Source organism: Streptomyces sp. DH41, assembly GCF_029813785.1.
Taxonomy (GTDB): Bacteria; Actinomycetota; Actinomycetes; order Streptomycetales; family Streptomycetaceae; genus Streptomyces.
The window spans coordinates 168,191-214,508 of sequence record NZ_JARVKY010000015.1 but is presented as its reverse complement, the minus strand read 5'-3'; the positions used below and the strand labels follow the sequence as shown (position 1 = coordinate 214,508).

Genomic DNA, 46,318 nt, shown 5'->3' with positions numbered 1-46,318 from the left:
GCGTGCAGGCTCATCGGGCCGTAGATCTCGGTGGCGTCCTCGAAGAGCCGCACCTGGTCGGTGCCGCCCTCCTTGAGGTCCTTCCAGTACTCACCGATCCAGGACTCGGCGTCCCCTTGCGTCGTGAACTCCTCGGGCTGCACCGCGGGCTGGACCTCCGTCCCGCCGGCCGTCTCGAACCGCCACGTCCATGCCGCCATGTACGCCTCCAAGAAATGTGAGCACATGCAGAGCGGAAGCCGGATCTTGGTCCGGCCTCCGACCGCAGCCTATGCGCTGAGCCGGGCGCGCCGTAGAAGGCCGGGAGACAAGAGCCGGCCGGGACCGGGCCCAGCGGGGACGGGAGGGGGCCGCCCGCGCTCCGTGGAGTGCCTCCCGGGCCCCGTGCGGTGCCGCCCGCGCTCCATAGGGGGCCTCGGGCGCGCATGTCGCGGGGCGACCGGGGAAAATCGGTGCGTGGACGTGACTCTGCTCGGCACCGGTGCCCCCGCGGGACTCCCCCGCCCCGACTGTCCCTGCGCGGCCTGTGCCGCGGCCCAGGGCGAGAACGCGCGCGCGGCGACCGCGCTGCTGGTGGACGGGGCGCTGCTGCTCGACCTGACGCCCGGCGCCGCGTTCGCCGCCGCGCGCGCCGGGCACTCCCTGACCGGCGTACGGCAGGTGCTGTTGTCGCACCCGCACGACGGCCCCGCCGTGGAGGTGCCGGCCGGGCTGCCGCAGCCGGGGCGGGTGCCGGACGGGCGGGAGCTGGCGCTGCTGACCGGGCACCGGGTGCGGGCGGTGGCGATGGACTCGCCGGGCACCGGGTACGCCGTGAGCGGTCCGGACGGGCAGCGGCTGCTGTACCTGCCGCCGGGCGGGGCGCCGGCCGGTCTGGAGGAGCCCGCCGAGACGTACGACCTGGTCCTCGCGGACGTCGTGGGGCGGCCGGACGCGCTGGCGAGGCTGCGGGCGGTGGGCGCGGTGGGCCCGACGACGGACGTCGTCGCCGTCCACCTCGGCCACGACGTGCCGCCGGGGCCGGAGCTGGCGCGGCGGCTCTCGGCCGCCGGGGCACGGGCGGTGCCGGACGGGACGACGCTGGTGGTGGGCTCCTACGAGGACGTCCCCGACGTGCCGCGGCGCACCCTGGTGCTGGGCGGGGCCCGGTCGGGGAAGTCGGTGGAGGCCGAGCGGCGGCTGGAGGCCTTCCCCGAGGTGCTGTACGTCGCGACGGGTGGTTCACGCAACGGTGACACCGAGTGGGCGGCGCGGGTCTGCGCGCACCGGGAGCGGCGGCCTGGGTCCTGGCGCACCGTCGAGACGTGCGATCTGATCCCGCTGCTCAAGGACGACGGGCCGGCGCTGCTCGTCGACTGCCTGTCGCTGTGGCTGACGGACGCGATGGACGCCGTCGGGGCGTGGGACGACGCGGAGTGGGCCGACGGCGGGGAACGGGCCCTGCGGGACCGGGTGCGGGAACTGACGGAGGCCGTCCGCGGCACGCGGCGCACCGTCGTCGCCGTGTCGAACGAGGTGGGCTCGGGAATCGTGCCGGCCACCGCGTCGGGCCGCCGCTACCGGGACGAACTCGGGCGGCTGAACGCGGCGTTCGCGGGTGAGTGCGAGCAGGTGCTGCTGGTGGTGGCGGGACAGGCGCTGGTGCTGCGCGGCTGACGGGTGCCGCGGATCTCACGGGCGGTGCCACGGGGCCCACGGCGCTGACGGATACCACGGGGCTGACGCGTCCTTGCGCGCGATGACGCGGTGGGTCCGCGTACCGGTGAGCATCGTGCAGCCCTGCGCCGCCAGTTCGACGCGCAGACCCGCCGGGTGCGAGGCGCCGGGCGTCAGGACGAGCAGGCGGCGCGGGTCCGCCACGTCCACGAGCAGATGACCGCCGGGGCGGAGCACGTGGAGGGCGGCACGCAGTTCGGCGCGCGGGTCCGGGACGCGTTCCAGGTGGTGGAAGAGGCTGACGACGTCGTAGCGGGCGCGCAGGCGGGCCGCGATGTGCGGGTCCGTCAGACGGCCGACGAACGCCTCCTCGACGCGCTCGACCGCGCGGGCGCGCAGGACGCGGTGGCTGGGGTCCAGGCCGTCGAAGGAGGTGTACGGGAAGTGGGCGCGCGCGGTGTGGGGGAAGTCGGCGTCGCCGGTGCCGACGTCCAGCCAGCTCTCGGGATCGGGGCAGCGGCGGAGCATCGCCCGGGCGGCCAGACCGTGTCTCAGCCGGACTCCGGCCCGGACCAGCGGGTGTTCCGGGCCGGGCGTGGGCGGGGGGTTGCGGAAGGCGTGCCGGCAGTCCAGGCAGCGTTCGAGGACGGACCTGCCGGGGGCGGCCCGGCTCGGGTCCTCGCGGCGCGGGCGGGTGCGCAGCCGCCGGGAGCCGCACCAGGGGCAGTCCTCGCGGCGCGGCCCGTACCGGGGCACGGGAGGCACGTGGGGTACGGGACGCGGCGCCGAGGGGCCGGAGGGTGCGGAGGGTGCGGACATGGGCGGCTCCCGGCACGAGAGGAGGAGAGCAGACAGGAAGGCGAGGTACGACAATCCACGCGAAACGTTACGTAGGTGATCGCGATCCGAGGCGCAACGACGCCGCCCGGGCGCGGTGCGCACGGGCCCGCCGCCGTGTTCGACCGGGGCCGGTACTGTTCGGCGAATGAGCTCGCTGAATCTCGACGACTTCACCGATCTGATCGAGCGCCCCGACGGCGGGGTGCGCCGCGACGCCGAGGCGCGCCGGGAGCGTCAGGCCGTCCCGCCCGGATCGCTGGGCCGCCTGGACGACCTGGGCGAGTGGCTGGCCGCGGCGCGGTCCGCCGTACCGGTGCGGCCGGTCGAACGGCCCCGGGTGGTGCTCTTCGCCGGCGACCACAAGGTCGCCGAGCTGGGCGTCTCGGCGCGGCCGGCGGGCGGTGCCGGTGAGCTGGTGCGCGAGGTACTCGAGGGCGGCCGGCCGGTGTCCGTGCTCGCCCGGCGGCTCGGCGTGCCGGTGCGGGTCGTCGACATGGCCCTGGACTGCGACCCGGAGACGTTGCCGGCCGAGGTGGCGGGGCACCGGGTGCGGCGCGGCGGCGGGCGCATCGACGTCGAGGACGCGCTGACCCTCGAGGAGGCGGAGGCCGCCTTCCGGGCCGGGATGGCGGTGGCCGACGAGGAGGCCGACTCCGGCACCGATCTGGTGGTGCTCGGTGATGTGAGCGTGGGCGGGACCACGGCGGCGGGCGTGCTGGTCGCCGCGCTGTGCGGGACGGACGCGTCGGTCGTCACCGGGCGGGGCGGGCTGGCCATCGACGACCTGGCCTGGATGCGCAAGTGCGCGGCGATCCGCGACGCGCTGCGCCGGGCCCGGCCGGTGCTCGGGGACCAGTTGCGGCTGCTCGCGACGGTGGGCGGCGCCGACCTCACCGCCATGACGGGCTTCCTGCTGCAGAGCGCGGTGCGCAAGACGCCGGTGATCCTGGACGGCGTCGTGTCGGCCGCGTGCGCGCTGGTCGGGCAGCGGGTCGCCTTCCGGGCGCCGGACTGGTGGCTGGCCGCGCACGACAGCGGGGAGCCGGGCCAGGCCAAGGCGCTGGACCGGATGGCCCTGGAGCCGCTGCTGTCCCAGGGCGTGACCGTGGGCGAGGGAGCCGGGGGCCTGCTGGCGTTGCCGCTGGTGCAGGCCGCCGCCGCGCTGGCGGCGGAACTGCCGGAGGTCTCCGACGGTTCCGCAAGTGAGGCCCCGGTCGACGATCGGTGAGCCGGAGCCGCCCCGGTCACCCGACGTGAGTACGGGTGGTGGGGCGTGCGGCCCCGCGCTGCCGGTCTGCTGGGACGCCCCCGCCGGCCACCGCCCACCCGTCGCTGCCCGCGGCCGGCGGGTCAGCGGCGGGCCGGGGGCGGGTCCGGGTGGCCGCCGATCCAGTCCTGGACGGCGCGGCGGGGGCCGGACCAGCGGCGGTCGTGGCGGTAGGCGCGCAGCCGGGACTTGGCGCGGGCGCGCGGGCGGCGGCCGTAGAAGCGGCGGGCCCAGGGCGAGCCCGGGCGGGCCAGGCGGACGGCGCCGACCAGCGCGACGACGGGGACGATCACACCGAAGACCGCGAGGCGGGCCTTGCCCTTCGCCAGGGCGAGGAGGGAGAAGAGGAAGTTCCCCGCGACGGTCGCGGTGACGTTGGCGCGGTCCCGCAACTCGTCCTCGGACATGCCGTCGACGCCGAACGGCGTGAACCCGGCGAGCATCAGGCCGACCAGGGCCGCGGTGACCACCACGACCTCCACGCTCTTGCGGCCCGCCTCGGTCCAGTAGACGTCGTCGAGGTGCAGGATCAGCGCGAACTCGTCCAGGACGAGGCCCGCCCCGATACCGAAGACCACCGCCGCGAGGGCGGAGCCGAACCCGTGCCGGCCCCCCGCGACCGCGCCGAAGCCGCCGACGACGGTGAGGACGACCCCCGGGACGACGTGGTGGATGTGCACCCCGCCGGCCCGCACGTTGCCGAAGGGGCCTTTGCCGGCCCGGATGAGGCGGGTGACGACCCGGGTGACCACGAACGTCAGCACGAAGGCCGCCAGGGCGAGGAGCAGCGGCAGCTTGCCCGGTTCCATGATGTTGCGCTGCCACCAATCTCCCATATGCGCACTTTAGCCCCGGGCGGGGCTCGTGCCCCGGTGACCGCCGGGTAGTCTGCGCCGGTGCTCAGGACCCCCTTCCCCGACGGCCTCCGTTTCGCGTTCGGCACCCTCACCGTGTTCCCGGTCAGGGTGACCCGTTGGGACCGGGAGGCGGCGCGCGGCGGCATGCTGTGCGCTCCGCTGGCCGGGCTGGCCGTCGGCGCCGCCGCGGCGGCCGTCGGGCTCCTGCTGCTGTTCCTGGGCGCGGGGAGCCTGCTCGCCGCGGTCGCCACGGCCGCCGTGCCCGCCGTGCTCACCCGGGGGCTGCATCTGGACGGGCTGGCCGACACCGCGGACGGGCTCGGCAGCGGGAAGCCCGCCGAGGACGCGCTGCGGATCATGAAGCAGTCGGACATCGGGCCGTTCGGCGTACTGTCCCTCGTCTTCGTACTGTTCGCCCAGGTGGCCGCGCTGACCCAGGCCTACGACGCTTCCTGGGCGTGGGGCGCGCTCGCCGCCGTGGTGTCGGCGACCGCCGCCCGGCTGGCGCTCACGCTCGCCGCCCGGGCCGCGGTGCCCGCCGCCCGCCCGGAGGGGCTGGGCGCGGCGGTCGCCGGAGTGGTGCCGGTGGGTGGCGCGCTGGCCGTCGCCGCCGTCGTCACGGCGGGCGGGGCGGTGGCGGGGGCGCTCTTCGGGGCGTACGACGGACCGTACGGCGCGGTGCGCGCGGCGCTCGCCGTACCGGCCGCCGTCGTCGCCGCCGAACTGCTGCTGCGGCACTGCGTCCGCCGCTTCGGCGGGGTCACCGGTGACGTGTTCGGCGGGGTCGCGGAGACGGCGGCCACCACCGCCCTCGTGGTGCTGGTCCTCGGCTGAGCCCTCGCAGGCCGGCAACCCACGATCCGGGGATCCGGGGTCAGCAGGCCTCGCGCCACGCCCCCAGTTCGTACTTCTTCACCATCGAACTCAGCCGCAGCTCACGGGAGTCGTCGCAGAACCGCTCGGCCGGCAGCTCGTACTCGACGTGGAAGACCGCCTTGTCCGCGTCGATGAACGGCTGGTTGTCGGCGCACTCCCCGTACTGCGCGCACTGCTCGTTGACCGCGAAGTCGAAGTCGTCCACCAGCTCGGGGATCTGGTCCAGGTCGTTCTTCAGCCCGACGGCCATGCCGCGGTCGTGGGCGAGCTTCGCGATGAGCCGGTTGTAGCGCAGCTGGTCGTCGGCGGTGAGGGGGAAGCCGGTCTCGTTCTTGTAGCCGTCCATGTTGTCCGGCTCGACGGCGTCGAAGCCCTTCTCCCGGCACATGTCGACGCGCTCGGCCATCAGCGGCTCCAGGATCTCCGTCTCCCGGATGTCCAGCCAGCGTTCGCCCTCCCAGCCGTTGCCCTTGCCCAGTACCGACTGCGGGAACTCGCCGGCGTCGGGGCGGAAGTCCTCCCAGGCGCCGGTGGACAGGTAGCAGATGACCTTGCGGCCGTCGTCGTGCAGTCGGGCGACCGTCGCGCCGGTGTGGTCGAAGCCGTCGATGTCGTAGACCGGCACGTCGACGGAGGTGTCGAGCGTTCCGCTGAGCTGCCACTGCCAGGCGGTGCCGGGCCGGGGCTGCCAGTGGTCGCGGGCTTCCGGTTCGGCGTCGGGGGACGACGTGCAGGCCGTGAGCAGCAGAAGCAGGGCTATCGACAGGACCGGGCGTCTCAAGGGAGTGCTCCAGGGGCGGGGGGTGGCGTACGCCAGGAATGATCTCGCATCCCCGGTGCCGTACGGCGCCGTCCCGGGCGCCGAGCGGCGCACCACGGACCCGCGGGAGAGAGTGAACGCGGTCGCGAGCGTAGGCTCGTGCCGGGTGCTCGCCCGCCCCAGGCGGAGACCGCACCGCAGGAGGGATCCAGGGTCGGTTGTCGGGCCCGGTCGACCCACCCGCATTCGGCCATACAAGACTTCATACGGAAGCGAGATTTCACCACCGTGACTGCTCTCACTCTCTCCACCGCCGCGGCGCCCGGCCTGCGGGCCGACGCGATCGTGATCGGTGTCGCCAAGGGCAACAAGGGCCCGGTCGTCGCGCCGGGCGCCGAGGCCGTGGACAAGGCGTACGACGGCCGGCTCGCCGGCGTCCTGGAGACCCTCGGTGCCTCCGGCGCCGAGGGCGAGGTGACGAAGCTGCCCGCGCCGGCCGGCTTCAAGGCACCCGTCGTGGTGGCGGTGGGCCTCGGCACCGAGCCCGAGAAGGACGCCGGGTTCGACGCCGAGGCGCTGCGCAGGGCCGCCGGCGCCGCCGCCCGCGCGCTCACCGGCTCCAAGAAGGCCGCCTTCGCCCTGCCGCTGGCCGAGGCCGCCGACGCCGGCGCCGTCGGTGAGGGCGTGCTGCTCGGCGCGTACTCCTTCGAGGCCTACAAGGAGTCCGGCAAGGACCCGAAGGCGAAGAACGGCAAGGCCCCGCTGGCCGAGGCCGCGCTGCTCGGCGGCAAGCCCCGCGACAAGGCGTACAAGGCGGCGATCGAGCGCGCCGCGGCCGTCTGTGAGGAGCTGAACCGCGCCCGCGACCTGGTCAACACCCCGCCGAACGACCTCGACCCCGAGGCGTTCGCGGCCGTCGCGCAGGCCGCCGCCAAGGAGCACGGCATCAAGGTGCAGGTGCTCGACGAGAAGGCGCTCGTCAAGGGCGGCTACGGCGGCATCCTCGGCGTCGGCGCCGGTTCGGCGTCGGGTCCGCGCCTGGTGAAGCTGTCGTACACGTCGTCCAAGGCGACGAAGTCCCTCGCCTTCGTCGGCAAGGGCATCACCTACGACTCGGGCGGCATCTCGCTGAAGCCGGCCGGGCACAACGAGACGATGAAGTGCGACATGGCCGGTGCCGCCGCCGTGTTCGCCGCGGTCGTCGCCGCCGCGCGCCTCGGCCTGGAGGTCAACGTCACCGGCTGGCTGGCGCTGGCCGAGAACATGCCGTCGGGCTCCGCGACCCGCCCGGGTGACGTGCTGCGCATGTACAGCGGCAAGACGGTGGAGGTGCTCAACACCGACGCCGAGGGCCGGCTCGTGCTCGCCGACGCGCTGTGGGCGGCCTCGCAGGAGAAGCCGGACGCGATCATCGACGTGGCGACCCTGACCGGCGCGATGATGGTGGCGCTGGGCAGCCGGACGTACGGGATCATGGCGAACGACGACGCGTTCCGTTCCACGGTGCACGAGGCCGCGGAGGAGGTCGGCGAGCCGGCGTGGCCGATGCCGCTGCCCGAGCACCTGCGCAAGGGGATGGACTCGGCGACCGCCGACATCGCGAACATGGGTGAGCGGATGGGCGGCGGCCTGGTGGCCGGCCTGTTCCTGCGCGAGTTCGTCGGTGAGGGCGTCACCTGGGCGCACCTGGACGTCGCGGGCCCGGCCTACAACGAGGGCGGCCCGTTCGGCTACACCCCCAAGGGCGGGACCGGTACGGCTGTGCGGACGCTGGTGCGGGTCGCCGAGCTGACGGCTGCGGGTGAGCTCGGCTAGGGGGTGTCGTTTGGATCAGGTCGGCTCCGGGCGACGGTGCCTTGTTGCCGACCCGAGCGGGGTCTGGTGCGTGCAGCTGCAAGGCGGAGGAGGGAGTCGACGCGGAGCCTCGGCGACCGACGACAACGCCGCAGATGTGCGTGCCAGACCCCGCGGCCCCGGCAGGATCCAAACGACGCCCCCTAGGAGCGCCTACTGGCTCAGGGGTGCGGGTGATTGTGCGGCCGCGGGTCCGTCGTGGCTCGTCGCGCCCACGCGGCGGAGCCGCAGATCAAATACAGCCCCGCGCCCCTGACGGCGTCGTCCCACCGTCCTCGTCGAGTGAACGTGGGACGTCTCACACCCCGGCCCCACGTCTCGTCCGCCCCCTACAAGTGCGAAGATGGGGCTCGGCAGGACAGGGCCCACCCAAGGGCCGAGAACAATGAGCGGCCGGACACCAGCCGCCGACCGGTCACTGGAGACCGGCGTGGCGCACATGCATGGAGGACGTGACGTGGCGAACGACGCCAGCACCGTTTTCGACCTAGTGATCCTCGGCGGTGGCAGCGGTGGTTACGCCGCGGCGCTGCGCGGGGCCCAGCTGGGCCTGGACGTCGCCCTGATCGAGAAGGGCAAGGTCGGCGGTACCTGCCTGCACAACGGCTGCATCCCCACCAAGGCTCTGCTGCACGCGGGTGAGATCGCCGACCAGGCCCGCGAGAGCGAGCAGTTCGGTGTGAAGGCCACCTTCGAGGGCATCGACATGGCGGCCGTCCACAAGTACAAGGACGACGTGATCGCGGGCCTGTACAAGGGCCTGCAGGGTCTGATCGCCTCGCGCAAGGTGACCTACATCGAGGGTGAGGGCCGGCTGTCCTCCCCCACCTCCGTCGACGTGAACGGCCAGCGGGTCCAGGGCCGCCACGTCCTGCTGGCGACCGGCTCCGTGCCGAAGTCGCTGCCGGGCCTGGAGATCGACGGCGACCGGATCATCTCCTCCGACCACGCCCTGGTCCTGGACCGCGTGCCGAAGTCCGCGATCGTCCTGGGCGGCGGCGTCATCGGCGTCGAGTTCGCCTCGGCGTGGAAGTCCTTCGGCACCGACGTCACGGTCGTCGAGGGCCTCAAGCACCTCGTGCCGGTCGAGGACGAGAACAGCTCCAAGCTGCTGGAGCGCGCCTTCCGCAAGCGGGGCATCAAGTTCAACCTGGGCACCTTCTTCCAGAAGGCCGAGTACACCCAGGACGGCGTCAAGGTCACCCTCGCCGACGGCAAGGAGTTCGAGGCCGAGGTCCTGCTCGTCGCCATCGGCCGCGGCCCGGTCTCACAGGGCCTGGGCTACGAGGAGGCCGGCGTCGCCATGGACCGCGGCTACGTCCTCGTCGACGAGTACATGCGGACCAACGTCCCGACGATCTCCGCCGTCGGTGACCTCGTCCCGACCCTCCAGCTCGCGCACGTCGGCTTCGCCGAGGGCATGCTGGTGGCGGAGCGGCTGGCCGGCCTGAAGACCGTCCCGGTCGACTACGACGGCGTGCCGCGGGTGACGTACTGCCACCCGGAGGTCGCCTCCGTCGGTATCACCGAGGCCAAGGCCAAGGAGATCTACGGTGCGGACAAGGTCGTCGCCCTGAAGTACAACCTGGCGGGCAACGGCAAGAGCAAGATCCTCAAGACCACGGGCGAGATCAAGCTCGTCCAGGTCAAGGACGGTGCCGTGGTCGGCGTCCACATGGTCGGCGACCGCATGGGCGAGCAGGTCGGCGAAGCCCAGCTGATCTACAACTGGGAGGCGCTGCCGGCCGAGGTGGCCCAGCTCGTCCACGCCCACCCGACGCAGAACGAGGCGCTCGGCGAGGCCCACCTGGCGCTGGCCGGCAAGCCCCTGCACTCCCACGACTGACCTCCCTCGGTCACTGGGCGCGACGACACAGACTTCCGCAATTCTTAAGGAGCAACCGAAACCATGCCGGTTTCCGTAACCCTTCCGGCGCTCGGCGAGAGCGTCACCGAGGGCACCGTCACCCGCTGGCTGAAGGCCGAGGGTGAGCGCGTCGAGGCCGACGAGCCGCTGCTCGAGGTCTCGACCGACAAGGTCGACACCGAGATCCCCGCCCCCGCCTCGGGCGTGCTGTCCTCCATCAAGGTCGCCGAGGACGAGACCGTCGAGGTCGGCGCCGAGCTGGCGCTGATCGACGACGGCACCGGAGCGCCGGCCGCCGAGCAGGCCCCGCAGGCCGAGCAGGTCGCCGAGCCGGCCCCCGAGCCCGCGCCGGCCGCCCCGTCCACCGAGCAGGCCGCCCCGGCGCCCGCTCCCACCGCCGAGGCCGCCGCCGGCGGCTCCGCCGAGGGCACGGACGTGGTCCTGCCCGCGCTCGGCGAGTCCGTCACCGAGGGCACCGTCACCCGCTGGCTGAAGTCGGTCGGCGACAGTGTCGAGGCCGACGAGCCGCTGCTCGAGGTGTCCACCGACAAGGTCGACACCGAGATCCCCGCCCCCGCCTCCGGCACCCTGCTGGAGATCGTGGTCGGCGAGGACGAGACCGCGGAGGTCGGCGCCAAGCTGGCCGTCATCGGTGCCGCCGGTGCCGCGCCCGCCGCCGCTCCGGCCGCCCCCGCGGCCCCGGCCCAGCCCGAGCCCACCCCGGCTCCGGCTCCGGCCGCTCCGGCTCCGGCCGCCCCTGCCGCTCCGGCCCCGCAGGCGCCCTCGGCTCCCGCCCCGCAGCAGCAGACCACCCCGGCGCCCGACCCGGTCCCGTCCGCCCCGGCGCCCGCGCCGGCCCCGGCCGCCGCTCCGGCCGCCCCGGCCGCCGCCCAGCCGGTGGACGACGGCGCCTACGTCACCCCGCTGGTGCGCAAGCTCGCCGCCGAGAACGGCGTCGACCTGTCCACCGTCAAGGGCACCGGCGTCGGCGGCCGCATCCGCAAGCAGGACGTCACCGCCGCCGCCGAGGCCGCCAAGGCCGCCGCTCCGGCTCCGGCCGCCGCTGCCGCCCCGGCCGCCGCCGCGAAGAAGGCCCCCGTCCTGGAGGCCTCCCCGCTGCGTGGCCAGACCGTCAAGATGCCCCGCATCCGCAAGGTCATCGGCGACAACATGGTCAAGGCGCTGCACGAGCAGGCGCAGCTGTCGTCGGTCGTCGAGGTCGACGTCACCCGCCTGATGAAGCTGCGTGCCCGCGCCAAGGACGGCTTCGCGGCGCGTGAGGGCGTCAAGCTCTCGCCGATGCCGTTCTTCGTCAAGGCCGCGGCCCAGGCGCTGAAGGCGCACGCGCCGGTCAACGCCAAGATCAACGAGGCCGAGGGGACCATCACCTACTTCGACACCGAGAACATCGGTATCGCGGTGGACTCCGAGAAGGGCCTGATGACCCCGGTCATCAAGAACGCCGGTGACCTCAACCTGGCCGGCATCGCCAAGGCGACCGCCGACCTGGCGGGCAAGGTCCGGGCCAGCAAGATCAGCCCGGACGAGCTGGCGGGCGCGACCTTCACCATCAGCAACACCGGTTCACGCGGCGCGCTGTTCGACACGATCATCGTGCCGCCGGGCCAGGTCGCCATCCTCGGCATCGGTGCCACGGTCAAGCGTCCGGCCGTCATCGAGACGGAGGAGGGCACGGTCATCGGCGTCCGCGACATGACGTACCTGACCCTGTCCTACGACCACCGCCTGGTGGACGGCGCCGACGCCGCCCGTTACCTGACGGCGGTCAAGGCGATCCTGGAGGCGGGCGAGTTCGAGGTCGAGCTCGGCCTGTAATCCCCCTGCCAGTGGTTTCCTACGGTGCCCCCGCCCGGAGTTCTCCGGGCGGGGGCACCGTCGTGTCCGGCCGTATGCGGCGTGTAAGTCTCGTCTCACCTGCGTAAAAGCGCCCCCGTGCGCCCTCCCCGCCCGCCGCGACGGCCGTATTGTCTAAGCGTCAAACGCCCCCGGGTCCCGCCCGTCGCCCGGCCACCACCCCTCAACGAGGCCCTACGGGCCGCTGTACTGGATCCGGGACCCTCCCGAAGGAGCTCTCATGACCGCGCCCGTCGTCCACTCGCTGCGCGAACAGATCCGCGAGCACATCCTGGAAGGGATCATCAGCGGACGCTGGCAGCCGGGCGAGCGGATCGTGGAGCGGCGGATCGCCACCGAGCTGGAGGTCAGCCAGACCCCGGTGCGGGAGGCACTGCGGGAGCTGGAGTCGCTGCGGCTGATCGAGTCGGCGCCGAACAAGGGCGTGCGGGTGCGCAATCTGACCGCCGCGGACCTGGAGGAGAGCTACCCGGTCCGGGCCGGCCTGGAGGCGATCGCGGCCGAGCTGGCGGCGGACCGGCTCGCCGAGGACTGCTCGGCCCTCGAACCGCACGTCGCCGCGCTGTACGAGGCCGACCGGGTGTCCGACGGGACGGGCCAGGTGCGGCACACGGTGGGCTTCCACCGGGAGCTGGTGCGGGCGGCCGGCAACTCGGTGCTGCTGCACACCTGGGAGGGCCTGGGCATCGAGGTGTTCACGGCGCTGTCGATACGGTGGCTGGGCACGGTGCAGCAGTCGTACGCGGAGGAGCACGAGGAGCTGGTGGCGGCGTTCCGGCGCCGGGACCCCCGGATCCCGGAGATCGTCAAGGCCCATGTCCTGGGCTGCGCTCCCCGCGCGTAGGTTCTCCGCCCCCGCCGCCCCTCCCCGTCCCGACCCTGGGGGCTGGGCCCCCAGACCTCCCGGTTCGCGCAGTTCCCCGCGCCCCTGGAGAAGGGCGCAGCCTTCCAGGGGCGCGGGGAACTGCGCGACAAGCCACGACGCACCGGCAGACGCCGAATCACCGATCCACCCGAGCTCCACCGCGCTCACCTGCACAAACGCCCACCGAACGAGGTCACCCCGTGCCACCGCCGGAGGCACCCCGTGCCTACTTTCTCGCGGTCAAGAGGTTTTGCCCCTCAACCCTTTGATCGATCATCGATCAGCGAGTTACAGTCACGTCTGGACTCCCACCAGAGACCAGCCCTGTCCTGCCAAAGACCTAGGGCACCCCCGAACCCTTGCCGATGAGGGAACCCCCTTCGACTGAGGAAGGCGGCGACATGACCGACCCCAAAGCCATCCAGCCGAGCGAGCTCGACCAGCTCCCGGACCGCGACCCCGAGGAGACCGCCGAGTGGCGGGCCTCCCTGGACGCCGTTACCAAGGCGGCCGGGCCGCACCGTGCCGCGTACCTGATGCGCCGCACACTGGAGCGCGCCGAGGGCGCCGGCATCGCACTGCCGAAGCTCCTCGAGACGGACTACGTCAACTCCATCCCGACCGCCGACGAGCCCGCCGTGGACGGCGACGAGGCGCTGGAGCAGCGGATCACCGCGTGGAACCGCTGGAACGCGGCGGCCATGGTGACCCGCGGCAGCAAGTACGGCGTCGGCGGCCACATCGCCACCTTCGCCTCCGCGGCCTGGCTGTACGAGACCGGCTTCAACCACTTCTTCAAGGGCAAGGAGGGGGACGGCTCCGGCGACCAGCTCTACATCCAGGGCCACGCCTCCCCCGGCATCTACGCCCGCGCCTTCCTCGACGGCCGGTTGAACGAGGACCACCTCGACAACTTCCGCCGCGAGGCCGGCGGCAACGGCCTGCCGTCCTACCCGCACCCGCGGCGGCTGCCCTGGCTGTGGGAGTTCCCCACCGTCTCCATGGGCCTCGGCCCGATCTCCGCGATCTACCAGGCACGGTTCAACCGCTACCTGACCAGCCGCGGCATCAAGGACCTGAGCAACTCCCACGTGTGGGCGTTCCTCGGCGACGGCGAGATGGACGAGCCGGAGTCCACCACCGCGCTCACCCTCGCCTCCCGCGAGGGCCTGGACAACCTGACCTTCGTCATCAACTGCAACCTGCAGCGTCTCGACGGTCCGGTCCGCGCCAACTTCAAGATCGTGCAGGAGCTGGAGGCCCAGTTCCGCGGCGCCGGCTGGAACGTCGTGAAGTCGCTGTGGGGCACGGCGTGGGACGAGCTGTTCCAGCTCGACACCACCGGCGCGCTCGTACGCCGCCTGCGCGAGGTACCCGACGCGCAGGTGCAGACGTACCAGACGCGCGACGCGGCCTACATCCGCGAGGACTTCTTCGGCAAGGACCCGCAGCTCGCCGAGATGGCGAAGCTCCTGTCCGACGACAAGATCCTCGAGTGCTTCCACTACTCGCGCGGCGGCCACGAGTCCCGCAAGGTCTACGCCGCCTACCGCGCCGCGCTCGCCCACAAGGGCGCGCCGACCGTGATCCTGGCCCAGACGGTCAAGGGCCACACCCTCGGCACCGGCTTCGCGTCCAAGAACGCCAACCACCAGATGAAGAAGCTCACGGTGGACCAGTTCAAGGACATGCGCGACCTGCTCGGCCTGCCGATCAAGGACAGCGACTTCGTCGACGGCGTGGTCCCCTACGGCCACCCGGGCGCCGACTCCCCCGAGGTCCGCTACCTCCAGGAGCGCCGCGCCGCCCTCGGCGGTCCGGCCCCGGCCCGCCGTGTGCACCCGGTCGCGCCGCTGCCCGCGCCCGCCGAGAAGGCGTTCGCGTCCTTCGACAAGGGCTCCGGCTCGCAGAGCGTGGCCACCACCATGGCCTTCGTCCGCCTCGTCAAGGACCTGGTCCGCGACAAGGAGACCGGCAAGCGCTGGGTGCCGATCGTCCCCGACGAGGCGCGCACCTTCGGCATGGAGAGCCTCTTCCCGTCCCTGGGCATCTACTCGCCCAAGGGCCAGACGTACGAGCCGGTCGACCGCGACCAGCTGATGTACTACAAGGAGGCCAAGAACGGCCAGATCCTCAACGAGGGGATCACCGAGGCCGGTTCGATGGCCGACTTCATCGCCGCTTCGACGTCGTACGCGACGCACGGCGAGGCGATGATCCCGTTCTACATCTTCTACTCGATGTTCGGCTGGCAGCGCACGGCCGACCAGATGTGGCAGCTCGGCGACCAGCTCGGCCGCGGCTTCCTGGTCGGCGCGACGGCCGGCCGGACCACGCTGACCGGTGAGGGCCTCCAGCACGCGGACGGCCACTCCCCCGCCATCGCGGCGACCAACCCGGCCGCGCTGTCGTACGACCCGGCGTTCGCCTACGAGGTCGCGGCGGTCGTCAAGGACGGTCTGCGCCGGATGTACGGCGAGGCGGCACCGGGCGAGGACCCGAACGTCTTCTACTACCTGACCGTCTACAACGAGCCGATGCCGCAGCCGGCCAAGCCGTCCGGCCCCGGTGTCGACGAGGGCATCGTCAAGGGCCTGTACCGCTTCAACACGGCGGAGTCGGCGGGCCTGACCCCGGCGGCGAACGCCCCGCGCATCCAGCTGCTGGGCTCCGGCACGGCGATCCACTGGACGCTCAAGGCGCAGCAGCTGCTCGCCGAGGAGTGGGGCGTGGCCGCCGACGTGTGGTCCGCGACCTCCTGGACGGAGCTGCGCCGGGACGCGCTGGACGCCGACGCGGCGCTGCTGCGCGGCGAGGAGCGGGTGCCGTACGTCCGCCAGGTGCTCCAGGGCGCCGAGGGCCCGGTGCTCGCGGTCTCCGACTACATGCGCCAGGTCCCGGACCAGATCGCGCAGTGGGTCGAGCAGGACTGGTCCTCGCTGGGCGCCGACGGCTTCGGCCTGTCGGACACCCGTGAGGCCGCGCGCCGCCACTTCGGTGTCGACGCCGAGTCCATCGTCGTCGCGGCCCTGGCCCAGCTGGCCAGGCGCGGCGAGGTCAAGGCGACGGCCGTGAAGGAGGCGCGCGAGCGCTACGGCCTGTGAGGGTCGGCATGAGCTGAGAGGAGGCCCCCGCCGCGGCGGGGGCCTTCGGCGTCCTCCTGCATGATGTGGGCATGCGCGCTGCCCGCCTCATCAAGATGGTGCTGCTCCTCCAGTCCCGCCCGTCCATGACCGCCGCGGAGCTGGCCCGCGAGCTGGAGGTGTCGGAGCGGACCGTGACGCGGGACGCGCAGGCGCTGTCGGAGGCGGGCGTGCCGGTGTACGCGGAGCGCGGCCGGGCCGGGGGCTACCGGCTGATCGGCGGGTACCGCACCCGGCTGACCGGACTGGCCCGGGGCGAGGCCGAGGCGCTGTTCCTGTCGGGGGTGCCGGTGGCGCTGCGCGAGATGGGCCTCGAGGACACGGCGTCGGCGGCCCGTCTGAAGGTGTCGGCCGCGCTGCTCCCCTCCGTCCGGGACGCCTCCCGCACGGCGGCGCAGCGCTTCCACCTGGACGCGCCGAACTGGTTCCGGGAGCCGGAGACGCCCAAGGTGCTGCCGGCGGTCGCGGACGCGGTCTGGGACGACCGGACCGTCACCGCGCGCTACCGGCGCGGGGAGGAGGAGGTCGTCCGGGAGCTGGAGCCGTACGGGCTCGTGCTGAAGGCGGGGGTCTGGTACCTGTGCGCGAGAGTCGCCCGCGCCTCGGGCGACGAGTCGTTCCGCGTGTACCGCATCGATCGGTTCACGGCGGTGGAGGCGGGTGAGGAGCGCTTCGCACGGGACGACGGTTTCGACCTGCCCGCGTTCTGGGCGGAGCGGGCCGAGCAGTTCGCGCGGTCGATTTTGCGGGCCCGGGTCGTGGTGCGGCTGTCGGCACGGGGGGCCCGCGGGCTGCCGTACGCCGTCGGCGCGCCGACCGCACGGGAGGCGCTGGAGGCCGCGGACGCGCCGGACGCGGACGGGTGGGTGACGGTGACGCTGCCCGTGGAGTCGGAGGAGGTCGCGCACGCCCAGCTGAGGGGGCTCGGGCCGGAGGTGGAGGTGCTGGCCCCCGAGACGCTGCGGGAGCGGTGCGCGCGGGACGCCCGGCGGCTGGCCGGGTTGTACGGCGACGGGCCGGACAGCGACAGGCCGGACGGCGGCGCGGACCCGGCCGGCACATAACGATCCGCCGCACTCCACGTGCGTCCCACCCCTCCAGGGCCGATGCTGGACCCGTGATGGACGAGACGGAGTTCTGGGAGCTGGTCGACGCCGCCCGGCAGGGCGCCGACGGCGACCCCGAGGACCAGGCCGACCTGCTCGTGGAGCGGCTCCTCGGGCTGGATCCGGACCTGGTGCTCGACTTCGCCCGTCACTTCGAGGCCCGTTACAACCGCGCCTGCACCTGGGACCTGTGGGGCGCCGCGTGGGTGCTGCTCGGCGGGGCGAGCGACGACGCCTTCGACTACTTCCGGTGCTGGCTGATCGGCCAGGGCCGCGAGGTGTACGAGGGCGGGGTGCACGAACCCGACTCGCTCGCCGAGCTGCTGGACGACTTCGACGAGGAGCTGGACGGCGACGGCGAGGAGCTGGGCTACGCCGCCGACGAGGCCTACGAGCAGCTGACCGGCACCGTCGCCCCCGACCTGGGCATCGCTCCCGCGCCCGCGGAGCCGCTGGGCACTCCCCTCGACCTGGAGAACGACCGGGCCGTCGCCGAGCGCTTCCCCCGCCTGTGGGAGCGGTTCGGTCGGGACTGAGGCCAGTCCTGAGGCCAGTACCGGGCGGTCGGGGCTGAGGTCAGTACCGGGCGGTCAGGCCCGGTCGGGCCGGCCCTGGAGCCGGGCCGCCTCCTCCCTGATGTCGGAAAGGCGGGCGGTGAGGGCCGCGCCCGGACAGCTGGTCTGGTAGCCGTCGTCGTGGCCCGCGACGGCGGGCAGGGTGGCGGTGGCGCCGGCGGCGTACCGGCTGAGGCCGTTGCTGGAGACCAGGCTGACCTTCGCGCGCGGATCGGTGCCGGTACCGCTGAGTTTCCAGGCGGCCAGCGCCGCGATCGCGTCGGTCAGCGCGTCGGGCACGGGCACGCCCGCGGTGAAGGTGCCGAGGGCGGCGATCCCGGTGGTGCGGTGGTTGAAGCCCTGGGTGTGGGCGCCGGTGACGGCGCGGTCGATACCGCCGGCACGGCCCTCGTAGATGGTGCCGCAGCGGTCGACGACGAAGTTGTAGCCGATGTCGTCCCAGTCCCGGGCGCCGGTCTGGCCCGTGTAGACACCGCGGAGGATGGCCGGCACGTCGGCGCAGTCGTAGCCGTTCGGCGTGTCCGTGTGGTGGACGAAGACGGCGAGGACCTTGTCGTCGTAGCGCGGGGGCGGCTGTTCGCGGACGGCGCCGCCCAGCCAGTGCGACCGGGACACGATGGGCGGCCGGGGGGCGGCGTGCCGGTCGGCGGCGGCCGGCCCGGCGCGCGTCGCGGCGGCCCGTTCCACTCCGCTCGCGCACAGCGCCAGCGCGGCGACGGCGGCCAGTCCGGGCAGACAGCCGAGCAGGACCCGTACCGCGCCCGGCACGCGGGCGGCGGCGCCCGGCTGGACAACCGCCCGCCGCTCCCGGGCCTCGCGCGGTCCTCGGATGTCACGCATGGTCCCACTGTCCGGCGGATCGGGTGCGCCCGCGACGTGCGCTGTGCCACTCGGTGGAACCATCGTCCCGGTCCGCGACGTTTTCCGGTTGATCGCACTCGTTCGCACTCGCTCGTACTCAGACCTACCGACTCGCGTACTCGCTGACGCGCGCGGGTGGCCGTTCTCGGCCGGCCGCGCGTCCCGGGCTGATCACCGGGCCCGTCCGGCACGTACTGAGGGGCCCGGGGTCCGCGGGGGTCCCAGAAAGGCGGTTCGCGTGGACCTGCTCGACATCCTGCTGGTGCTGGTGGTGCTGGCCTACGCGGCGTCCGGCTACCGGCGCGGACTGGTGGCCGGCTGTGTCTCGCTGGCCGGCTTCGTGGGCGGTGCGGTGGTCGGCGTGTGGATCCTGCCGTGGGTGATGGATCTGGTGACGCCGGGTTCGACGGCGGCGACGGTGACCGCCGTGGTCACGGTGCTGCTGCCGGCGGTGGCGGCCCACGAGCTGGCGGGGCGGCTGGCGCTGCGGCTGCGCCGGGAGCTGGACGCCGGGCCGCTCAGGGTGGCCGACGGGATCGGCGGGGCGGTGGCCAACGCGGCGGCGGCGCTGATCGTGGCGTGGGTGGCGGCGAGCGTCCTGACGGCGTCCTCCTCCTCGCTGCTCACCTCCGCGATCCGGGACTCGACGGTGCTGGGCGCGGTGCAGCGGGCGATGCCGGACACCACCCCGGCGTGGTTCTCCGGAGCGACGTCCGCGCTGACCGAGGCGGGGTTCCCGCAGGTCTTCAACCCGTTCCAGAACGAGTCGACCGCCAAGGTCCCCGAGCCCTCCGGCGACAGCGTCACCGCGGCGGCCACGAACGCGGCCAAGCGCAGCACGGTCAAGGTCGAGGGCGTCGCCGGCACCCAGGGCCGGGAGGGCAGCGGCTTCGTCTACGCGCCCCAGCACGTGATGACCAACGCCCACGTGGTGGCCGGCATCGACGACCCGACCGTGCGGGTCGGCGGGGTCGGGCCGTCGTACGACGCGCGGGTGGTGCTGTTCGACCCGGGCAAGGACGTGGCGGTGCTGTACGTCCCGGACCTGTCCGCGCCCGTCCTGCGCTTCGACGACGACGCGGACCGCGGCGACCCCGCGGTGGTCGCGGGCTATCCGCAGGACGGCGACCTGGATCTGCGCGCGGCGACCGTGGCGGACCGGATACGGGCGACCGGGCAGAACATCTACAGCGACGCGAACGTCACCCGGGAGATCTACGCGGTCCGCTCCACCGTCCGCCCCGGCAACTCGGGCGGACCGCTGCTGACCACCGACGGCCGGGTGTACGGCGTGGTCTTCGCCCGTTCCACCTCGGACGCCCGGACCGGCTACGTGCTGACGGCGGACGAGGTGGCCGCCGAGGCGCGGCGCGCGGCGGACGCGACGCAGCCGGTGGACACGGGCGAGCCGGTCACGTCGTGAGGGCGGGGACGGCCGGGGACGGTCAGGAAGGGCCGGGACGGTCAGGGACCGACCAGTGACCGCCCCATCGTCACGTCGTCGACGTACTCGCCCCCGAGGTGGAACTCCTCCGGCTGCACACCCTCGACGACGAAGCCCTCGGACTCGTACAGCTTCCGGGCCGCGGTGTTGTGGCCGAGGACGCGCAGGGTGACGCGCCGGGCCTCCAGCCGGCGGGCCTCCTCGACGGCGGCCCGGACGAGGGCGCGGCCGACGCCGTTGCCGCGGGCCGCGTCGGCGACGGCGAGGCCGCGGATCTGGCGTACGTGGGCGTTGGAGGCCAGCGGCGTGGGGAAGCCGAGGCGGACGTAGCCGACGACGGTGCCGTCGAGTTCGGCGACCAGGTGGTCGGCGGGGCCCGAGGTCTCACGGAAGAAGGGGTCGTCCGGATCCGGCCGGGGCGATACGGCGTGCAGGTAGGACCAGGTCTCCTGGTCGAGCCTGCGCAGCGGCTGCTCGTCGTCGGACCTGGCGTGGCGTATGTGCGGAGCTGGCATGACGGTCACTGTACGACGCGGAGCCGGGGGTCCGGTCCGGAGTTTTCCCGCCTCCACCCGGCAGGATGGCCGCATGGACGATGGACGCTTGGGCGGGGAAGCCTCCCGCATCGCGGTGGCCGGCGCATCCGGTGTCATCGGCAGCGCGCTGGTGCGGTCGCTGACCGCCGACGGACACGAGGTGGTGCGCCTGGTACGCCACGCGCCCCGGGGTGCGGACGAGGTCCGGTGGGATCCGGAGGGCGGACGCGTGGACGCGGCCGGACTCGCCGGGTGCGACGCGGTGGTCAACCTGGCCGGGGCCGGGGTGGGCGACCGCCGCTGGACCGACGCGTACAAGACACGCATCCGCAGCAGCCGGGTGCACGGCACGACGGCGCTCGCGGAGGCCGTCGCCTCACTGGGGCGGCCTCCGCGGGTCTTCGTGAACGGCAGCGCGATCGGCTTCTACGGGGAGACCGGCGACCGGGCCGTCGACGAGAGCGCGCCCGCGGGAGAGGGTTTCCTGCCGTCCGTGTGCCTGGAGTGGGAGGCCGCCGCGGCCCCCGCCCGGGAGGCGGGCGTACGGACGGTGTTCGCGCGGACCGGGCTGGTCGTCGCCCGCCGGGGCGGGGCCTGGGGCCGGCTCTTCCCGCTCTTCCGGGCGGGGCTCGGCGGACGGCTGGGCGACGGCTCCCAGTACTGGTCCTTCGTGGCGCTGCACGACGAAGTGGCGGCGATCCGGCACCTGCTGGACCGCGAGGACCTGTCCGGCCCGTTCAACCTGACCGCGCCGCACCCCCGGACCAACCGTGAGATCACCGCGGCCATGGGACGCGTACTGCGCCGCCCGGCCCCCTTCGCGGTGCCCGCCCCGGCCCTGCGCGCCGTGCTCGGCGAGATGGCCGGCGACGTCCTGGGCAGCGCCCGGGTCCTTCCCGCCCGCCTGCTTGACTCGGGCTTCCGCTTCGCGTTCCCGGAGATCGACGGGGCGATCCGGGCGGCGCTGTGAGGTAAGCCCGACGGGCCTCATGGGCCTCATGGGAACGGACACGCCCGGCGGGCGCGCGCGGCCCGCCGGGCGTGTCCGTTCCGCGACGCCTACGGTCATGTCCCAACCGCATGCCGACCACCTGACGGTCACACACCAACCGCATGCGACCGTCGTGCGACCGTGCCCTGTCCCTGCGCGACCCCTTTTGACCATTTCCAGCCCTAACCTCGACTCGAACTCGGGTATCCCTCAAGCCGGACGGGGGCATCACGTCTCCAGCGGCCGCGCAACCTCGAGGAGGGGCACGTGCTTGAGCCCGCGTACCAGGCGGACGTCGTCGTCGTGGGGGCCGGCGTCGCCGGACTCGCCGCGGCACATCGGCTGACCAGCGCAGGAGTTACGGTCACGGTCCTGGAGGCCGCCCATGGTGTGGGCGGCCGGATGGCGACCGAGAAGGTCGACGGCTTCCGGCTCGACAGAATCGGACAGCTGCTGTCCACGGCATATCCCGAACTGCGCCACCTCCCCGGGCCGGCCGGCCTCGCCCTGCTGCCCTTCGCGCCCGGGGTCCTGCTGCACAGCGAGGGCCGGCACCACCGCGCGGGCGCCCCGGCGGGCGCCCGGGGCGCAAGGGGCGCACTCCACGCTGTGCGCGCCCTTGCGAGCGCCCCCCGGTCGGTGCCCGCGCCCCGGCGTCCGGTACTCGCGCCCCGGGCGTCCGGAAGGCCCGCGCCCGTGCCCCGCCCCCGGCCGGGCGCCCCGCTCGGCACCGCCGTCGACCAGGCCCGGCTCGGCGCCGCGCTGACCCGCCTGGCGAGCACCCCGGTCGAACGGCTGCTGGCCCGCCCGGAGCTGCCCGCCGCCCAGGCGCCGGCGGTGCGGGGGCTGCCGGCCCGCACGATCGACGGCTTCCTCCGCCCGCTGCTCGCCGCCCTGCTGTGCGACCCGGACCTCACGACCTCCAGCCGGTGCGCCGATCTCGCGTTGCGCGCCTTCGCCGCGGGGCGGCTCGGACTGCCCGAGGGCGGCGCCGAGGCGCTGCCGGAGCTGCTGGCACGGGCGTTGCCGCCGGGCACCGTGCACACCGGCGTACGGGTCACCTCGGTCGCCACCAACGCCGTGGCCACCGCGGAGCACGGCGTCATCCGCTGCCGGGCCGTCCTGGTCGCGACCGACGCCCGCGCCGCGGCCGAGCTGCTGCCGGGCCTGCGCGTGCCGGACTTCCACCCGGTGACGGTGGTGCACCACACGACGGACGAACCGCCGACGACCGGGGCCTCCCTCTTGCTGGACGCGGACCGCGGCGGCCCGGTCGCCCACACGGCGGTGGTCAGCCACGTGGACCCGTCCCGCGCACCGGTCGGGCGCACCCTCGTCTCCACGACGGTCCTCGGCCCTCCCCCGCCCGACGTCGACACCGCCGTACGCATCCATCTGTCCCGCCTCTACGGCACCTCGACCACGCGCTGGGAGACCCTCGCCGTGCACCACACCCCCGAAGCGGTTCCGGCCATGCGCCCGCCGCACGACCCGCGCAGGCCGGTGCGGCTGCTGGCCGGCCTGTACGTGTGCGGCGACCACCGCGACACCAGCACCGTCCAGGGCGCGCTGCACTCGGGCCGCCGTGCCTCGGCGGCGATCCTGACGGACCTGGGGGCGGGCCGGCCGATGCACACCGCCGACCCCCTGCCCACGGCCCAAGCCGCCTGACGACTCCCGGCCCCCGCGTCCGGCGGACCCGCGCCCCTTGCCGGGGGCCGGGCCGCCGGTCCTGCCCGGGGCCCGGGCGGCCGGCGACTCGCGACCCCGGCTATCCCAGCGCCGCCACCTTGTCCCGGTACCCCCGCACCGGCGCCGCGTCCCGGTACGGCTCCAGGCGCCGTTCGAAGTCGCGTACGTACTCCGCCGCCCGCACCGACCGCATCTCGGCCGCCTGCCCGGCCGCCTCGGCGGCCAGCTGGCAGGCCTGGTCGAGTTCCCCGAGGCCGAGGCGGGCGGTGGCCAGGACGACCCGGCAGAACAGCCGGCTGCGGGCGTAGACGGGGGCGCGCAGCTGCAGTGAGCGTTCCGCGTGCTGGGCGGCGGCGCGGAACTGCTGGAGGTCGCGGTGGCAGTGCCCGAACTCGTCGGCGAGCTGCGCCTCGTCGAAGAAGCGCGCCCAGTGCGGCACCTCGTCGCCGGGCCGGGCGGTCTCCAGGGCGCGCTCCGCCCTGACCAGCGAGGCGGTGCAGGCCCGCACCTCGCCGAGCAGGCCGTGCGCCCGCGCCTCGGCGGCGTGCAGCAGCGTCTGCACGACCGGCGGCGCGGAGGTCCCCACCCCCTGCTGCGCCACCCGCGCGAGCTGTACGGCCTCGCGCCCGTGCCCCAGGTAGACGGCCTGGCGGCTCATGGTGACCAGCACATAGGAGCCGTACGACCGGTCCCCCGCCGCCTGCGACAGCCGCAGCGCCTGCACGAAGTAGCGCTGGGCGAGTCCGTGCGCGGCGATGTCGTACGAGGTCCAGCCCGCGAGGCGGGTCAGGTCGGCGGCGGCGGCGAACAGCCGGCGGCCGGTCTGCTCGCCGTAGGTGCCGCGCAGCATCGGCTCCAGCTCGTGTTCCAGGTAGCGCACGAGGGCCTGGCGGGCGTGTCCGCCGCCGTACCGGTCGTCCAGGCTGCGGAACAGCTCGCCGACCGAGCGCAGCGCGGCGAGGTCGCCGCCGGTGACCTTCTGGCCGGGGCCGCGCTCGGCCGGGGCCCGCCGGCGGGACGGGTCGAGCGGGACGGCGACCCTGGGGGCCGCCGGGCGGCCCTGGGCGGGGATGCGGACGGGCACCTCGGTGCGCGCCACCTTCTCGTCGGCGCGGCCGATGAGCCAGTCCCGGCTGGGCACGACGAGACCCGCCGGGGTGAAGGCGATCTTGCGCAGTTCGGCGTGGCTGCCGGAGTCCTTGCGCCACAGCCCGCCGACGATGTCGATGGCCTCCTCCGGGCCCGCGGCGAACTCCAGTCCCGCGTAGACGGGCGCACAGGCGTCCAGGCCGAGGTCCTGGGCGGTGAGGCGGCGGCCCAGGCGCCGGGTGAAGACCTCGGCGATCAGGGCCGGGGTGGTGCCGCGTGGCTGCTGGCCGCGCAGCCACCGGGTGACGGACGTCTTGTCGTATCTCAGGTCCAGGCCGTGTTCGAGTCCGAGCTGGTCGACGCGACGCGCGAGACCCGCGTTGGAGAACCCCGCTTCGGCGATGAGCGCGGCGAGCTGGCGGTTGGGGGTGCGCTGCGCGGGTCGTTCCGTCATGGTGCGGTGCGGTCTCCTGCCTTCCGGGCCGTTCGATGTGCCCGGAGCGCCTATGAGCAGCCCTTATGGCCTCGTGAACGGCGCGAATGTAGCGGAGAGTAAGCGCCTGATCGCACAATTCGCCCGGCATTCATCCGATCGTGTGAGGATTGCCCGCCCGGCTGACGACGAACGGGCGGTCGTACAGTGGCGTGGGCACGGTTCGTGCCTTACGACCTTCCAGGGAGGCACTTGCCGTGAGTGAGCTGCGGTTCGTCCGAATGGGATTCGGTGCCGAACGCGTCGAGTACCAGGAGGCGTGGGACGAGCAGCGCCGGGTGCACGCCGCGCGGTTCGCCGACGAGGTCCCCGACACGGTGCTGCTCCTCGAACACCCGCCGGTCTACACCGCCGGCCGGCGCACCGAGGACAGCGAGCGCCCGCTGGACGGCACGCCGGTCGTCGACGTGGACCGCGGCGGCAAGATCACCTGGCACGGTCCGGGCCAGCTGGTGGGCTACCCGATCCAGAAGCTCCCGCGTCCGGTGGACGTGGTGGCGCACGTACGGCGGCTGGAGGAGGCCCTGATCCGCACCTGCGCGGAGTTCGGCCTGGAGACCAGCCGGGTCGAGGGCCGCAGCGGGGTGTGGGTCCTCGGCGACCCTGTCGAACGGCGCCCGGCGCTCGGCGGGCTGTCCCTGGACTTCGACCCCCGGCTGACCGACGACGAGTTCGACCCGCGGATGAACGGGCCGGAGTACGCCCCGTCCAACGCGGGGCAGCGCCGCGAGGACCGCAAGATCGCCGCGATCGGCATCCGGGTCGCCAAGGGCGTCACCATGCACGGCTTCGCCCTGAACGTGAACCCCGACAACAAGTGGTTCGACAGGATCATCCCGTGCGGCATCCGCGACGCGGGCGTCGCCTCCCTGGCGAACGAACTCGGCCGGGACGTGACCATCGAGGACGTACTCCCGGTGGCCGAACGCCACCTGCGCGACGTACTGGAGAACGCGGACCTGAAGCCGCGGGTGATCGAGAAGACGCCGGCCTGAAGCAGCGCCGGCGGCATAAATCCAGCCGGTCCGGCGTTTGAGGACAAGGCCGTTCAGGCCGAAGCGGGGGCCTGGGGGCGGCAGCCCCCAGCGAGGCCAGCACCCTCGCCGGGCATTCAAATCAACGGGCGTACGCTTAAAGGCGCCGAAGAATCAAACGCTAGGGAGCCGGTCGTGTCCGCAGTCGCACCCGACGGACGCAAGATGCTGCGCCTGGAGGTCCGCAACAGCCAGACCCCCATCGAGCGCAAGCCCGAGTGGATCAAGACCCGGGCGAAAATGGGTCCCGAGTACACCAAGATGCAGAACCTCGTGAAGAGCGAGGGCCTGCACACCGTCTGTCAGGAAGCCGGCTGCCCCAACATCTACGAGTGCTGGGAGGACCGCGAGGCGACCTTCCTCATCGGCGGCGACCAGTGCACCCGGCGCTGTGACTTCTGCCAGATCGACACCGGCAAGCCCGAGGCGCTCGACCGTGACGAGCCGCGCCGGGTCGGCGAGTCCGTGGTCACCATGGACCTGAACTACGCGACCATCACCGGTGTCGCCCGTGACGACCTGCCGGACGGCGGCGCCTGGCTGTACGCCGAGACGGTCCGCCAGATCCACCAGCAGACGGCGGCGCGCGAGGAGGGCCGGACCAAGGTCGAGCTGCTCGCCCCCGACTTCAACGCGGTGCCGGAGCTCCTCCAGGAGGTCTTCGCCTCCCGACCCGAGGTCTTCGCGCACAACGTCGAGACGGTCCCCCGGATCTTCAAGCGCATCCGCCCCGGCTTCCGCTACGAGCGCTCCCTGAAGGTCATCACCGACGCTCGCGACTACGGTCTGGTCACGAAGTCGAACCTGATCCTCGGCATGGGCGAGACCCGTGAGGAGATCAGCGAGGCGCTGCGGCAGCTGCACGAGGCCGGTTGCGAGCTGATCACCATCACGCAGTACCTCCGCCCGTCGGTGCGCCACCACCCCGTGGAGCGCTGGGTCAAGCCGCACGAGTTCGTGGAGCTGCAGCAGGAGGCCGAGCAGATCGGCTTCTCCGGCGTGATGTCGGGCCCGCTGGTGCGTTCGTCGTACCGGGCCGGACGGCTCTACGGAATGGCCATGGAGCAGCGGCGGTCCGCCACCGTGTGAATTCACGCACAAGTCACTACTCGCCAGTAATGGCCGAGATGCCGCGGTCCCGACCGTCCTCGCAGATGAGGGCACCGGTCGGGGCCGCGGCGCCGTTTCGGCCTCCGGCATCGCGGCTTCATGTCCGTTTGACCGGCGGGTCACGCCCTGGTAACACCAATCAGTGACCCTGAAATCACACCACGTACACCCGTCTCCGTGCCCGGAGCCGTACCGAGGGGGACCTCCACGATGCAGGCCGCGCCCGTTCGCGCCACCGCCGTTCGCGCCACCGCCATCCCGTCGTTCACCACCGCCCTGCGCGCCGTCGAGTCGCTGCTGATGAGCGGTGGCCAGCGCACCGCCCGGCGCAACGCCTGGACCTCCGTGCTGGAGGACCGGCGCCGCGCCAAGGACCGGATCGAGACGGAGCGCGTCCTCGGGCAGTCCGTCGCCGGCCGCCCCTGACGACGCCTCCGCCCCCGCCCAGGCACCCGTCCCGTCTCCCCCGCCGCCCGTCCCGTCTCCTCGCGCCGGGCACTGCCGTCGTCGGCGCTTTCGGGGGCACGTAGACTTCCTGTCATGGCGAGGAAGGAACCTGCAGCGGACGCTGCGAATCCCGGGCGACTGAAGCAGATCGCTCTGACCTACAAGATGACCCGCAAGGCCGACAAAAAGATCGGTCTTGTACTCGCGGGTGTCGGCATCGTCGTCTTCGGTGTCTTCCTCGCGATCGGTTTCTTGATCGGTCACCCCATCTATCTCGGCATCCTGGGCCTGCTGCTCGCCTTCCTCGCGACGGCGATCGTCTTCGGGCGCCGGGCCGAGCGGGCGGCCTTCGGTCAGATGGAGGGCCAGCCGGGCGCGGCGGCGGCCGTGCTGGACAACATCGGCCGGAACTGGACGACCACGCCCGCGGTGGCGATGAACCGCAACCAGGACGTGGTGCACCGCGCGGTCGGCAAGGCCGGCATCGTGCTGGTGGCGGAGGGCAACCCGAACCGGGTGAAGTCCCTGCTCGCCGCCGAGAAGAAGAAGATGAACCGCATCGTGGCCGACGTGCCCGTGCACGATCTGGTCGTGGGCACCGGCGAGGGCCAGGTCGAGCTGAAGAAGCTCCGCACGACCATGCTCAAGCTCCCCCGCGTCCTGTCCGGCCCGCAGGTCACCGTGACCAACGACCGACTGCGCGCGCTGGGCGACCTGATGAGCAACATGCCGCTGCCCAAGGGCCCGATGCCGAAGGGCATGCGCATGCCCAAGGGCGGCAACCCCAGGCAGCGCTGACCCCGCAGGACTCCGACACGCCGGTACGGCGATGGGGGCGCCCGACTCAGCCGATGTGCGGCTTCCGCCGCGTGGCTCCGGGCGCCCCCATCGTCGTACCGCCCGATCGTCGTACCGCCCGCGATCGCCGTGGGGCTCGGGGCGTCAGATCCGTACTTCCACGGTGCGCGCCACCCGGTCGTGCAGGCCGCGGCCGTCGCGGTCCCAGATCAGCGCCGGGAGGGCGAGGCACAGCAGGACCGAGCGCAGCAGGGCACGCGCCGGGCTGGGGCGGCCCGTGCCCAGCTCCACCACCCGCAGGCCGAAGAGGCGCTTGCCCGGGGTGAAGCCGACCGTGCCGACGGTCAGCACGCTCAGTACGAAGTAGATCAGCAGGGCCCAGTTGCCGGTCGCCTGCCCGTAGCCGTCCGTGATCAGGCCGTATGCGATCAGGAGGCACAGGCCCCAGTCGACGGCCAGCGCGCCGAGCCGCCTGCCCGGCCGGGCGATCGAGCCCGGCCCGTCCTCCGGCAGACCGAGCTGCTCACCCCGGTATCCGAGATCGGCGCCGGCCCCTTCGATGGCCGCGCGCGGCCCGGAAAGCCACGATCCGATTGCTTGCCTGTTGTCCACCCGTCCACGGTACTGCGCCCGTATATGACCGGCGTACGGCGGGGTGTGGCGGGTCCGGATGAGGCCTACGCTGGAAGTGAGCCGGTTAACTTCTGCGAAACAAATGGGTCACGCCCGAGAAATCACCCGTCCCTAGGGTCGAGGAAGCGTGTGCCACCCGCACTGGCCGCACGAACGATCTACCACCCCGGCGGGACGGTCGGGAGTAGGAGGAGCTGGATGTTCCAGAACGCCGACGACGTCAAGAAGTACATCGCCGATGAGGACGTCAAGTTCGTCGACGTCCGGTTCTGCGACCTCCCGGGCGTCATGCAGCACTTCACGTTGCCCGCCCAGGCGTTCGACCCCGACGACGAGCAGGCCTTCGACGGATCCTCGATCCGCGGCTTCCAGGCCATCCACGAGTCGGACATGTCCCTGCGCCCCGACCTGTCCACCGCGCGCCTCGACCCGTTCCGCCGGGACAAGACCCTCAACATCAACTTCTTCATCCACGACCCGATCACGGGCGAGCAGTACTCCCGCGACCCGCGGAACGTGGCGAAGAAGGCCGAGGCCTACCTCGCCTCCACCGGCATCGCCGACACGGCGTTCTTCGGTCCGGAGGCGGAGTTCTACGTCTTCGACTCCGTCCGCTTCGCCACCAGCGCGAACGAGTCCTTCTACCACATCGACTCCGAGGCCGGCGCCTGGAACACCGGCGCGGTGGAGGACAACCGCGGTTACAAGGTCCGCTACAAGGGCGGCTACTTCCCGGTCCCGCCGGTCGACCACTTCGCCGACCTGCGCGCCGAGATCTCCCTGGAGCTGGAGCGCTCCGGACTCCAGGTCGAGCGCCAGCACCACGAGGTGGGCACCGCCGGCCAGGCCGAGATCAACTACAAGTTCAACACGCTGCTCGCCGCCGCCGACGACCTCCAGCTCTTCAAGTACATCGTGAAGAACGTGGCCTGGAAGAACGGCAAGACGGCGACCTTCATGCCGAAGCCGATCTTCGGCGACAACGGCTCGGGCATGCACGTCCACCAGTCGCTGTGGTCGGGCGGCGACCCGCTCTTCTACGACGAGCAGGGCTACGCCGGCCTGTCGGACATGGCCCGCTACTACATCGGCGGCATCCTCAAGCACGCCCCGTCGCTGCTGGCCTTCACCAACCCGACGGTGAACTCCTACCACCGCCTGGTGCCGGGCTTCGAGGCGCCGGTGAACCTGGTGTACTCGCAGCGCAACCGCTCCGCCGCGATGCGTATCCCGATCACGGGCTCGAACCCGAAGGCCAAGCGCGTCGAGTTCCGCGCGCCGGACGCCTCCGGCAACCCGTACCTGGCCTTCTCGGCCCTGCTCCTCGCGGGCCTGGACGGCATCAAGAACAAGATCGAGCCGGCCGAGCCGATCGACAAGGACCTCTACGAGCTGGCTCCCGAGGAGCACGCGAACGTGGCCCAGGTCCCGACCTCGCTGGGCGCGGTCCTGGACCGCCTGGAGGCCGACCACGAGTTCCTCCTCCAGGGCGACGTCTTCACGCCGGACCTGATCGAGACGTGGATCGACTTCAAGCGCGCCAACGAGATCGCGCCGCTGCAGCTGCGTCCGCACCCGCACGAGTTCGAGATGTACTTCGACGTGTGACCGACGCCCGGGTCGGGCTGCCTGGACTGGAACCCAGGCAGCCCGCCTGTGCACCGGGTGTGCACCACCCGGCCGGTTCCCTGGCCTGGTGTCGGGACGCCGCAGGACGCCGCGAGGGCCGCTCCCCACAGTCGGGGGAGCGGCCCTCGCCGGTTCGCTTCGGCTCTTCGATGACGTCGGACACGGTGCCCGCGGCGGCGGATCCCGGACGTCGGACAGGGTCCCGGGAAGAGGTGCGGGGGATGAGTTTTCGGTTGGCGGCGTATGCCGTGTGCATCGAGGACGGGCGAGTGCTGCTCGCCCGCCACGTGCCACCAGCGGGCGAGACCACCTGGACTCTTCCGGGCGGCCGGGTCGAGCACGGGGAGGATCCGTTCGATGCGGTGATCCGTGAGGTCGCCGAGGAGACAGGTTGCACCGCGGTGGTGGATCGCCTGATCGGAGTGGACTCACGAGTGATCCCCGCGGCCGAGGCCCGAGCGGGAGTCGAACACCAGAACGTCGGCGTCTTCTACCGGGTCCGCATCACCGGCGGCCGGCTCCGGCCCGAGCCGGACGGGGACATCGCCGAGTCGGTCTGGACCGAGATCTCCGATGTCGCCGGCCTGCGCCGGTCATCGCTGGTCGACGTCGGCCTCTCGCTTGCCCGGACCCTTCCGGCAACCGGCCATGTCGCTCCTGTCCCGGTCGACGGCCTGATCCGGCACTAGGCATCACTCACATCCGCCCGGCCTGACAGCGTCCGGACCCCGAAAGCCTCGGTGACTCGATGGTTCGGTGGCCGAAAAGCTTCACAGGGGGAACCCGACCCGGGATCATGTTTACTGACACGGTTGTTCGAGTCAGGGGACGGGGAGAGGGACCGGCGATGTCCGAACGGGACGATCAGGAACGCGAGTTCGACATCAAGTGGGCCGACGGTGCCGAGCACAAGGAACCCTCCGCACGCGCCCGGATGCTCGCCGCGCGCTGGAAGGAGAACCCGCCCGGACCGGTCCCCTTCCGCGCCGATCCGGAGCACGTGGGGCGCGGACGCCGGTCGTCCTGGGTGTCGACCGTCGTGGTGCTGGGCTGCGTGGCCGCGGTGATCGTCCTGCTCGGGTACATCAACTACCGGACGCCCTACTAGGGGGTGTCGTTTGGATCTTGCCGGGGTCGCGGGGTCTGGCACGCACTCCCCCACTGCCTGAAGGGCGTGGGAGGTGCCCCCAGCGGCGTTGTCGTCGGTTGCCAGGGCTCCGCCCTGTCGCCCTCCTCCGCCTTGCAGCTGCACGCACCAGACCCCGCTCGGCTCCGCTGCAAGGCGCCGTTTCCTGGAGCCGACCTGATCCAAACGACACCCCCTAGACCGACCACCGAGCCGGAGCGCCCGCCCCGCTCCGTCCGGCCCGGCGTTGTCAGTGGCGTCGGGCACGATGGCCGTACCAGGACGCGACGCGGCGGGCGGAGGCCGGTATGAGTGACGGACGGCGGCACATCGGGACGGCGGAGCGACGGGACCGGCTCGCGCTGCGGCAGCGGCTGGCGGGTGAGGCGCGGGCGGGAAGCCCGGAGGAGGTCGCCGGTTCGCTGACCGCCCTGCACGGCACCGACCCCGCGACGGTGTACCTGGCCGTCGGCGCCCGGCTGGCGGACGCGGCGAAGACCGTGGGCGAGACGGAGCGCGCGCTGTACGAGGACGGGGCGCTGGTCCGGATGCACGGCATGCGGCACACCGTGTTCGTGTTCCCGACGGAGCTGACCGCGGTCGTACACGCCTCGACCGGCCTCTCGGTCGCCGCCCGGGAGCGGGCCTCGCTGCTCAAGCAGATGGCGGCGGCCGGGGCGCCGGACGCGGCCTGGCTGACGGAGGTCGAGGAGTCGGCACTGGCCGCGCTGACCCGGCGCGGCCAGGCGACGGCCGCCGAGCTGGCCCGGGACGAGCCACGCCTGAAGGAGCGGTTCGTGTACGCGGCCGGGAAGAGCTACGAGGGCGTGCACACCGTCTCCACCCGGCTGCTGAAGGTGCTGGGGGTGGAGGGCAAGGTCGTCCGGGGGCGCCCGCTGGGCTCGTGGACGTCCAGCCAGTTCCGCTGGGCACCGGCGCCCGAGCATCCCGAGCTGGAGACGGCCGGGGCGCAGGCCGAGCTGTTGCGGGGGTGGCTGGCGGCGTGCGGGCCGGCGACCGAGGACGACCTGAAGTGGTGGACGGGGTGGCGGGTGACGGAGGTGCGCCGGGCGCTGGCCGCGATCGGCGCGGAGGCGGTGTCGCTGGACGACGGCACGGGGTACGTGGTCGCCGGCGACGCCGGTCCGGCCGCCGGGCCCGCGGAGCCGTGGGCGGCGCTGCTGCCGGCCCTGGATCCGACGGCGATGGCCTGGCAGCACCGGGACTGGTACCTCGCGCCCGAGCTGCGGCCGATGCTCTTCGACCGCAGCGGCAACGTCGGCCCGACGGTGTGGTGGAACGGCCGCGTGATCGGCGGCTGGGCCCAGCGGGCCGACGGCGAGATCGTCTGGCGGATCCTGGAGGGCGGCGGGACCGGCGGCGAGGGGACCGGTCGTGAGGCGGAGGCCGCGATCGCGGCGGAGGCGGAACGGCTGGGGTCCTGGGTCGGGGCGACACGGGTCACTCCGCGGTTCCGGACGCCCTTGGAGCGTGAGCTGTCGGCGTAGGCGCCTCGGGGCGGGGCGCCGCGACGACGGCGACAGTGACGCCCGACACCCGAGGGAACTACTCGCTCCGGGCGACGGCGACCGTCGGTGGGGTCCGGGAGGCGCGGAGGGCGGGCACCATTCCCGCGGCGGCCGTCACCAGGACGAGGGCGGTGAAGACCGCCGCGAGTTCCCCGGCCGGCACGCTGAACGGGGCGCTCGCCTCGGCGACACGGACCACCAGCCAGGAGTACGGCATGCCCAGGGCCAGACCGAGGATCCCGCCCAGTACTCCGTAGAGCGCGCACTCCACCGTGACCATGCGGTGCACGGCCGCTCCGCTGAGCCCCAGGGCCCGCAACAGCCCGAACTCGCGCCTGCGTTCGACGACGGTGAGGCTCGCCGTCGTCGCGACACCGGCGACCGCCACCAGGACGGTCAGACCCAGGACCATGATCACTGTGGTGGCCATCGTCCGCAGGTCGTCCGACCCCTCGGCCGGTCCGGCCGGCTCCTCGGCCATGACCCGGCCGTCGCCGCGCTCCGGTCCGGTCAACGTGTCGGTGATGGCCCGCTGTGCGCGTATCCGCCCCTGAGCGCCGTCCTGCGAGGCGTTGGCGGTGACCATGGTCGGCGCCGCATCCGCTCCCATACGGGTGAGATCCGCGGCGGTGACGAAGAAGTTCCCTCCGTAGGGGCCGGCTCCGGGCAGCGTCGCCGCCACGGTGAGGTGGACGGGGCGGCCCTCGAACTCCAGCGTCACACGGTCGCCCGCCCGGACGCCGAGCCGGTGGGCGTGGTCGGCGTCCACGACGACGTGGGCGGGTTCGAGGACGCCGAGGGAGCCGGTACGGGCGGTCAGGCTCACACCGGAGCGGACGGTGTCGAGGTCGAGGTCGGAGACCGTCGCGCCGCGGGTGCTCTCGACGACCTCCGCCGTGCGGAACGCGGTCACGTCGGTGAGTTCGGGGTGGGAGGCCAGATCGGCGGCGAGCGACCGGTCCAGCGACGTGGTGTCCCTGGCGTACAGGGAGAAGTCGGCGGGCGCCGCCACCGCCTGCCGGTACCGCTCGTAGGCGCTCAGGGAGGCGAGGCAGGTCAGGGTCGAGCCGACCAGGCAGACGCCGAGCGCCACGACGACCGAGACCGAGGCCGCCCTGCCCGGCGCGCCGCCCACTCCCGCGACCGCGAGCCGGCCGGCCGCGCCGGTGCGGCGCAGTGGGACGGCGACGGCCGACAGCACCGGCCGGACCAGTCGGGGGCCGAGCGCGATCAGGGCCAGGAAGGCCAGCCCGCCCGAGAGCACCACGAGGGTCAGCGCCGCGAACCGGTCGTACTCCGTGTCGCCCGGCCGGGGCAGCCCGACGTACTGCTGCCGGGCGAGGAACGCGGCGCCCGCCGCGCACAGCAGGCCCAGCAGGGTCCGGCCGACGCCGCTCGCCGTGCCCTCCCCGGCCGCCGCGCCGCGCAGGGCCTCCAGCGGGGAGACCCGTGAGGCGCTCAGGGACGGGGCCAGGACCGCCAGGACCGCCAGCAGGCCGGTGCCGGCGACGGTGAGAACGGCCTCCGTCAGCGGGAGGCCGGAGGGGGCGAACAGCTCGTGCCCCAGCCGCCGGGCGAGCGGCGGGACGAGCTGCCCGCAGCCCCAGGCCGCCAGGACCCCGGTCGCGCCGGCCAGCAGGCCGACCACCGCCCCTTCGGCGACGAGCGCGGCGGCGAGCCGTCGCGGACTCGCCCCGATGGCGCGCAGCAGCGCCAGCTGGCGCACGCGCCGTGCGAAGACGATGCGGAAGGTGGAGGTAGCCACGAGGGCTGCCGCGCCGACGGCGACGGTGAGGAAGACGGTGACCAGTTCCAGGACGTCCTTGGCCTCCGTCACCGCCTCCCGGGCCTCCTGGTCCCGCACCTCGTTCCCGGACCGCACCAGCGCTCCGGGCACCGCCTGCCGGATCCGCTCCGCCGGCTCCGCCGACGCGGAACCGGACACGGCGGACCCGGCGGACGCGGAGGACCCGGCGGACCCAAAGGACCCGGCGGACGCTGTGTCGGTTCGGATGTCGATGCGGGAATACCCCGACACGCCGAGCAGCTCCGCGAGTTGGGGTCCGGGGGCGTATCCGGTGGGCCGCGCGTCGTTCGTGTCGGTGCCGCGGACGATGCCGCTGACCTCGACCGTCACCCGGCGGGTGCCGTCGCCGTCGCTTTCGGGCCGCAGCAGGGTGAGCGACGATCCCGGAGCGAGACCGTACTCCCGCGCGGCCCGCGTGTTCACGGCGAGCCGGCCGGGGCCGGCGGGGTACGTGCCCTCCAGCAGCCGTACTTTCGCCAGGGCACCGCTGCCCGGGTCCGCGGAGAGTTCGAGGTAGCGTTCGACGGCGCTGCCGTCCAGCGGGCTGCCGCCGTCGATCCGGCCGACGGCCTCGGTGACCGAGGGTGTCCTCCGGATCTCCCGGAGGCGGTCCTCGCCGATGTCCTCCCCGTCGTCGCCGGGTGTGACCACGACCGACACCGCTTCGGGTGTTCCGTGGAACTTCTCGACGACGGTCGCGGTGATGATCTGCTGGGCCATGACGGTCCCGAACACGACGAACGCCGCGATCAGCAGCGACAGTCCGGTCGCCGCGAACCGTCCGGGCCGTCTGAGGAGTTCCGCCACCTGGGAGCCCAGGACGGTCGCGCGCCACGGGGTGCTCATCGCCGCCTCCCCATGACGTCGGTGGCGAGTGCGGCGGCCCGTCCGCAGGGGTCGGTGTGCTCGTCCTTCACCACGCGTCCGTCCGCGAGAGTCAGTACCCGGTCGGCGTACCACGCGGCCGCGGGGTCGTGGGTGACCATCACGACCGTCTGGCCGAGGTCGTCGACGGACTGGCGCAGCATGGCGAGGACTTCGGCTCCGGACCGGGAGTCGAGGTTGCCGGTGGGTTCGTCGGCGAAGACCACGGCCGGCCGGGCCACCAGCGCCCGTGCCACGGCGACCCGCTGCTGCTGGCCCCCGGACAGCTCGGCGGGGCGGTGCGACAACCGGTGCGCGATGCCCAGGACTTCGCAGATGTGGTCCACCGTGCCGCGGTTCGGGCGCCGGCGGCCGGACAGGGTGAGGGGCAGCACGATGTTCTCGTAGGCCGTCAGCTGCGGCAGCAGGTTGAACGACTGGAAGACGAACCCGATCCGCTCCCGGCGCACCCGGGTCAGCTGCCGGTCGGGCAGCCCGGTGATCTCCGTTCCGTCCAGGACGACGCTGCCGGAGGTGACGGTGTCGAGTCCGGCGACGCAGTGCATCAGTGTCGACTTCCCGGACCCGGAGGGGCCGACGACGGCGGTGAACCGGGCGCGCCGGACACCGACGGACACCTCGTCGAGGGCCCGTACCTCCGAGGTGCCCTGACGGTAGGTCTTCACCAGGGCGGTGGCGGTGATGACGTCGTCCGGTGAGTGGCCGCCGGTGGCGGTGTGGAGAGCCATGGGGGCGGTTCCCGCGCGGTCCGGGTCAGGAGCCGAGCGGCGGCATGGACAGGGTGACGCCGGAGTCCGAGCAGTGTCCCCGCGCCTCGTCCTGGAGGTTCTGCACGTCCTTCGCGGACGGCGCTTCGGGGGACTTCCTGGCGGTCTCGAGCGCCCACCCCTCGTACCGGGAGATCTTGGCTCCGAGGTAGCCGTCCTTCATCTGCGCGCGGCGCTCGTCGCCGGTCTCCCGCCACCACTTCTCCGCGTCCGGCACGGGGCCGGTGGAGATCTCCTCGGCCTCGGTGACGATGCGCTGCGCCAGCCGGCAGTCGTCGGCGGACGCCTGGCTGAGCTCGTCGCGGTCCTGCCACCAGTACGCCGCCCCGGCGAGCAGGGCCGCGGCGGTCACCGCCGTGACCGCGGCGACGACGAGACGGTTCCGCTTGCGGTTGCGCGTGGCGGGCGTGGTGGGCGTGGCGTTCATCGGGTCCTCCGGTGTCTTCTCGGCCGCGTTCGGCGACAGTGAGAAGTCTGGAGTTCGGCGGCCCGCCGGGCATCGGCCACGAATCCGAGATACGGGGCGCCGATCTGGCACGCCGGACGGGGTGGTTCCCGCACCCTCGGTGGCAGGACCCGGCCGCGCCTCCGCCCCCTCAGGGGCAGAACCCGGGGACGCGTCTGCCCCCTCAGGGGGAGGGACGGACCAGTCCGGACTCATAGGCGAACACGACGGCCTGGGCGCGGTCCCGCAGGTGCAGTTTGGCCATGAGGTTGCCCAGGTGCGTCTTCACCGTGGCCTCCGCGACATACAGGTCCGCCGCGATCTCGGCGTTGGACAGTCCCCGGGCGACCAGGGCGAGCACGTCCCGCTCGCGCGCGGTGAGGGCGTCCAGCCGTTCGGCCTGTCCGTTGGCCGGTCCCAGCCGGTCGGAGACCCGGTCGAGGAGCAGCCGGGTGATGCGCGGCGCCACCACCGACTCCCCCGCGGCCAGGACCCGGATGGCGTTCACGACCTCCGCTGCGGGAGCGTTCTTCAGCAGGAAGCCGCCGGCTCCGGCGCGCAGCGCCGCGAAGGCGTCCTCGTCGTTGTCGAAGGTGGTCAGCACCAGCACGCCGGGCGGGTCGTCACGCCGCATCAGCTGCTCCGTGGCCTGGATGCCGTCCATGACGGGCATGCGGACGTCCATGATGACGACGTCCGCCTCGACCTTTCGCAGCAGATCGAGAGCGTCCGCCCCGTTCTCCGCCTCACCGACGACCTCGATGTCGTCCTGACCGGCCAGCACCATGGAGAAACCGGCCCGGATCAGCGGCTGGTCGTCCACCACGGCCACCCGGATCGGCCTGTCCGTCCGCGTCATCACTTCGTCCTTGTCGGAATCGAGGCACGTACGTGCCATCCGCTGCCGAGCCGGGGGCCGGCCTCGAAGCCGCCGCCGGCCAGTTCCACGCGCTCCCGCATCCCCACGAGTCCGTTCCCTCCCAGACGCCCGCCGACGCCGCGGCCGGCGAGGGTGCCCGCTCCGTCGTCGACCACACTGATCAGCAGTGTGCCCCGCTCCTCATGGAGCCGGATGTCGACCCCGGCCCCGGCCCCGGCGTGGCGGAGCACGTTCGTGAGGCACTCCTGGACGATACGGAAGGCCGTCATCTCCTCCGCCGGTGACAGCCGTCCTTCGCCGACCTCGACCGACACGTCCACGGTCAGCCCGGCGGCCCGCGCGCGTTCGGCGACGACCTTGATCTCGTCGAGGGTGACCAGACGCCGTGGCGGGCCGCCACCGGCGGAGTCCGGGTCGCCGGAGTCCGGGTTTCCCTCGCGCAGCACCCGGACGATGCGGTGCATGTCGTCGATGGCGTCCCGGCCCGTGGCGGCGATCGTCCTCAGCGCGGACTCCGCCATGTCCGGCGACTTCCGCAGCACCGACTCGGCGCCGTCGGCCTGGAGGATCATCACGGCCAGGCTGTGCGCCACCACGTCGTGCAGTTCACGGGCGATCTCGGCCCGCTCCCGGGCCGCGGCCAGCCGGACGCGCTGCTCCTGCTCCCGCTCTGCGTGCCGGGCACGGGCCGCCTGGCTCTCGGCGTACAGGCGCCTCGTGTGCAGGGCGAAGGCCGTCAGCCAGACCGTCAGCGTCAGTCCCCAGAAGATCGGGAGTGTTTCGAGGTCGGCGAACGGCTCGATACCGAGGGGTGGCATCCCCACCGTCCCGGCCGCCGTCGCCAGCAGCACCACGGCGCCCGCGAGATACGGCATCCAGGTGGTGCGGGAATGGTGGACGACCGACATCATGGCGAACAGCACGGCCGCGTTGTACGAGGCGGGTGCCGACGCCAGCGGCTCTTCGGGGAGGTCGTGCAGGGCGAGCTGGACGGCGCTCAGCGCGAGGACGACCGACATGACCGTGCCGGGGTACCGTCTGCGGGCCAGCAGGCACAGTGCCATCAGCCAGCCCAGCGGCAGGTCGTACTCGGCGCCGTAGTACCAGGCCGCCACCAGGACCACCAGCGCCATACCCGTGTCGCACGCCCGGGCGACGGCGCGTCCGTAGCGGCCGGACGGCGTCATCCAGGCCGACGGGACCGGGACCGTCCTCTCCTCAGCCAACCGTCGTACCTTCTCCTTGGGCAGGGACGCAACCGCGTGACCCGCGGCACAAGTACCGCCGGAACATGAGGACTTCGCGATGAGGGCGATGCCCTCACGCGCCCATACTGCCTCAGCGCCGGGCCGGCGCGCGGCACGGCGTCGCCGGGCGCCTCATGGAACGAGGGCGCCCGGCGACGGTGACGGCTTCAGCGGTTGTAGCGCATGAACGCCCGCACCATGTGGCACGTGGTGGCCGACGGCGGGTGGACGCCGATCAGCTGCGCCGTGGTGCGGATCTTCTCGTTGCGGGCCTGGTCGGGCAGGTGGACACCGGAGTCGAGCAGGGCGATGGCGAGCCGCATCGCCTTGAGCCGGCGGTTGTGCGTGACGTACCACTCGCGGGGGCGGCCCGCCGGCAGCGGACGCTTCTCCACGGGTTCGTACGGCGAGTCGAGCAGGACGGGCCGCTTGGCGGTGGACTGGGTGGGCAACGGCTTCGGCTTCAGTGCGGCAGCGGGCACGGGCATCCTCCTGTCGCGGTCAGGGCGCCGTCCGGACCCCCCGGCGACACCCTCGAACATGCTTCTATTTTACCGCCCACCACTGACAAACGTCCCTGGCCACAAGGCCTTTCGGGGTCGCTGTGACACACGGGGCGAACGAGTTCCCGCACCCTCGGGCTACCGTGTGCGGCATGGAGATCTGGATCAACCCGGCCTGCTCGAAGTGCCGCAGCGCGATCAGCCTGCTCGACGCCGAGGGCGCCGACTACACCGTCCGCCGCTACCTGGAGGACGTACCGAGCGAGGACGAGATCCGCGAGGTGCTCACCCGTCTCGGCCTCGAACCGTGGGACATCACCCGCACCCAGGAGGCCGCCGCCAAGGAATTGGGCCTGAAGGACTGGCCCCGTGACGAGGCGTCACGTGACCGCTGGGTCACGGCGCTCGCCGAGCACCCGAAACTGATCCAGCGCCCGATCATCACGGCGGACGACGGAACGGCCGTCGTGGGCCGCACCGACGAGGCTGTTCGGGACGCCCTGTCCCGTTAGGTGATGACTTGCCGCACGCCGCGGCTCGGAGCGTTCCACGCTGTCACCCTCCGCCGCCCTGATCGACCAGGGCGAGGGCTGTACACGGCTCACCGCGACCCTGTTCACGGACACCGAGCGGCGTTCCCAGGTGAGTGTGACCGTGGAGGACACCGCTGAGGCGGCGGACCGGTCCGGGCCGAGGCCGGGCGGGAGCCTTGAGAGACGCGCCACACCGACCCCAGGTAACACGGGGTTCACATACGGGCAACGGACGGGAAATCGCCTGTTGGCACGCTGCACGGCAGTAGAGCGGCGCCCCGATGCCGCAGCGCCGCAGCACCCGCAGTGCGCCCAGACCCACCCGAAGGATGTGTCCCCGTGACCTTCAAGGCCGAGTACATCTGGATCGACGGCACCGAGCCGACGGCCAAGCTCCGTTCCAAGACGAAGATCATCACGGACGCCCCCGCCGGTCTGGACGCCCTGCCGCTCTGGGGCTTCGACGGCTCCTCCACCAACCAGGCCGAGGGCAGCTCCTCGGACTGCGTGCTCAAGCCGGTCTTCTCCTGCCCCGACCCGATCCGCGGCGGCGACGACATCCTGGTGCTGTGCGAGGTCCTGGACACGGACATGACCCCGCACCCGACCAACACCCGTGCCGCGCTGGCCGAGCTCGCCGAGCGGTTCGCCGCGCAGGAGCCGGTCTTCGGCATCGAGCAGGAGTACACCTTCTTCAAGGGCGCCCGCCCGCTCGGCTTCCCCGAGGGCGGCTTCCCGGCCGCGCAGGGCGGCTACTACTGCGGTGTCGGCTCGGACGAGATCTTCGGCCGTGACATCGTCGAGGCGCACCTGGAGAACTGCCTGAAGGCCGGTCTCGGCATCTCCGGCATCAACGCCGAGGTCATGCCGGGCCAGTGGGAGTTCCAGGTCGGCCCGCTGTCGCCGCTGGAGGTCTCCGACCAGCTGTGGGTGGCCCGCTGGCTGCTCTACCGCACCGCCGAGGACTTCGAGGTCTCCGCCACCCTGGACCCCAAGCCGGTCAAGGGCGACTGGAACGGCGCGGGCGCGCACACCAACTTCTCCACCAAGGCGATGCGCGAGGGCTACGACGCGATCATCACCGCCTGCGAGTCGCTCGGTGAGGGCTCCAAGCCGATGGACCACGTCAAGAACTACGGCGCCGGCATCGACGACCGCCTGACCGGCCTGCACGAGACCGCGCCGTGGAACGAGTACTCCTACGGCGTCTCCGACCGCGGTGCCTCGGTCCGCATCCCGTGGCAGGTCGAGAAGGACGGCAAGGGCTACATCGAGGACCGCCGTCCGAACGCCAACGTCGACCCGTACGTGGTGACCCGCCTGATGGTGGACACCTGCTGCTCCGCGCTGGAGAAGGCCGGCCAGGTCTGATCCGCGCCCGAATCGCGTACCGGGGCGTCCACCACGACGGTGGACGCCCCTTCGCGTCGCCACCGTGCGGGACGACCGGGCCGGGCCCGCCGCACGCCGGTCGGCGTCCACCCAGTGAGAGACCTCTCCTCTCCCGCGCCACCGTCTGCTTCAATGGGCCCATGGTCGGCTTCCGGAAGAACGCGGTGACGGGTCGCCACGACCTCGAACCCTTCTGGCCCTCCCGTCAGCACGACGACTTCGACCGGGTCTGTTGCCGCGCGACGAACGCGCCGGCCCGCTAGAAAGCCGTACCCCCAGGCCTTCGCCCGGCGCGCACGACGTACGTCCCGCGACGCGCCCGACCACGACATCGCGCCCGTCGCCCCTCCCGACGAACCTCTCGCGCGAAAGAGCTGACGTCTCATGGCGACCACCCGTTCCCTGTCCACCGTCACCCTCGACTCCCCCGCCTCCGCCACCGCCCTCCCCGCCACCGCCCTCCCCGGCGCCGGCGACCACCGGCACCGGCTGCGTGCCGTCGACCGCGACGAGGTGGTGGACGTCGCGGCCCTGCTGCCGCCGGGCGCCACCTGGCTGCCCGCTCCGCCGCACGCCCTGCCCCCGCTGCCCGGCCGGCCTCCGATGGTCGGCTACCTGGTGCTGGTCCCGGCCGACCAGCAGCAGCCTCCGTTCCCGCCGGTGGGCGTGCCCGGCGCCGCACCGGAGAACACCGGGGAGGGCACCGACGGACGGCCGGGCGACCCGCTCGTCCGGATCGACACCGCGCGCCGCGTCGCCGCGGTGGACGGCCGCGAACTCGACCTGACCTACCTGGAGTTCGAACTGCTCGCCCATCTCGTCGCCCATCCGCACCGCGTGCACACCCGCGACCAGCTGGTCACCACGGTGTGGGGGTACGGCCACGTGGGCGACGGCCGCACCGTCGACGTGCACGTGGCCCGGCTGCGCCGCAAGCTCGGCTCCGAGCACCGCCGGACGATCCAGACCGTCCGGCGCGTCGGCTACAAGTACACGCCGCCCAAGGGCCGCTGAGCCTCTGCTGTCGGCAGACGGATATTCCCCGCGGCCCCCGCGCCGGGCAGAGTGGCCCGCATGAGGCTACTGGTGCTGGGCGGTACGGAGTTCGTGGGGCGGGCCGTGGTGGAGGCGGCGCTCGGACGCGGCTGGGAGGTGACCGTCTTCCACCGCGGCCGGCACGCGCCGCCGCCCGGGGTGCGGACACTGCGCGGCGACCGCACCGCACCCGACGGGCTCGCCGCCCTGGCCGACGGCGCGTGGGACGCCGTCGTCGACACCTGGTCGGCGGCGCCCCACGCGGTGCGGGACACGGCGCGGCTGCTGCGGGGCCGCGCCGGCCGGTACGTGTACGTGTCGAGCTGCTCGGTGTACGCCTGGGCCCCGCCCGCCGGGTACACCGAGGACGCCCCGCTCGTCGAGGGCGCCTCGGCGGACGCCGGGCAGACCGACTACGCCCGCGACAAGCGGGGCGCCGAACTGGCCGTCCTGGACGCCTTCGGCGCGGACCGCTCGGTGCTGGTCCGCTCCGGGCTGATCCTGGGCCCGTACGAGAACATCGGGCGGCTGCCGTGGTGGCTGAACCGCGTCGCACGCGGCGGCCCGGTACTCGCGCCGGGCCCCCGGGACCTCCCCCTCCAGTACATCGACGTCCGTGACCTCGCCGACTGGGTGCTCGGCGCGGTGGAACGGGAGCTGAGCGGCCCGTACAACCTGGTCTCCCCACCGGGGCACACCACCATGGGCGCCCTGCTCGAAGCCTGCGTCGCGGCCACGGGCGGCCCGGCCGAGCTGCGCTGGACCGCCCCCGACGACGTCCTCGCCGCCGGCGTCGAGCCCTGGACGCAGCTACCGGTGTGGACACCGCCGGGCAGCGACCTGCACGACGCCCTGCACGGCGCGGACGTCTCCCGGGCACTGACGACCGGCCTGAACTGCCGCCCGGCCGGTGACACCGTCGCCGACACCTGGACCTGGCTGCGGGACATCGGCGGCACGGCGCCCAGGCGCCCGGACCGGCCGCCGGTCGGACTGGACCCCGAGACGGAGACGAAGGTCCTCGGGGCCGACGACACCCCCTAGGTGTACCTGTCACCACCCCCTGCCCCGGGGGTTCGGCCCAGTGACCCGTGCCGTCGCCTCGGTAAGACTGACGGCATGAACATCCAGACGAAGCGCGACGACCGGCAGACCGACCGGCGGACACCCTCACGGACACGCGACATGGCACTGTCGGCCGTGCGAGGACTGGCGCTGACGTTCATCTCGCTGCCCGGCGCGGTGCTGTGCTTCTGCCTGACCCTCGTGTCCATCGCGCTCGTCCCGATCGGGATCGGCCTCGTCACCACGCCCTGGGTGCTGACGGGCGTGCGGATGTTCGCGGACTGGCGCCGGCTGCTCGCCGCCGAGTGGGGCGGGGTACGGATCCAGCGGGCGTACCGGCCGCTGCCCGAGAACGCCAACCCGTGGGCGCGCACCTTCGGAATGCTCGGCGACCCGGCGACCTGGCGGGACTTCATCTGGCTCCCGGTCGACATGACGGCGGGCTTCGTCACCGCGCTGCTGGCCTTCGCGCTGCCCTTCTACCCGCTGGAGGGGTTCGCCATCGCGGCCGGACTGTGGCGGGTCTGGTCCGACACCTACTGGTACGGCTTCGTACCCGTCTCCGACCAGACCACCGCGCTCTACGCCGCCGCCCTGGGCGCCGTCCTCCTCGTCTGCGCGTACTGGCTCAGCCCGCTCCTGCTGCGCGCCCACTTCCGGCTCACCGGCGCGGTCCTCGGCTCGGACCAGGAAGAACTCGCCCAGCGGGTGCGCGTACTGACCGAGACCCGCCGCGACGCCGTCGACACCTCCGCCGCCGAACTGCGCCGCATCGAGCGGGACCTGCACGACGGGGCGCAGGCCCGGCTGGTCGCCATGGGCATGGACCTCGGCACCATCGAAACGCTGCTGGAGAAGGACCCGGAGCAGGCCCGGGCACTCCTCGCGCAGGCCCGCCAGTCCTCCGCCGACGCCCTGACCGAGCTGCGCGAGCTGGTGCGCGGCATCCACCCGCCGGTGCTCGCCGAACGCGGCCTGGGCGACGCCGTACGGGCCCTGGCGCTGCGGCTGCCCGTCGCCGTCGAGGTCGACGTGGACCTGCCCCGCCGCGCCGACGCTCCCGTGGAGTCCGCCGCCTACTTCGCGGTCAGCGAGATCCTCACCAACGCCGTGAAGCACTCCGGCGCCGACCGGATCTGGGTCGACGTGCACCACGCCGAGGGTCAGCTGCGCATCGCCGTCACCGACAACGGCAAGGGCGGTGCGGCGCCCGGGGCGGGGTCGGGCCTGGCCGGGGTGGAGCGCCGACTCGGTACATTCGACGGCGTCCTGGCCGTCAGCTCGCCCGCGGGCGGCCCCACCATGGTCACCATGGAGATCCCTTGCGCGTTGTCCTAGCCGAAGACCTGTTCCTGCTGCGCGACGGACTGGTCCGGCTCCTTGAGGCCCACGGCTTCGAGATCGCCGCGGCCGTCGAGACCGGCCCCGAGCTGTCCCGGGCGCTGGCCGAACTGGAACCGGACGTGGCCGTCGTCGACGTACGCCTGCCGCCCACGCTCACCGACGAGGGCCTGCAGTGCGCGCTCGAGGCCCGCCGCGAGCGGCCGGGGCTGCCGGTCCTGGTCCTCTCCCAGCACGTGGAGCAGCTGTACGCGCGCGAGTTGCTCGCCGACGGCAGCGGCGGGGTGGGGTACCTGCTCAAGGACCGGGTGTTCGACGCGGAGCAGTTCGTGGACGCGGTACGGCGGGTGGCGGCGGGGGGTACGGCGATGGACCCGCAGGTCATCCAGCAACTGCTCAGCCGGCGTGCGGCGGAGGACCGGCCGCTGGAGCGGCTCACCCCCCGGGAGCGGGAGGTGCTGGAGCTGATGGCGCAGGGGCGGACCAACGCGGCGATCGCCGGCAAGCTCGTCGTCACGGAACGGGCGATCGCGAAACACACGGCGAACATCTTCGCCAAGCTGAGCCTCGAGGTCTCGGACGACGACAACCGCCGTGTACTGGCGGTTCTCGCGTACCTGGACCGCGGCCGCTGACCCCGCCACCGATCCCACCCGTCCCCAAGGGCCCGGCAATTCCCGGGACGGGTGAACACCCCTGGGACGGCCTCCGTATGGAGGGGAGCCGCTTCACTCCTGTCGGGCGCCCTCGATGCCCCGCAAGGAAGTCAGAGGAGTTCCATGGGACGCAACACAAGAAAACGCCGTACGCCGCTGGCCACCAAGGTCGTCGCCGGGGCCGCGGCCCTGGCGGTCGGCGGGGGCGGCCTGCTCTGGGCCAACTTCAACGCCTCGGCGCACGAGGAGAACCGGGCACACGACCGGACACGCTCCGCCGCCGCGCAGGTCGCGACGATCGACTGTCCCGACGTCGGCCAGCAGATCTCCGACGTGCCGGACCGGGCGCGCGGGGAGGTCGACGGCGGACTGGCCACGATGGACAGCCAGATCACCAACGCCTACCAGCGCCTCGCCACCACGCGCCGCGCGCAGGCCGGTGACTCGCGGTACGTCCAGAACACCATTCTCGGCCCGCTGGGGGACCGCCGGAAGGCGATCATCGACCGGATCCAGCTGGAGATCGACCGGGCCGGCGGCCGGGCCGACGAGAACCTGGACGAACTGGCCGAGTGCCAGGGCCGGCCGGCGGAGCAGCCGCGGAACGGAGACGGCCAGGACAACGGCGACGGACAGAACGGCGACGGCCAGAACGGCGACGGCCAGGGTCAGGACGACGGCCAGAACCAGGACGACAACGGCAACGGCGTCGCGGGTCCGGTGGCCGACGACTTCATCGACATCAACGACGTCGAGCCGAACTCCCGCAACAGCCAGAACGGCCTGGCCGCCGACGGCGACGGCGGCTC

The 46,318-nt window shown here is 73.0% G+C and carries 43 protein-coding genes (1 of these 43 only partly in view); 29 read left to right on the top strand and 14 right to left on the bottom strand.

Annotated elements, in window-relative coordinates; genetic code table 11:
* On the bottom strand, positions 1-200 hold a 200-nt coding region (locus QC283_RS24235), incomplete at its 3' end, for a hypothetical protein (protein ID WP_279563758.1).
* A 256-nt stretch (positions 201-456) separates the two neighbouring features.
* Between QC283_RS24235 and QC283_RS24230 the strand changes: the two genes are divergently transcribed.
* A complete protein-coding gene (locus QC283_RS24230; RefSeq protein WP_279563757.1) occupies positions 457-1,656 on the top strand; it encodes a bifunctional adenosylcobinamide kinase/adenosylcobinamide-phosphate guanylyltransferase in 1,200 nt (399 codons plus the stop codon).
* A gap of 15 nt (positions 1,657-1,671) precedes the next feature.
* On the opposite strand, the gene QC283_RS24225 is transcribed toward QC283_RS24230, so the two are convergent.
* The gene (locus QC283_RS24225) at positions 1,672-2,475 is read right to left on the bottom strand and encodes a class I SAM-dependent methyltransferase (RefSeq protein ID WP_279563756.1); all 804 of its coding nucleotides are present in this window, start codon (positions 2,473-2,475) and stop codon (positions 1,672-1,674) included.
* A gap of 166 nt (positions 2,476-2,641) precedes the next feature.
* On the opposite strand from QC283_RS24225, the gene cobT reads away from it, so the two are divergent.
* Positions 2,642-3,724 carry a nicotinate-nucleotide--dimethylbenzimidazole phosphoribosyltransferase gene (gene cobT, locus QC283_RS24220; protein ID WP_279563755.1) on the top strand — a complete coding sequence of 361 codons (1,083 nt, stop codon included), beginning with the start codon at positions 2,642-2,644 and terminating at the stop codon, positions 3,722-3,724.
* Positions 3,725-3,846: 122 nt separating this feature from the next.
* On the opposite strand, the gene QC283_RS24215 is transcribed toward cobT, so the two are convergent.
* On the bottom strand, positions 3,847-4,599 hold the full coding sequence (locus QC283_RS24215; protein ID WP_279563754.1) for a hypothetical protein: 753 nt from the start codon (positions 4,597-4,599) through the stop codon (positions 3,847-3,849).
* A 60-nt stretch (positions 4,600-4,659) separates the two neighbouring features.
* On the opposite strand from QC283_RS24215, the gene QC283_RS24210 reads away from it, so the two are divergent.
* A complete protein-coding gene (locus tag QC283_RS24210; RefSeq protein ID WP_279563753.1) occupies positions 4,660-5,454 on the top strand; it encodes an adenosylcobinamide-GDP ribazoletransferase in 795 nt (264 codons plus the stop codon).
* 40 nt (positions 5,455-5,494) lie between these two features.
* Here the strand turns inward: QC283_RS24210 and QC283_RS24205 are convergent, their stop codons facing one another.
* Positions 5,495-6,277: an endo alpha-1,4 polygalactosaminidase gene (locus tag QC283_RS24205; protein WP_279563752.1), complete on the bottom strand. Its 783-nt coding sequence runs from the start codon at positions 6,275-6,277 to the stop codon at positions 5,495-5,497.
* A 267-nt stretch (positions 6,278-6,544) separates the two neighbouring features.
* Here QC283_RS24205 and QC283_RS24200 point away from each other — a divergent pair, with 267 nt between their 5' ends.
* From QC283_RS24200 to QC283_RS24170, 7 genes are all read left to right on the top strand, one after another.
* Positions 6,545-8,071, top strand: a complete 1,527-nt coding sequence (locus QC283_RS24200; protein ID WP_279563751.1) for a leucyl aminopeptidase — start codon at positions 6,545-6,547, stop codon at positions 8,069-8,071.
* 496 nt (positions 8,072-8,567) lie between these two features.
* On the top strand, positions 8,568-9,956 hold the full coding sequence (gene lpdA, locus QC283_RS24195; RefSeq protein WP_279563750.1) for a dihydrolipoyl dehydrogenase: 1,389 nt from the start codon (positions 8,568-8,570) through the stop codon (positions 9,954-9,956).
* 63 nt (positions 9,957-10,019) lie between these two features.
* Positions 10,020-11,813, top strand: coding sequence for a 2-oxoglutarate dehydrogenase, E2 component, dihydrolipoamide succinyltransferase (sucB, locus tag QC283_RS24190; RefSeq protein ID WP_279563749.1), 1,794 nt, complete (start codon positions 10,020-10,022; stop codon positions 11,811-11,813).
* Between the two features lie 259 nt (positions 11,814-12,072).
* Positions 12,073-12,696 carry a GntR family transcriptional regulator gene (locus QC283_RS24185; protein WP_279563748.1) on the top strand — a complete coding sequence of 208 codons (624 nt, stop codon included), beginning with the start codon at positions 12,073-12,075 and terminating at the stop codon, positions 12,694-12,696.
* A 422-nt stretch (positions 12,697-13,118) separates the two neighbouring features.
* Positions 13,119-15,821, top strand: coding sequence for a pyruvate dehydrogenase (acetyl-transferring), homodimeric type (aceE, locus tag QC283_RS24180; protein WP_279563747.1), 2,703 nt, complete (start codon positions 13,119-13,121; stop codon positions 15,819-15,821).
* 71 nt (positions 15,822-15,892) lie between these two features.
* Positions 15,893-16,924 (top strand): helix-turn-helix transcriptional regulator, encoded by a 1,032-nt coding sequence (locus tag QC283_RS24175; protein WP_279563746.1) that lies wholly within the window; start codon positions 15,893-15,895, stop codon positions 16,922-16,924.
* Between the two features lie 56 nt (positions 16,925-16,980).
* Complete coding sequence (locus tag QC283_RS24170) at positions 16,981-17,502, top strand: DUF4240 domain-containing protein (RefSeq protein ID WP_279563770.1); 522 nt, start codon at positions 16,981-16,983, stop codon at positions 17,500-17,502.
* A 54-nt stretch (positions 17,503-17,556) separates the two neighbouring features.
* On the opposite strand, the gene QC283_RS24165 is transcribed toward QC283_RS24170, so the two are convergent.
* Complete coding sequence (locus QC283_RS24165; RefSeq protein ID WP_336620662.1) at positions 17,557-18,444, bottom strand: peptidoglycan recognition protein family protein; 888 nt, start codon at positions 18,442-18,444, stop codon at positions 17,557-17,559.
* 196 nt (positions 18,445-18,640) lie between these two features.
* Here QC283_RS24165 and QC283_RS24160 point away from each other — a divergent pair, with 196 nt between their 5' ends.
* Positions 18,641-19,825, top strand: a complete 1,185-nt coding sequence (locus QC283_RS24160; protein ID WP_279563744.1) for a MarP family serine protease — start codon at positions 18,641-18,643, stop codon at positions 19,823-19,825.
* 41 nt (positions 19,826-19,866) lie between these two features.
* On the opposite strand, the gene QC283_RS24155 is transcribed toward QC283_RS24160, so the two are convergent.
* The gene (locus QC283_RS24155) at positions 19,867-20,361 is read right to left on the bottom strand and encodes a GNAT family N-acetyltransferase (RefSeq protein ID WP_279563743.1); all 495 of its coding nucleotides are present in this window, start codon (positions 20,359-20,361) and stop codon (positions 19,867-19,869) included.
* A gap of 73 nt (positions 20,362-20,434) precedes the next feature.
* On the opposite strand from QC283_RS24155, the gene QC283_RS24150 reads away from it, so the two are divergent.
* The gene (locus QC283_RS24150) at positions 20,435-21,352 is read left to right on the top strand and encodes a TIGR01777 family oxidoreductase (RefSeq protein WP_279563742.1); all 918 of its coding nucleotides are present in this window, start codon (positions 20,435-20,437) and stop codon (positions 21,350-21,352) included.
* Positions 21,353-21,640: 288 nt separating this feature from the next.
* On the top strand, positions 21,641-23,044 hold the full coding sequence (locus tag QC283_RS24145; protein ID WP_279563741.1) for an NAD(P)/FAD-dependent oxidoreductase: 1,404 nt from the start codon (positions 21,641-21,643) through the stop codon (positions 23,042-23,044).
* A gap of 100 nt (positions 23,045-23,144) precedes the next feature.
* On the opposite strand, the gene QC283_RS24140 is transcribed toward QC283_RS24145, so the two are convergent.
* On the bottom strand, positions 23,145-24,608 hold the full coding sequence (locus QC283_RS24140; protein WP_279563740.1) for a regulator: 1,464 nt from the start codon (positions 24,606-24,608) through the stop codon (positions 23,145-23,147).
* Between the two features lie 236 nt (positions 24,609-24,844).
* Here QC283_RS24140 and lipB point away from each other — a divergent pair, with 236 nt between their 5' ends.
* The 4 genes from lipB (at position 24,845) to QC283_RS24120 (ending at position 28,036) form a co-directional block, all read left to right on the top strand.
* Positions 24,845-25,642, top strand: coding sequence for a lipoyl(octanoyl) transferase LipB (lipB, locus tag QC283_RS24135; RefSeq protein ID WP_279563739.1), 798 nt, complete (start codon positions 24,845-24,847; stop codon positions 25,640-25,642).
* Positions 25,643-25,816: 174 nt separating this feature from the next.
* The gene (lipA, locus tag QC283_RS24130; protein WP_279563738.1) at positions 25,817-26,770 is read left to right on the top strand and encodes a lipoyl synthase; all 954 of its coding nucleotides are present in this window, start codon (positions 25,817-25,819) and stop codon (positions 26,768-26,770) included.
* Between the two features lie 231 nt (positions 26,771-27,001).
* Complete coding sequence (locus tag QC283_RS24125; RefSeq protein ID WP_279563769.1) at positions 27,002-27,217, top strand: SCO2195 family GlnR-regulated protein; 216 nt, start codon at positions 27,002-27,004, stop codon at positions 27,215-27,217.
* A gap of 114 nt (positions 27,218-27,331) precedes the next feature.
* A complete protein-coding gene (locus QC283_RS24120; protein WP_279563737.1) occupies positions 27,332-28,036 on the top strand; it encodes a DUF4191 domain-containing protein in 705 nt (234 codons plus the stop codon).
* A gap of 144 nt (positions 28,037-28,180) precedes the next feature.
* Here the strand turns inward: QC283_RS24120 and QC283_RS24115 are convergent, their stop codons facing one another.
* Positions 28,181-28,648, bottom strand: a complete 468-nt coding sequence (locus QC283_RS24115) for an RDD family protein (RefSeq protein ID WP_279563736.1) — start codon at positions 28,646-28,648, stop codon at positions 28,181-28,183.
* Positions 28,649-28,867: 219 nt separating this feature from the next.
* On the opposite strand from QC283_RS24115, the gene glnA reads away from it, so the two are divergent.
* From glnA to QC283_RS24095, 4 genes are all read left to right on the top strand, one after another.
* Positions 28,868-30,277, top strand: coding sequence for a type I glutamate--ammonia ligase (glnA, locus tag QC283_RS24110; protein ID WP_279563735.1), 1,410 nt, complete (start codon positions 28,868-28,870; stop codon positions 30,275-30,277).
* Between the two features lie 242 nt (positions 30,278-30,519).
* Entirely contained in the window at positions 30,520-30,987 is a 468-nt protein-coding gene (locus QC283_RS24105; protein ID WP_279563734.1) for an NUDIX hydrolase, read from the top strand.
* 158 nt (positions 30,988-31,145) lie between these two features.
* The gene (locus QC283_RS24100) at positions 31,146-31,406 is read left to right on the top strand and encodes an SCO2583/SCO2584 N-terminal domain-containing protein (protein ID WP_279563733.1); all 261 of its coding nucleotides are present in this window, start codon (positions 31,146-31,148) and stop codon (positions 31,404-31,406) included.
* Positions 31,407-31,732: 326 nt separating this feature from the next.
* Positions 31,733-32,932: a winged helix DNA-binding domain-containing protein gene (locus QC283_RS24095; RefSeq protein ID WP_279563732.1), complete on the top strand. Its 1,200-nt coding sequence runs from the start codon at positions 31,733-31,735 to the stop codon at positions 32,930-32,932.
* A 58-nt stretch (positions 32,933-32,990) separates the two neighbouring features.
* Here QC283_RS24095 and QC283_RS24090 read toward each other — a convergent pair whose 3' ends face one another.
* From QC283_RS24090 to QC283_RS24065, 6 genes are all read right to left on the bottom strand, one after another.
* The gene (locus QC283_RS24090) at positions 32,991-35,606 is read right to left on the bottom strand and encodes an ABC transporter permease (protein WP_279563731.1); all 2,616 of its coding nucleotides are present in this window, start codon (positions 35,604-35,606) and stop codon (positions 32,991-32,993) included.
* Complete coding sequence (locus QC283_RS24085) at positions 35,603-36,373, bottom strand: ABC transporter ATP-binding protein (RefSeq protein WP_279563730.1); 771 nt, start codon at positions 36,371-36,373, stop codon at positions 35,603-35,605. The genes QC283_RS24090 and QC283_RS24085 overlap by 4 nt, the downstream gene beginning before the upstream one ends.
* 25 nt (positions 36,374-36,398) lie before the next feature.
* A complete protein-coding gene (locus tag QC283_RS24080) occupies positions 36,399-36,839 on the bottom strand; it encodes a hypothetical protein (RefSeq protein WP_279563729.1) in 441 nt (146 codons plus the stop codon).
* Positions 36,840-37,041: 202 nt separating this feature from the next.
* A complete protein-coding gene (locus QC283_RS24075) occupies positions 37,042-37,716 on the bottom strand; it encodes a response regulator transcription factor (RefSeq protein ID WP_279563728.1) in 675 nt (224 codons plus the stop codon).
* Complete coding sequence (locus QC283_RS24070; protein WP_279563727.1) at positions 37,716-38,963, bottom strand: sensor histidine kinase; 1,248 nt, start codon at positions 38,961-38,963, stop codon at positions 37,716-37,718. Before QC283_RS24070 ends, QC283_RS24075 begins: the two co-directional genes overlap by 1 nt.
* A 188-nt stretch (positions 38,964-39,151) precedes the next feature.
* The gene (locus tag QC283_RS24065) at positions 39,152-39,466 is read right to left on the bottom strand and encodes a hypothetical protein (protein WP_279563726.1); all 315 of its coding nucleotides are present in this window, start codon (positions 39,464-39,466) and stop codon (positions 39,152-39,154) included.
* 173 nt (positions 39,467-39,639) lie between these two features.
* On the opposite strand from QC283_RS24065, the gene QC283_RS24060 reads away from it, so the two are divergent.
* From QC283_RS24060 to QC283_RS24025, 8 genes are all read left to right on the top strand, one after another.
* Positions 39,640-39,999: an arsenate reductase family protein gene (locus QC283_RS24060; protein ID WP_279563725.1), complete on the top strand. Its 360-nt coding sequence runs from the start codon at positions 39,640-39,642 to the stop codon at positions 39,997-39,999.
* Positions 40,000-40,359: 360 nt separating this feature from the next.
* Positions 40,360-41,391: a glutamine synthetase gene (gene glnII, locus QC283_RS24055; RefSeq protein ID WP_279563724.1), complete on the top strand. Its 1,032-nt coding sequence runs from the start codon at positions 40,360-40,362 to the stop codon at positions 41,389-41,391.
* 161 nt (positions 41,392-41,552) lie between these two features.
* Positions 41,553-41,675, top strand: a complete 123-nt coding sequence (locus tag QC283_RS24050) for a hypothetical protein (protein ID WP_279563723.1) — start codon at positions 41,553-41,555, stop codon at positions 41,673-41,675.
* A gap of 121 nt (positions 41,676-41,796) precedes the next feature.
* A complete protein-coding gene (locus QC283_RS24045; protein WP_279563722.1) occupies positions 41,797-42,426 on the top strand; it encodes a winged helix-turn-helix domain-containing protein in 630 nt (209 codons plus the stop codon).
* A 60-nt stretch (positions 42,427-42,486) separates the two neighbouring features.
* Positions 42,487-43,491 carry an SDR family oxidoreductase gene (locus tag QC283_RS24040; protein WP_279563721.1) on the top strand — a complete coding sequence of 335 codons (1,005 nt, stop codon included), beginning with the start codon at positions 42,487-42,489 and terminating at the stop codon, positions 43,489-43,491.
* Positions 43,492-43,566: 75 nt separating this feature from the next.
* Complete coding sequence (locus QC283_RS24035) at positions 43,567-44,850, top strand: sensor histidine kinase (RefSeq protein ID WP_279563720.1); 1,284 nt, start codon at positions 43,567-43,569, stop codon at positions 44,848-44,850.
* Entirely contained in the window at positions 44,835-45,488 is a 654-nt protein-coding gene (locus tag QC283_RS24030) for a response regulator transcription factor (protein WP_279563719.1), read from the top strand. Before QC283_RS24035 ends, QC283_RS24030 begins: the two co-directional genes overlap by 16 nt.
* A 144-nt stretch (positions 45,489-45,632) precedes the next feature.
* On the top strand, positions 45,633-46,318 hold the start of the coding sequence (locus QC283_RS24025; RefSeq protein ID WP_279563718.1) for a DUF1996 domain-containing protein. It continues 826 nt past the right edge of the window; only the first 686 of its 1,512 coding nucleotides appear in the window; its start codon is at positions 45,633-45,635; its stop codon lies off the right edge, out of view.

What these genes read in the sequence shown, in the direction of transcription:
- QC283_RS24095 (WP_279563732.1), top strand. Translation starts at nt 31,733, where the DNA reads ATGAGTGACGGACGGCGGCACATCGGGACGGCGGAGCGACGGGACCGG.
- cobT (WP_279563755.1), top strand. Translation starts at nt 2,642, where the DNA reads ATGAGCTCGCTGAATCTCGACGACTTCACCGATCTGATCGAGCGCCCC.
- aceE (WP_279563747.1), top strand. Translation starts at nt 13,119, where the DNA reads ATGACCGACCCCAAAGCCATCCAGCCGAGCGAGCTCGACCAGCTCCCG.
- QC283_RS24150 (WP_279563742.1), top strand. Translation starts at nt 20,435, where the DNA reads ATGGACGATGGACGCTTGGGCGGGGAAGCCTCCCGCATCGCGGTGGCC.
- QC283_RS24090 (WP_279563731.1), bottom strand. Translation starts at nt 35,606, where the DNA reads ATGAGCACCCCGTGGCGCGCGACCGTCCTGGGCTCCCAGGTGGCGGAA.
- QC283_RS24120 (WP_279563737.1), top strand. Translation starts at nt 27,332, where the DNA reads ATGGCGAGGAAGGAACCTGCAGCGGACGCTGCGAATCCCGGGCGACTG.
- glnA (WP_279563735.1), top strand. Translation starts at nt 28,868, where the DNA reads ATGTTCCAGAACGCCGACGACGTCAAGAAGTACATCGCCGATGAGGAC.
- QC283_RS24050 (WP_279563723.1), top strand. Translation starts at nt 41,553, where the DNA reads ATGGTCGGCTTCCGGAAGAACGCGGTGACGGGTCGCCACGACCTCGAA.
- QC283_RS24225 (WP_279563756.1), bottom strand. Translation starts at nt 2,475, where the DNA reads ATGTCCGCACCCTCCGCACCCTCCGGCCCCTCGGCGCCGCGTCCCGTA.
- QC283_RS24080 (WP_279563729.1), bottom strand. Translation starts at nt 36,839, where the DNA reads ATGAACGCCACGCCCACCACGCCCGCCACGCGCAACCGCAAGCGGAAC.
- QC283_RS24100 (WP_279563733.1), top strand. Translation starts at nt 31,146, where the DNA reads ATGTCCGAACGGGACGATCAGGAACGCGAGTTCGACATCAAGTGGGCC.
- QC283_RS24035 (WP_279563720.1), top strand. Translation starts at nt 43,567, where the DNA reads ATGAACATCCAGACGAAGCGCGACGACCGGCAGACCGACCGGCGGACA.
- QC283_RS24040 (WP_279563721.1), top strand. Translation starts at nt 42,487, where the DNA reads ATGAGGCTACTGGTGCTGGGCGGTACGGAGTTCGTGGGGCGGGCCGTG.
- QC283_RS24215 (WP_279563754.1), bottom strand. Translation starts at nt 4,599, where the DNA reads ATGGGAGATTGGTGGCAGCGCAACATCATGGAACCGGGCAAGCTGCCG.
- QC283_RS24075 (WP_279563728.1), bottom strand. Translation starts at nt 37,716, where the DNA reads ATGACGCGGACGGACAGGCCGATCCGGGTGGCCGTGGTGGACGACCAG.
- QC283_RS24125 (WP_279563769.1), top strand. Translation starts at nt 27,002, where the DNA reads ATGCAGGCCGCGCCCGTTCGCGCCACCGCCGTTCGCGCCACCGCCATC.
- QC283_RS24165 (WP_336620662.1), bottom strand. Translation starts at nt 18,444, where the DNA reads ATGGTTCCACCGAGTGGCACAGCGCACGTCGCGGGCGCACCCGATCCG.
- QC283_RS24175 (WP_279563746.1), top strand. Translation starts at nt 15,893, where the DNA reads ATGCGCGCTGCCCGCCTCATCAAGATGGTGCTGCTCCTCCAGTCCCGC.
- QC283_RS24140 (WP_279563740.1), bottom strand. Translation starts at nt 24,608, where the DNA reads ATGACGGAACGACCCGCGCAGCGCACCCCCAACCGCCAGCTCGCCGCG.
- QC283_RS24085 (WP_279563730.1), bottom strand. Translation starts at nt 36,373, where the DNA reads ATGGCTCTCCACACCGCCACCGGCGGCCACTCACCGGACGACGTCATC.
- QC283_RS24185 (WP_279563748.1), top strand. Translation starts at nt 12,073, where the DNA reads ATGACCGCGCCCGTCGTCCACTCGCTGCGCGAACAGATCCGCGAGCAC.
- QC283_RS24060 (WP_279563725.1), top strand. Translation starts at nt 39,640, where the DNA reads ATGGAGATCTGGATCAACCCGGCCTGCTCGAAGTGCCGCAGCGCGATC.
- QC283_RS24045 (WP_279563722.1), top strand. Translation starts at nt 41,797, where the DNA reads ATGGCGACCACCCGTTCCCTGTCCACCGTCACCCTCGACTCCCCCGCC.
- QC283_RS24155 (WP_279563743.1), bottom strand. Translation starts at nt 20,361, where the DNA reads ATGCCAGCTCCGCACATACGCCACGCCAGGTCCGACGACGAGCAGCCG.
- QC283_RS24105 (WP_279563734.1), top strand. Translation starts at nt 30,520, where the DNA reads ATGAGTTTTCGGTTGGCGGCGTATGCCGTGTGCATCGAGGACGGGCGA.
- QC283_RS24170 (WP_279563770.1), top strand. Translation starts at nt 16,981, where the DNA reads ATGGACGAGACGGAGTTCTGGGAGCTGGTCGACGCCGCCCGGCAGGGC.
- sucB (WP_279563749.1), top strand. Translation starts at nt 10,020, where the DNA reads ATGCCGGTTTCCGTAACCCTTCCGGCGCTCGGCGAGAGCGTCACCGAG.